Annotated in this window: 54 protein-coding genes (2 of these 54 running past the window's edge); 22 read left to right on the forward strand and 32 right to left on the reverse strand. The window is 63.3% G+C overall.

What is annotated here, in order from left to right:
• The 13 genes from GGR44_RS14035 to GGR44_RS14095 all read left to right on the forward strand — a co-directional run.
• Positions 1–727 carry the 3' portion of a DUF7146 domain-containing protein gene (locus tag GGR44_RS14035; RefSeq protein WP_183956151.1) on the forward strand. 173 nt of this gene lie to the left of the window's left edge, so only the last 727 of its 900 coding nucleotides appear in the window; its start codon lies beyond the left edge, outside the window; its stop codon occupies positions 725–727.
• Between the two features lie 69 nt (positions 728–796).
• Positions 797–5,014: a strawberry notch-like NTP hydrolase domain-containing protein gene (locus tag GGR44_RS14040; RefSeq protein WP_183956152.1), complete on the forward strand. Its 4,218-nt coding sequence runs from the start codon at positions 797–799 to the stop codon at positions 5,012–5,014.
• A 123-nt stretch (positions 5,015–5,137) separates the two neighbouring features.
• The gene (locus GGR44_RS14045; RefSeq protein WP_183956153.1) at positions 5,138–7,192 is read left to right on the forward strand and encodes a ParB/RepB/Spo0J family partition protein; all 2,055 of its coding nucleotides are present in this window, start codon (positions 5,138–5,140) and stop codon (positions 7,190–7,192) included.
• Positions 7,193–7,331: 139 nt separating this feature from the next.
• Positions 7,332–8,255: a zincin-like metallopeptidase domain-containing protein gene (locus tag GGR44_RS14050; RefSeq protein WP_183956154.1), complete on the forward strand. Its 924-nt coding sequence runs from the start codon at positions 7,332–7,334 to the stop codon at positions 8,253–8,255.
• 132 nt (positions 8,256–8,387) lie between these two features.
• Positions 8,388–9,023 carry a hypothetical protein gene (locus tag GGR44_RS14055; RefSeq protein WP_183956155.1) on the forward strand — a complete coding sequence of 212 codons (636 nt, stop codon included), beginning with the start codon at positions 8,388–8,390 and terminating at the stop codon, positions 9,021–9,023.
• Positions 9,024–9,048: 25 nt separating this feature from the next.
• Positions 9,049–9,315, forward strand: a complete 267-nt coding sequence (locus GGR44_RS14060; RefSeq protein ID WP_183956156.1) for a hypothetical protein — start codon at positions 9,049–9,051, stop codon at positions 9,313–9,315.
• Positions 9,316–9,906: 591 nt separating this feature from the next.
• Positions 9,907–11,829: a reverse transcriptase domain-containing protein gene (locus tag GGR44_RS14065; RefSeq protein WP_183956157.1), complete on the forward strand. Its 1,923-nt coding sequence runs from the start codon at positions 9,907–9,909 to the stop codon at positions 11,827–11,829.
• A complete protein-coding gene (locus GGR44_RS14070) occupies positions 11,826–12,215 on the forward strand; it encodes a DUF6927 domain-containing protein (protein ID WP_183956158.1) in 390 nt (129 codons plus the stop codon). The genes GGR44_RS14065 and GGR44_RS14070 overlap by 4 nt, the downstream gene beginning before the upstream one ends.
• Positions 12,208–13,131, forward strand: coding sequence for a hypothetical protein (locus tag GGR44_RS14075; RefSeq protein ID WP_183956159.1), 924 nt, complete (start codon positions 12,208–12,210; stop codon positions 13,129–13,131). The genes GGR44_RS14070 and GGR44_RS14075 overlap by 8 nt, the downstream gene beginning before the upstream one ends.
• 27 nt (positions 13,132–13,158) lie before the next feature.
• A complete protein-coding gene (locus tag GGR44_RS14080) occupies positions 13,159–13,605 on the forward strand; it encodes a hypothetical protein (protein ID WP_183956160.1) in 447 nt (148 codons plus the stop codon).
• A 244-nt stretch (positions 13,606–13,849) separates the two neighbouring features.
• Positions 13,850–14,797 (forward strand): DUF2493 domain-containing protein, encoded by a 948-nt coding sequence (locus GGR44_RS14085; RefSeq protein ID WP_183956161.1) that lies wholly within the window; start codon positions 13,850–13,852, stop codon positions 14,795–14,797.
• Positions 14,798–14,956: 159 nt separating this feature from the next.
• Positions 14,957–15,652 (forward strand): hypothetical protein, encoded by a 696-nt coding sequence (locus GGR44_RS14090; protein WP_343052346.1) that lies wholly within the window; start codon positions 14,957–14,959, stop codon positions 15,650–15,652.
• Positions 15,653–16,136: 484 nt separating this feature from the next.
• Positions 16,137–16,550, forward strand: coding sequence for a single-stranded DNA-binding protein (locus tag GGR44_RS14095; protein ID WP_092959855.1), 414 nt, complete (start codon positions 16,137–16,139; stop codon positions 16,548–16,550).
• A 131-nt stretch (positions 16,551–16,681) separates the two neighbouring features.
• Here GGR44_RS14095 and GGR44_RS14100 read toward each other — a convergent pair whose 3' ends face one another.
• The 4 genes from GGR44_RS14100 to GGR44_RS14115 all read right to left on the reverse strand — a co-directional run bounded on the left by GGR44_RS14100 (position 16,682) and on the right by GGR44_RS14115 (position 18,415).
• Positions 16,682–17,110, reverse strand: a complete 429-nt coding sequence (locus tag GGR44_RS14100) for a thermonuclease family protein (RefSeq protein WP_183956162.1) — start codon at positions 17,108–17,110, stop codon at positions 16,682–16,684.
• Between the two features lie 28 nt (positions 17,111–17,138).
• Positions 17,139–17,363 carry a hypothetical protein gene (locus GGR44_RS14105; RefSeq protein WP_092959851.1) on the reverse strand — a complete coding sequence of 75 codons (225 nt, stop codon included), beginning with the start codon at positions 17,361–17,363 and terminating at the stop codon, positions 17,139–17,141.
• Between the two features lie 141 nt (positions 17,364–17,504).
• A complete protein-coding gene (locus GGR44_RS14110; protein ID WP_183956163.1) occupies positions 17,505–17,984 on the reverse strand; it encodes an RES domain-containing protein in 480 nt (159 codons plus the stop codon).
• Positions 17,981–18,415, reverse strand: a complete 435-nt coding sequence (locus GGR44_RS14115) for an antitoxin Xre-like helix-turn-helix domain-containing protein (protein WP_066609069.1) — start codon at positions 18,413–18,415, stop codon at positions 17,981–17,983. The genes GGR44_RS14110 and GGR44_RS14115 overlap by 4 nt, the downstream gene beginning before the upstream one ends.
• 291 nt (positions 18,416–18,706) lie before the next feature.
• On the opposite strand from GGR44_RS14115, the gene GGR44_RS14120 reads away from it, so the two are divergent.
• Together GGR44_RS14120 and GGR44_RS14125 are read left to right on the forward strand one after the other, a co-directional pair.
• Complete coding sequence (locus tag GGR44_RS14120; protein ID WP_183956164.1) at positions 18,707–18,871, forward strand: hypothetical protein; 165 nt, start codon at positions 18,707–18,709, stop codon at positions 18,869–18,871.
• 111 nt (positions 18,872–18,982) lie between these two features.
• On the forward strand, positions 18,983–19,504 hold the full coding sequence (locus GGR44_RS14125; protein WP_150411983.1) for a hypothetical protein: 522 nt from the start codon (positions 18,983–18,985) through the stop codon (positions 19,502–19,504).
• Positions 19,505–19,645: 141 nt separating this feature from the next.
• On the opposite strand, the gene GGR44_RS14130 is transcribed toward GGR44_RS14125, so the two are convergent.
• Entirely contained in the window at positions 19,646–20,023 is a 378-nt protein-coding gene (locus GGR44_RS14130; RefSeq protein ID WP_183956165.1) for a hypothetical protein, read from the reverse strand.
• Positions 20,024–20,298: 275 nt separating this feature from the next.
• On the opposite strand from GGR44_RS14130, the gene GGR44_RS14135 reads away from it, so the two are divergent.
• The 5 genes from GGR44_RS14135 (at position 20,299) to GGR44_RS14155 (ending at position 24,869) form a co-directional block, all read left to right on the forward strand.
• Positions 20,299–20,694: a DUF3768 domain-containing protein gene (locus tag GGR44_RS14135; RefSeq protein ID WP_183956166.1), complete on the forward strand. Its 396-nt coding sequence runs from the start codon at positions 20,299–20,301 to the stop codon at positions 20,692–20,694.
• A 519-nt stretch (positions 20,695–21,213) separates the two neighbouring features.
• Positions 21,214–21,978: a ParA family protein gene (locus tag GGR44_RS14140; RefSeq protein WP_183956226.1), complete on the forward strand. Its 765-nt coding sequence runs from the start codon at positions 21,214–21,216 to the stop codon at positions 21,976–21,978.
• A complete protein-coding gene (locus GGR44_RS14145) occupies positions 21,978–22,913 on the forward strand; it encodes a ParB/RepB/Spo0J family partition protein (RefSeq protein ID WP_183956167.1) in 936 nt (311 codons plus the stop codon). Before GGR44_RS14140 ends, GGR44_RS14145 begins: the two co-directional genes overlap by 1 nt.
• A 302-nt stretch (positions 22,914–23,215) precedes the next feature.
• Positions 23,216–23,743 (forward strand): hypothetical protein, encoded by a 528-nt coding sequence (locus GGR44_RS14150; RefSeq protein ID WP_183956168.1) that lies wholly within the window; start codon positions 23,216–23,218, stop codon positions 23,741–23,743.
• Positions 23,736–24,869 carry a relaxase/mobilization nuclease domain-containing protein gene (locus GGR44_RS14155; RefSeq protein WP_183956169.1) on the forward strand — a complete coding sequence of 378 codons (1,134 nt, stop codon included), beginning with the start codon at positions 23,736–23,738 and terminating at the stop codon, positions 24,867–24,869. The genes GGR44_RS14150 and GGR44_RS14155 overlap by 8 nt, the downstream gene beginning before the upstream one ends.
• A 295-nt stretch (positions 24,870–25,164) precedes the next feature.
• Here the strand turns inward: GGR44_RS14155 and GGR44_RS14160 are convergent, their stop codons facing one another.
• The 24 genes from GGR44_RS14160 to GGR44_RS14275 form a co-directional block, all read right to left on the reverse strand.
• Positions 25,165–25,761, reverse strand: a complete 597-nt coding sequence (locus GGR44_RS14160) for a VTT domain-containing protein (RefSeq protein WP_183956170.1) — start codon at positions 25,759–25,761, stop codon at positions 25,165–25,167.
• Between the two features lie 47 nt (positions 25,762–25,808).
• The gene (locus tag GGR44_RS14165) at positions 25,809–26,588 is read right to left on the reverse strand and encodes a COG4705 family protein (protein WP_246344689.1); all 780 of its coding nucleotides are present in this window, start codon (positions 26,586–26,588) and stop codon (positions 25,809–25,811) included.
• The gene (locus GGR44_RS14170; protein WP_183956171.1) at positions 26,585–27,928 is read right to left on the reverse strand and encodes a sensor histidine kinase; all 1,344 of its coding nucleotides are present in this window, start codon (positions 27,926–27,928) and stop codon (positions 26,585–26,587) included. Before GGR44_RS14170 ends, GGR44_RS14165 begins: the two co-directional genes overlap by 4 nt.
• The gene (locus GGR44_RS14175; protein WP_183956172.1) at positions 27,928–28,602 is read right to left on the reverse strand and encodes a response regulator transcription factor; all 675 of its coding nucleotides are present in this window, start codon (positions 28,600–28,602) and stop codon (positions 27,928–27,930) included. Before GGR44_RS14175 ends, GGR44_RS14170 begins: the two co-directional genes overlap by 1 nt.
• Before the next feature lie 10 nt (positions 28,603–28,612).
• Positions 28,613–29,989 carry an efflux transporter outer membrane subunit gene (locus GGR44_RS14180; protein ID WP_183956173.1) on the reverse strand — a complete coding sequence of 459 codons (1,377 nt, stop codon included), beginning with the start codon at positions 29,987–29,989 and terminating at the stop codon, positions 28,613–28,615.
• On the reverse strand, positions 29,986–33,087 hold the full coding sequence (locus GGR44_RS14185) for an efflux RND transporter permease subunit (RefSeq protein WP_183956174.1): 3,102 nt from the start codon (positions 33,085–33,087) through the stop codon (positions 29,986–29,988). Before GGR44_RS14185 ends, GGR44_RS14180 begins: the two co-directional genes overlap by 4 nt.
• Positions 33,087–34,043 carry an efflux RND transporter periplasmic adaptor subunit gene (locus GGR44_RS14190; protein WP_183956175.1) on the reverse strand — a complete coding sequence of 319 codons (957 nt, stop codon included), beginning with the start codon at positions 34,041–34,043 and terminating at the stop codon, positions 33,087–33,089. Before GGR44_RS14190 ends, GGR44_RS14185 begins: the two co-directional genes overlap by 1 nt.
• Positions 34,044–34,441: 398 nt before the next feature.
• Complete coding sequence (locus GGR44_RS14195) at positions 34,442–35,275, reverse strand: nucleotidyl transferase AbiEii/AbiGii toxin family protein (protein ID WP_183956176.1); 834 nt, start codon at positions 35,273–35,275, stop codon at positions 34,442–34,444.
• Positions 35,275–36,105 carry a type IV toxin-antitoxin system AbiEi family antitoxin domain-containing protein gene (locus tag GGR44_RS14200; RefSeq protein WP_183956177.1) on the reverse strand — a complete coding sequence of 277 codons (831 nt, stop codon included), beginning with the start codon at positions 36,103–36,105 and terminating at the stop codon, positions 35,275–35,277. The genes GGR44_RS14195 and GGR44_RS14200 overlap by 1 nt, the downstream gene beginning before the upstream one ends.
• A 253-nt stretch (positions 36,106–36,358) precedes the next feature.
• Entirely contained in the window at positions 36,359–37,309 is a 951-nt protein-coding gene (locus GGR44_RS14205; RefSeq protein WP_183956178.1) for an LPD7 domain-containing protein, read from the reverse strand.
• Positions 37,290–39,302 carry a type IV secretory system conjugative DNA transfer family protein gene (locus tag GGR44_RS14210; RefSeq protein WP_183956179.1) on the reverse strand — a complete coding sequence of 671 codons (2,013 nt, stop codon included), beginning with the start codon at positions 39,300–39,302 and terminating at the stop codon, positions 37,290–37,292. The genes GGR44_RS14205 and GGR44_RS14210 overlap by 20 nt, the downstream gene beginning before the upstream one ends.
• The gene (gene virB11, locus GGR44_RS14215) at positions 39,268–40,272 is read right to left on the reverse strand and encodes a P-type DNA transfer ATPase VirB11 (protein ID WP_183956180.1); all 1,005 of its coding nucleotides are present in this window, start codon (positions 40,270–40,272) and stop codon (positions 39,268–39,270) included. Before virB11 ends, GGR44_RS14210 begins: the two co-directional genes overlap by 35 nt.
• Positions 40,273–40,274: 2 nt before the next feature.
• Positions 40,275–41,492, reverse strand: a complete 1,218-nt coding sequence (virB10, locus tag GGR44_RS14220) for a type IV secretion system protein VirB10 (protein WP_183956181.1) — start codon at positions 41,490–41,492, stop codon at positions 40,275–40,277.
• Between the two features lie 5 nt (positions 41,493–41,497).
• Complete coding sequence (virB9, locus tag GGR44_RS14225) at positions 41,498–42,355, reverse strand: P-type conjugative transfer protein VirB9 (protein ID WP_183956182.1); 858 nt, start codon at positions 42,353–42,355, stop codon at positions 41,498–41,500.
• Positions 42,352–43,041: a VirB8 family type IV secretion system protein gene (locus tag GGR44_RS14230; protein WP_056366893.1), complete on the reverse strand. Its 690-nt coding sequence runs from the start codon at positions 43,039–43,041 to the stop codon at positions 42,352–42,354. The genes virB9 and GGR44_RS14230 overlap by 4 nt, the downstream gene beginning before the upstream one ends.
• 334 nt (positions 43,042–43,375) lie before the next feature.
• Entirely contained in the window at positions 43,376–44,320 is a 945-nt protein-coding gene (locus GGR44_RS14235) for a TrbL/VirB6 family protein (RefSeq protein ID WP_183956183.1), read from the reverse strand.
• Between the two features lie 18 nt (positions 44,321–44,338).
• Positions 44,339–44,566: an EexN family lipoprotein gene (locus GGR44_RS14240; RefSeq protein WP_150412001.1), complete on the reverse strand. Its 228-nt coding sequence runs from the start codon at positions 44,564–44,566 to the stop codon at positions 44,339–44,341.
• Positions 44,563–45,273 (reverse strand): TrbJ/VirB5 family protein, encoded by a 711-nt coding sequence (locus GGR44_RS14245; RefSeq protein WP_183956184.1) that lies wholly within the window; start codon positions 45,271–45,273, stop codon positions 44,563–44,565. The genes GGR44_RS14240 and GGR44_RS14245 overlap by 4 nt, the downstream gene beginning before the upstream one ends.
• Positions 45,274–45,277: 4 nt before the next feature.
• Positions 45,278–47,695 (reverse strand): VirB4 family type IV secretion/conjugal transfer ATPase, encoded by a 2,418-nt coding sequence (locus GGR44_RS14250; RefSeq protein ID WP_183956185.1) that lies wholly within the window; start codon positions 47,693–47,695, stop codon positions 45,278–45,280.
• Positions 47,688–48,023, reverse strand: coding sequence for a VirB3 family type IV secretion system protein (locus GGR44_RS14255; RefSeq protein WP_183956186.1), 336 nt, complete (start codon positions 48,021–48,023; stop codon positions 47,688–47,690). The genes GGR44_RS14250 and GGR44_RS14255 overlap by 8 nt, the downstream gene beginning before the upstream one ends.
• 10 nt (positions 48,024–48,033) lie before the next feature.
• Complete coding sequence (locus GGR44_RS14260) at positions 48,034–48,375, reverse strand: TrbC/VirB2 family protein (RefSeq protein WP_183956187.1); 342 nt, start codon at positions 48,373–48,375, stop codon at positions 48,034–48,036.
• Positions 48,372–49,046, reverse strand: a complete 675-nt coding sequence (locus tag GGR44_RS14265) for a transglycosylase SLT domain-containing protein (protein WP_183956188.1) — start codon at positions 49,044–49,046, stop codon at positions 48,372–48,374. The genes GGR44_RS14260 and GGR44_RS14265 overlap by 4 nt, the downstream gene beginning before the upstream one ends.
• Entirely contained in the window at positions 49,043–49,405 is a 363-nt protein-coding gene (locus tag GGR44_RS14270) for a hypothetical protein (protein ID WP_183956189.1), read from the reverse strand. The genes GGR44_RS14265 and GGR44_RS14270 overlap by 4 nt, the downstream gene beginning before the upstream one ends.
• Before the next feature lie 240 nt (positions 49,406–49,645).
• On the reverse strand, positions 49,646–50,404 hold the full coding sequence (locus tag GGR44_RS14275) for an autoinducer binding domain-containing protein (protein ID WP_183956228.1): 759 nt from the start codon (positions 50,402–50,404) through the stop codon (positions 49,646–49,648).
• Between the two features lie 264 nt (positions 50,405–50,668).
• On the opposite strand from GGR44_RS14275, the gene GGR44_RS14280 reads away from it, so the two are divergent.
• Together GGR44_RS14280 and GGR44_RS14285 are read left to right on the forward strand one after the other, a co-directional pair.
• Positions 50,669–51,235, forward strand: coding sequence for a hypothetical protein (locus GGR44_RS14280; RefSeq protein WP_183956190.1), 567 nt, complete (start codon positions 50,669–50,671; stop codon positions 51,233–51,235).
• A gap of 164 nt (positions 51,236–51,399) precedes the next feature.
• Positions 51,400–52,815 carry an ISNCY family transposase gene (locus GGR44_RS14285; protein ID WP_183956191.1) on the forward strand — a complete coding sequence of 472 codons (1,416 nt, stop codon included), beginning with the start codon at positions 51,400–51,402 and terminating at the stop codon, positions 52,813–52,815.
• Between the two features lie 266 nt (positions 52,816–53,081).
• Here the strand turns inward: GGR44_RS14285 and GGR44_RS14290 are convergent, their stop codons facing one another.
• The 3 genes in view from GGR44_RS14290 to GGR44_RS14300 are tightly spaced (each overlapping or abutting the next) and all read right to left on the reverse strand, a layout consistent with a single transcriptional unit that may run on beyond the window.
• Positions 53,082–55,574 (reverse strand): heavy metal translocating P-type ATPase, encoded by a 2,493-nt coding sequence (locus GGR44_RS14290; protein WP_183956192.1) that lies wholly within the window; start codon positions 55,572–55,574, stop codon positions 53,082–53,084.
• Positions 55,571–56,176, reverse strand: a complete 606-nt coding sequence (locus GGR44_RS14295; RefSeq protein WP_183956193.1) for a cation diffusion facilitator family transporter — start codon at positions 56,174–56,176, stop codon at positions 55,571–55,573. Before GGR44_RS14295 ends, GGR44_RS14290 begins: the two co-directional genes overlap by 4 nt.
• Positions 56,173–56,674, reverse strand: the 3' portion of a protein-coding gene (locus tag GGR44_RS14300; protein ID WP_183956194.1) for a ZIP family metal transporter. Its footprint extends 182 nt past the window's final position; the window shows 502 of its 684 coding nt (coding positions 183–684); its start codon lies off the right edge, out of view — the gene reads right to left on this strand; the stop codon is at positions 56,173–56,175. The genes GGR44_RS14295 and GGR44_RS14300 overlap by 4 nt, the downstream gene beginning before the upstream one ends.

Genomic DNA, 56,674 nt, shown 5'->3' on the forward strand with positions numbered 1-56,674 from the left:
CACATCGACCGATGTCCTCAAGGCTCTCGATCGTCAGGGTTTGCACGATCGAAAGCCAGTCCATGTCGAACTGCGCGCGGCGTCACGCGATCTGAGCGGTTTAGCCAGGTCATTATGGCAGCACAGCATCCCCATCGCCGGCACACCGGCTGAAGCCTATCTTCATGCTCGGGGCCTTTATGCGCCGACGCCTGACCTTCGCTTCAACCCACAGACGATCATAGGAAAGGGGAAGGATCGGCGCAGCCTTCCCGCAATGATCGCCGCAGTGAGAAATGAGCTTGGCCTGGTCGCGGTCCACCGGACTTTCCTCGATCCCACAAACATTTTGCGACGCCCCTTCCGCAAGCCCAAGCTCGCGCTGGGTTTGCTCGGTTCGGGCAGCGTGCGGTTTGGTGAGCCGGATGACGTTCTGGGCATCTCCGAAGGGATCGAAGATGCCCTGTCCGCCATTGACTGGTTTCAACTGCCGGTTTGGGCGGTGCTCGGTGCCGAGCGCTATGCCCATGTCGGCATACCGTCCCATGTAAAGCGCGTCATCGTGTTCGGTCAGCGGAACAAGGCGGCGAAGATTTGCCTGAAGAGGGCAGGGGAGCACCTCAGTGCCAACGGGCGAAGGGTCGAGGAGTGGCTCCCATCAGAGCATGACGACTGGAACGATGCACTGCGCGATCGGCTTGCCCGCAACGCCATTCCTCGCACCGTGATCCAACTCCACTCCCACTGACGAGAGGAGAGGAGGCCTCCGGCTTGTTGATCCGGTGATGGGCACCGGACGATGCAATGGAGGCCTACAATGCGCACCTCAGCCGCTGCTCTCGAACTCGATTTTACCGAACCATCCATTACCGCCGCAAACGCGGTCTATGCCGAGCTGCGCAAAGGCGACAGCGTGGACCGACCTGGCCTGCTCCAGGCGATGGAAGCCGCGTATGGTTCAACTGCCGCTGACGGGCGTTGGTCACTCCGCGATGCCTATGATGTGCTGGAGCTGGCCCAGGTCCTGCACCTCGCCAAGCTCGACCTGCCGCAAGAGCCCGCCGAGTGCCTGGCGGCCCTGACCGCGCTCACCGCATCCCTCCCGACGCATACTGTGCGCAGCGAAGAGCAGATCGCGCTCCAGCAATTTTCGACACCGGCCACGATTGGCTACCTTGCCGCACTCGCCGTCCGCATCACCACAGCCGATACCGTCCTGGAGCCCTCCGCCGGCACCGGGCTTCTGGCCGTTTTCGCCGCGCGCGCTGGCGCCAAACTTGTCCTCAACGAGATCGATCCCGCGCGCGCTGACATGCTCCAGGCAGCATTCCCCACCGCACCGGTCAATCGCCACGATGGCGAACTCATCAACGATCTGCTGCCGCTGTCGATCCGCCCGACCGCCGTGCTCATCAACCCTCCCTTCTCTCGCAGCATCGGTCGACATGCCGACCCGCTTGCCGCGTTCCGCCACTTGCGCTCCGCTCTGAAACGGCTTGATGCCGGGGGGCGCTGCGCTGCTATCCTTCCCGATCGCGTGGATACATCGAGCCGCGCCTGGGCGAAGGCGACCGAGGGCTGTGGGATCACGCTCCACGTCGAACTGCCCGCCAATGCTTATGCCAAACATGGCACCAGCCAGATCGTGAAGCTCATTGTTCTGGAAAAAGGCTTCCAGGATGACGTCGCTATCGTTCGGTGCAACTCACTCCCCGAAGCGCTCGCGACGATCATCACTTCCGCCGCCAGCGTCACGGAAACACCGCGACTCTCCCCAGCGCGCCTTGCACCAACCCGTGCGCGCGCATCCCTGCTTGGCGGTCTTTCGAGCAGGCCCCGGCTTTCGGCCCCCATCGCGACGGCCGCCCAGTCTCTCAGCGCGCTTGATATCGGTTACGACGTCTTTGCCGAACCCGTACCTACTGGCGAGGCGGTCGGTGTTTACTTGCCGTACAGGCCGAGCCGCATCGCCATTCCCTGTGCATCCGCGCATCCGACCGCTATGGTGGAATCGATCGCCATGGGCTCGATTACGGCACCGCGGCCGTCTTACGTTCCGAAGCTGCCGGCCGGTGTAGTCGACAACCGGGTGCTGTCCGACGCTCAGCTCGAAACGCTGATCTACGCCGGGGACGCTTTCGAGCGCGACATCTCCGGTCTGTTCAAGGCGGCCGAGGAAGGATTGTCGCTCACGCCGGACAAGGACGGTCGCCCTTACCGGACCGGATTCTTCCTTGGCGACGGCACGGGTGCCGGCAAGGGCCGTCAGGTTGCCGCCATCATCCTCGACCAGTGGCTGCGCGGGCGCCGCAAGCACATCTGGATATCCAAGACCGAGACACTGCTGGAGGATGCACGTCGCGACTGGACCGCGGTCGGCGGTCTTGCGCTCGACATCCAGCATCTCAACCAGTGGAAACTGGGCTCGGCCGTAGGCGCGGCCGAGGGTGTGCTCTTTCTCACCTATGCGACGCTCCGCTCCAACCGGGGGGACAAGGGCACTCGCCTTCAGCAGATCCTCGACTGGGTTGGTGACGATTTCGACGGCATGATGGTGTTCGACGAGGCGCACGAAATGGCGGGTGTCGCCGGCGGCGAAGGCCGTTTCGGCACCAAGGACGGATCCGATCAAGGCATCGCCGGCGTGCGCTTGCAAAACCTGCTGCCTCGTGCCCGCGTCCTCTATGTGTCGGCAACCGGCGCGTCGGACGTCAACAATCTCGCTTATGCCACCCGGCTTGGCCTGTGGGGTCCGACCACCGCCTTCGCCGATCGCCGCGCATTCGTCGACAGTTTGCGGCGTGGCGGGATCGCGGCGATGGAATTGATCGCCCGCGACCTGAAGATGCAGGGCCTCTATGTCGCCAGGGCGCTCAGTTTCGCCGGTGTCGAATATGACATCCTTGAACATCGCCTGACGCCCGATCAGGTCGAGGTCTATGACGCCTATGCCGATGCGTGGGCGATCATCCACGCCAATTTGCGCACCGCGCTCGATGCCACCCGGGTGACGGACAGTTTCTCCAACGACACCTACAACAGCGGCGCGAAGGCTGCGGCACTGTCGATCTTCGAAGCCACCAAGCAGCGATTCTTCGGCCAAATCCTGATCGGCATGAAGCTGCCCTCGCTGATCCCGGCGATCCGCGCCGATCTGGCCCGGGGCGAGAGCGTCGTGATCCAGCTCGTCTCGACGTCCGAGGCGATGCTCAACCGGGCACTGGCCGCGCTGAACGCCGAGGACCGGGCGAATCTGGATATAGAGCTTTCACCCAAAGAGTTCGTCATGTCCTATCTCACGGCCGCCTTTCCCGTCCGTCAGATGAAGACCTTCGTCGACGACACCGGCAAGACCCGCTCCGAGCCTATGTCCGACGAGGAAGGGCGTCCCATCTTCAGCCAGGAAGCGCTCGAAATGCGCGACAATCTCGTCGAGCGGTTCTGCTCCCTGCCGATCGTGGGGTCCGCCCTTGACCATATCATCGGGCATTTCGGGACCGATGCCGTCGCCGAGGTGACGGGACGCAGCCGGCGCATCGTCATCGACGCGCACGGTCGCCAGCGTATCGAGAGCCGTTCGCCGCGAACAAACCTTGCCGAGACCGACGCCTTCATGCGGAACGAGAAGAAGATCCTGATCTTCTCCGATGCAGGCGGCACCGGGCGCAGCTATCACGCGAGTCTCACCGCCGAGAACCAGTCGCGCCGCAACCACTATCTGCTCGAACCCGGTTGGCGCGCTGACGCGGCCATCCAGGGTCTCGGCCGCACCCATCGCACGCACCAGGCAACCGCGCCGCTGTTCCGTCCGGTATCGACCGACTGCCGCGGCGAGCGGCGCTTCATCTCGACGATTGCCCGCCGCCTCGATAGCCTTGGTGCCCTGACACGGGGCCAGCGTCAGACAGGCGGCCAAGGTCTGTTCGACCCGCGGGACAATCTCGAAAGCGACTATGCCAAGGAATCCCTCGAAACATGGTTCCGCCTGCTTGCCAACGGTAAACTGCGCTCGACCACACTTGGCGAATTCCAGACCCTGACCGGACTTGAGCTGGAGGGCGAAGGCGGAGGGCTGAAGGAGGAGCTGCCGCCCATCCAGCGCTGGCTCAATCGTATTCTCGCGCTGCGCATCGCGTTGCAGAATGCGATCTTCGATGAATATCTGGGTCTAATCGAGGCCCGGATCGAGGCGGCGCGCGAAGCCGGCACGCTCGATCTCGGCGTTGAAAGCATCAATGCCGAACGCATCACGATCCTTGATCGCACGGTCATCCGGCGCGACCAGACGAGTGGTGCAGAAACCGAGATTCTGCGCCTCGAAACGGAGGAGCGCTACAAGCCGGTTTCGCTCGACCGTGCGTTGCGGATGCTCGGCGACGACTCGCGCCCGATCGTCAATCGCAAGTCTGGCAGGGCCGCGATCCGGTGCAGCACCTATTCGCTCACCGATGACGATGGTGAGATCGTTCGCCGCTACGAGTTGGTTCGGCCGACCCGTTCCGAGCGGATGCGGCAGGATTTGCTGCTCGAAACAATGTGGGAAGAGTCCAGCGAGGAGGAATTTTCGGCGCTGTGGCAGGCTGAGGTCGAGGAGATGCGGGACAAGACCCGCACCAGCACGCTCTATCTGGTCGCAGGCCTGCTCCTGCCGGTCTGGGATCGCTTGCCCGACGATCATGTTCAGGTCTGGCGCCTGAACACCGATGACGGCCAGTCCTTCCTCGGCCGGATCGTTCCTGCACCGCTGGTGTCGAAGCTCGCGGAAGCCTTCGGGATCAACGCCGCCATCACCGTGTCAGGCGACGATACCGCAAAGCATGTGATGGCCACCGGCGAGATATCGTCCGTCGGAGCCTACCGGCTCAAGCGCAGCCTGGTCGCCGGCCAGCAGCGCCTCGAACTGCTCGATTGGCCGCACACGCGGCTTGCCGAACTCAAGGCGGCCGGCTGTTTTACCGACATCATCCAGCACAGGACGCGGATGTTCGTTCCCGTCGCGAATGCCGCTGCCGTCATCGAGCGCATCGCCGCCTGACGATCGAGGTCCTCTCTCCGCGCCCAGCGCAGGAGAGGGGAGGGGGCCTTCGGCTTTGTGGGCCTGATGAGCAGGCTCGCGTGACCGTCGAGGCGGCGCGCCAGTTCCAGATGGAGACGAAAGATGATCCAGTCCGTGAAGGTCAAGAACCTCTCGCTGTCGAAGGACAATGTCCGCAAATCGAGCCGTGACGCCGGTATCGACGCCCTAGCCGCCAGCATCGCGACGCAAGGCTTGTTGCAGAACCTCATCGTTACCCCGCTCAAGAAAGCGGGCCATTTCACCGTCAAGGCGGGCGGGCGCCGGCTGCGCGCACTCCAGAGCCTGATCGAGCAGGGCATTCTGCCGGTCGACCATGTCGTGCCCGTCCTCGTGCTGAGCGACGACGACAACTCGGTCGAGGCGAGCCTCACCGAGAATTTCCAGCGCGTTCCGATGAACCCGGCGGATGAAAGCACCGCGTTCAACTTCCTCATCCAGAAGGGGATGACCGCCGAGGACGTTGCCAAGCGACAGGGCGTCACCACCCGCTTCGTCGAGCAGCGGGTGCGGCTTGCCGAGCTTGCACCAAGCGTGTTCCAGGCTCTCGCCGCCGGCGAAATCACCCTGGGGGTCGCTCAGGCGTATGCCGTGACGAGCGACATCGATCGTCAGGCTCGCGTGTTCGCACAGATGAGTACCTCCTATTATGGCGATCAGCCCGACAACATCCGGCGTGCGATCCTCAACGGGACGATTAAGGCGAACGATGCCAAGGCGCGGTTCATCGGTCGCGATGCCTATGTCGCCGCAGGCGGCCGCATCGAGGGTGATCTCTTTGCCGCCGAGGGGGACGAGAACTGGATCGACGTCGATCTTCTTGAAGATCTTGCCGGCAAAAAGCTGGAGGCGGCCGCCGCCGAACTCGCGCAGGCCGAGGGCCTCGCATTCGTGACGCCGATTGCGGCCACCCACGTTCCCTACGATCTCGAGCGTCAGCTTCATGAGTTTCACGCGCCCGCGCGGCCGCTTAGCGAAGCGGAAAGCGCGCGCGTCGAAGCGCTTTCTGCCGAGAATGACCAACTCGTCGAGCAGCTTGAAGGCGAACTGACCGATGGGACGGCGGAAGCCGAGGTCGCGAACTATCGTCTCGACGAAATCGAACGGGAGCTTGAAAGCATCGAGGAATCCCGTCGCGAGATCGATCCGGCGGTCCGGGCGCAGATCGGGACGTTTGTCTACATCGGCGGTGATGGCGAAGCCCGCGTTCACACCCGCATGTTCAGCGAGAAGCCCGTTGTCGATCCGAATGCTCCGCCCAAGGTGACGGGCGGTGGCAATGGTGACGACGGCGCCGGCGACATCGATCATGGACCCAAACTCAGCGCTACCCTGATTGACGAGCTGGCTACCCAGCGCCGGCAGGTCCTCGTCGCTCACATCGCCAGTGATCCGGCGATGGCGCTGGACCTCACCATCTTCCTGATGGCGCAGAATGTCGTCTTCGAGCAGAACTACGTCCGCAACCACTCGACGCTCAAGTCCAGCGGCGCCCAATTCCCGATCTTCGGCTTCCGCGACGAAGGATCGATGGCGTCGCAGGCCATCGAGGATCAGCGCCAGCGTCTCGATACGAGCTGGGCCGGTCATAAGACCATGTCCGAACGTTTCGATGCCTTTCGTGCGCTCGACGACGAGGCCCGCGGCAGTTGGGTGGCCTTCTCGATCGCACGCACGCTGGAGCCGAGCCTGAACGTTCCCGAGGGCGGACGGTCCAATGGGTTCCATGACCATCTTGGTCGCGCGCTCGACATTCAGGTCGAGCATTGGTGGCGCCCCACGGCTGAAAACTTCTTCGGCCGCGTCAAAAAGGACGTCATGCTCGAAGCGCTCGAGGCCATCGGCGGGCCGATCCTGCGCGGCCGCTACAAGGACGCCAAGAAGGGCGACCTTGCCGCAACCTGCGCCTCGCTCTGCAACGGACAGGGGATCGTCGAGGCCGAAGTCCGCGAAAAAGCGGCGGCCTGGCTGCCGGATGCGATGCGCTTCGACGCCATCGAAAAGCCCGAGACCATCGCGCTGCGATCGACCTTCGTTGACGAAACCGAAGATGTCGATCCCGGCGAGGATGGCGATGACGAGTCGGACATCGAAGACGCGACACATGACGGTCAGGAGGATTTGAGCGAGGCAGCCTGACGCCCGCTTGCACGGTTCGAGGCGACTGGGGGCGGCACTCTTCGCGGAGTGCCGCCCCTCCTTTTGTGCCCGGACGGCGGCCTTTCAGAGGGGAGGGCGCTGCTCCGGGCTCGCCTCTACCAGATCAGGAGAACGTGCCGTGGCAAAGACCACCGATAGATCGTCGCCCGCCGACACCATCACAAACGCGATCATCGACAAACTCGAATCCGGCGTGCGCCCTTGGGTGAAGCCGTGGCGACCTGGCCTTGGCGGCCGTCCACTTCGCGCGACCGGCGACCCTTACAAGGGCATTAATTGCTTCTGGCTGTGGCTCTGCGCCGAAGGCGCGGGCTACCATTCGCGCACTTGGATGACCTACAAGCAGTCGCAGGCGCTGGGCGGCCAGGTCCGCGAAGGCGAGCGGTCGCAGATCGCCATCTTCTACAAATCCTACAGCAAGACCGTGGAGTCGCCCGTTACCGGCGACACCACCGACGAAATGCGCCGCGTGCTGCGATCCTACGCCGTCTTCAATGCCGATCAGATTGATGGGCTGCCAGAGAAGTTTTATCCCTGCGCCGTCAGCGCCGTCGCCCCCGACGACGCGCTGCCGGATCGTGCACAGCGCTTTCTCGATGCTCTTCCTGCGAGGGTTTACCAGCGCGGCGATCGCGCCTTCTACGACCGCGTTGCCGACAGCATCACGATGCCGCCTGTCGAGTTGTTTTCCACCCGCGCGTATTTCGCTTCGACGTTAGCGCATGAGGCAGGGCATTGGACCGGCCATCCTGACCGACTCAACCGAGAGTTTGGCAGGAAATTCGGCGACAACGCCTATGCGTTTGAAGAGCTTTGCGCCGAGATGACATCCGCCCTGCTTGGCGCGGATCTTGGCCTCCCGACCGCCCATATCGACGATCATGCAGCATATATCGGCTCGTGGCTCGCGGTGTTGCGCAAGGATGCCCGCGCCATCATGACGGCTGCGGCAAAAGCCGAAGCGGCGGCCGCCTTTCTGCTCCGCGCAACTGGCCTCGCCACGTCGGACGAAGCCCAGGAACAGATCCGTGAAGCGGCATGATCGCGGCGATCGCCTGCCCCGACCCCGGCGCCTACCGCCGGATCGCCGCAGCGTTCCGCCGCCGCAAGGAGGGGGGAGGAGAGGACGCCTTCGGCCTTTTGAGCGCGCCAGAGCGCTCAGAAGGAGGCTCCCATGTTCTACGATACGCTCTACCGCCACAATCAGGCCCTTTCCCCCGCCGGTCTGGACCATCTGCCGGCAGCACTCCACGCCCTCAACGCCGCCGTCGACGACTGTCAGCGTGCTGGCAAGCCAGTCGCCAGCGACGCGGCAACCCTTCTCCTCATCCGCCATCTGGCAGACGTTGCCCTACGCGATGCGCCCAGCGCGGCCGCCCTTCGCCTTCGTTGCGAAACGGATCGCTTGGCGGTCGACGCCGCACCAGCGCTGCTCGGCATTGCCGGAAAGAGCGTCGGCGGAAACTACCACGCCAAACGGACCTTCCACTATCAGGCGCGCCGCGCGCTTACGCGCCTCGCAACGGCAATCGGCCTCGACGCGGACGACACCCGTATCAACACCATCATGGGTGCCGATCACGAAGACGGCACGACGGAGCTGCGCCATGCGGATCTCGCCCTTCGCGTGGTCCCGCGCGGCTTTCTTCCGGGCAGCGAGGTCTCGATCAGCCGCTGTCGCGACGGGCAGGAGATCGGCAGGCCCCACCGCGCGCCGATTACCGAATTACTCGACGTGGCCGCGTTCCAGCACCGACTTGCCGGCATCCCCGGCGACATCGGCGCGGCGCGTTTCGCGGCTGCCGCCTGAACCCCGCAATCGCAGGAGATATCTCATGGGTTGGCTCTTCATGCGCGATATGGGTGGCTACGCCACTCCGCGCTCCTATCTCGACAACCAGTTCACCTATGCGCACGCGGACCATCGTCTCACGGTTCTCGCGTCTTCGATGGTCGGATCTACCTATTACGCGGCGTGCGAACGGATCGAGGCGTCCGGCGGTCGGGCCGTCTTCGCCGTCGTGTGCCTGACCCGGCAAAGCACCGGCGCGCGCGACGGCTGCACGTTCGGCTACAAAGACAGTGCGCCGTTGCGGCGCTGAAATGGAGTATCAGTGATGATGAGGTAAGTTGAGAATGCCTCTGCTCGCCGGACTAACCTCGGGCCTCACAAGGTCTGAAATCCCGAAAGGGACGGGGAACAATAGCATGTTCGGAAAAGGCCAGATGCGTCTTAGTCGCAAATGGAGGCGATGACGGTCAGGGCAAGGTGCGTATGGTGAAGGCTACACTGCTTAAATCCCAGTCTGCAGCAATCTATATAGCGATACTGGCGAAAGCGACTGTCACGCCAGGTCCGGATGATGACAGCGGTCTCATGTCTTGGCCGCCTGTTTCTCAGCCCATCCGGTGCGCCTCTCGTCGAGGGGTTTAGTGGACGAACGGGACACCTAACCGCGCCGCATCTCCATTCAGCGTAACTACGGGATGCCCTAAACAGGCGGCTTCTGCCGGCCTGCATGGGTACGGAGCCGCCATATTACTCAAATGCCCGGGGTAATGCCCGGGACATCGACCTCTTCGGAGGCGGCGGTGCAACTGTATAAGGTCTCGAGCGATCGGGCCGAAAGCGGGGAAGACCGGGGGAAGGGCGGCAGCTGTGATTCTTCAACCACCGATCATGGGGTGTGCTGATGCTGCCAGAAACTGTGAAAGGCCGGTTGGAGGCCATTCCGGCGCTCGTTGCGTCGGGCAAAAGGGTGAATGGACTCTATCGTCTGATGGGGTCTCGCCTCCTTTGGGAGGAGGGGCTCCAGAAGATCGGATCCAACAAGGGTGCGATGACGCCGGGTATTGACGGCGAGACCTTCGCGGACTTCGGACCGGAAGACCTCGACCCGATTATCGCCAGCGTGACGGCAGGGACCTATGATCCCAAACCAGTGCGTCGGGTGTTTATCCCGAAAGGCAAGGGCAAACGGCGTCCGCTGGGCATTCCCACGCGCGACGACCGCCTCGTTCAGGAAGTGGCGCGGCAACTGCTCGAACGGATCTATGAACCGGTGTTCTCGAACGCCTCCCATGGATTCCGGCCGGGCCGGTCGTGTCATACGGCGCTTGAACACGTCAAAGCCGTATGGACGGGGGTGAAATGGCTCGTAGATGTGGATGTCGCGGGGTTCTTCGAGAACATCGACCACGACATCCTCCTGCGGCTGTTGCGGAAAAGGATCGATGACGAGAAATTCATCGGCTTGATCGGCAGCATGCTTAAGGCGGGTGTTATGGAAGACCGGGTTCACACCCGGACCTACAGCGGCACTCCGCAGGGCGGTATCGTCTCTCCAATCTTGGCCAACATCTACCTCCATGAACTCGATATGTTCATGGCGGAACGGATCGCGGCTTTCGAGAGGGGGAAGGTCCGTGCCACGAACCCGGAATATGGGCGACTGGCTGGGCGCATCCAGAAACAACGGAAGCGCGTCACCATGCTGCGGGCCAAAGACAATGTCGACGAGGTGAAGGTTGCGGCCTCCTTGGCCAAAATCCAAACCTTACTGCCGCAAAAGCGGTCCATCCCGTCGAGAGACGCGATGGACCCCGGTTATCGCCGACTTCGTTACTGTCGCTACGCGGACGACTTCATGATTGGGGTTATCGGTAGCAAGGAGGATGCACGAAGCGTGTTCGCCGAAGTCAGGGCATTCCTGACCGAGGCGCTGGCGCTCACGGTGTCCGAGGAGAAAAGCGGTATCCGCAAGGCGAGCGATGGAGCCGCCTTCCTTGGATATGAGGTCCGCACATATACGACACGCCAACGGGTTGTCCGGAGCCGACAAGGTTCCGTCAGCTTCCTTCGTAGGCCGCCGTCGGAAGTGATGCAGCTGCATGTCCCTTGGGAGAAGGTCCACGCGTTCGCTTCTGCAAAAGGTTATGGTGATCTGTCGGTGTTGAAGCCGCGTCATCGTAGCCTGCTGCTCAGCTGCAGCGACGTTGAGATCGTCCTAGCTTACAACGCCGAATTGCGGGGTTTTGCGAACTACTATGCTCTCGCCAAGGATGTGAGCTTCAAGCTGAACAGGCTTGAGCTTCTCCAGCGGTGGAGCTTGTTCAAGACCTTGGCCAGCAAGCACAAAACCAATGTGCGAGCGGTCGTGGCCCGCATGAGGACGGGGCAGGAATTCACCATCGGCTACGACGTCGATGGCCAGCCCCGATCGGTCAAAGTCTGGAAACTGGCTCATCTGAAACGTGATCCGGCCACCTCGTCCAGGATTGATATCCAGCCTTGGACGCAGGTGTTCACCCACTCACGTACGGACTGGGTTGATCGTCAGAATGCCAAGCAATGCGAGGCTTGCGGTCGATCCGATGTTCCGTGTCAGGTGCACCATATCCGGGGGATGGCCGATGTTTCGCACCGCGGTTTTGTCGTGAGAATGAAGGTGGCACGCGCCCGCAGGACGGTGGTCCTGTGCGAGCAATGCCACTGGGATACTCACAGAGGCCGCCTGCCCGATCTACGGCAAAGTGATGGTTCGTCACAGTGGAGAGCCGCATGCGGTGAAAGCTGCACGTGCGGTTCGGCGGGGGGATCAGGGCTGACTCCATGAGCAGCACCAATCCTACCCGACTGACGGAAACGATGGGTCCGTGCGAAAGTGACTGCCCTGCTGCCATTCTCGATGAATTGACCGAGACTGACAGCACCTACGCCTCCGAATGGCGCGCACGCTGCCGTGCCAACCTTTTTCGCCGCAAGCTCGAACGCGCGAAGCCGGTCCCGAAGCCGGGACAGACCATCATCTTCGACGAACCCATTCGTTTCAATGACGGCGAGGATCGCAACCGCTTCACGGTCATTGCCAATCCGAAGGGCAAGGCCCCGCTATTTCGCGATCCCATAACCGGCGCCGTGTGCCGGATTGCAAAGTTCAGGACGCGCGCATACCGGCTTATCAACCCGGCCATTGTCCCGAAGGACACGACCGATGGTTGAGCGCGCGCCGGTGATCGCGGCCTGGGGCGCGGGCGTCGATTCTACCGCCATGATCATCGAGCTCGTCGAACGAGGCGAGCCGATCGATATGGTGTTGTTCGCCGATACCGGTTCCGAGAAGACCGATACCTACGCCTTCCTCCCGGTCTTTCGTCGTTGGATGGATCGTCACGATGTCGCGTCCGATGTCGTCCGCTACGAACCACGAAATTTCAAGCATTGGCCGCCCTATGATAGCTTGGGCACCAACATGCTGACCAACGCCACCCTGCCGTCCAAGGCATTTGGGCGGGGGTCTTGCTCGCTCAAATGGAAGGTGGCGCCGCAGGACAAATGGACGGCGCAATGGGCACCCGCGATACGGTGCTGGGGAGAAGGCGGACGTGTCGTCAAACTGATCGGCTATGACTGTTCCAGTGCCGATCAGCGTCGCTACGCGCATGCCGAGGGATATGCCGACCCACGCTATGACTATCGTTATCCCCTTCGCGAACTGGGCTGGACCCGGGCGGATTGCATTGCACGCATTGAGCGTGCGGGCCTGCCTGTACCGCCCAAATCCTCCTGTTTCTTCTGTCCCGCGATGCGGCCGCACGAAGTGGATGCGCTCTCTAAGGATGAACTGCGCACCATCGTTCTGATGGAGGCTCGCGCAAAACCTCGCTTGCGCACGATCAATGGCCTTTGGCGCAAGCCCGTTGTCGGGCGAGGCGGGGCGACACCGAGACCGGGCAATATCACCGCCTATATCCGTCAGCACGGCCTTCTCTCGCCGAGCGAAGTTGATCGGATCGTTGCGGATGCACCGCTCGCGCTGATCGCGTTCCAGGCGGCGCAAGCCTGCAAGCCCGTCGAGCAGCGCATGTCGATGGAGCGCTGGCTCGACGCATTCCACCGTGGTCAGTCCCCAGGCTGACCCCCCTCACTAGCTACGGAGACTCTCATGGCCGATCGCGCTTCTGTCGCGATCCGCATTGGCGGATCGCTGTCCCCTGACCTCCTTCCCGGCTTCTGTGCTGCCGTCGAGAGCGACGGCGCCTTCACGGATTGGGAGGGCACCGCGTTCGACCCGGACGATCTCGATCCGAGCGTTCCCCTGTACTTGGCCGACCATGAGGTTGCCTGGGGCCGGTTCGAAGCGATCGAGACTTTCTGTGTCGATCATGCCCTTGTCTTCGCCCGCTGGGCGGGCGGCGCTTCTGGGGCGTTTGGCCCGGAGCGGGTGGTCTTTGACGACACGACCGTTCGGAGTTTCAGCGCCTCGGACGATGACGAGATCCTAATCTCGGCGGAAACGGTGCGCCGTCTCGGCAGCTACGCGGCGGTGCTCTCGCATCTCGCGGCGGCGGAATTGGAGATACCCCTGTTCCGGATCGACGGCGCAGGCTGAGGACAAAGCGAAAACCGGTCTGCGACGACACCTCCCCGCCAGAGGATGCTGCATATGGGCGCCCGCGAGGCGCTGGCAACCCGCGAACGGCGGGCCGAGTTGCCGTGTGCCACGGCTGCCCGCACCACCCCTTGTTCGCGAGTTTCCCTCGGCTGTGCCTCGGTGCCAGCCCCTCTTTTGCGAGCGCCCGGAGGATGCGCATCCGGCGGAGAGGCCGCCGGCACAGACAGAAAGGCTCGCTATCATGTCCACATCGCTTGCAGCCGCACTCGCGGCACTGGAGCTAGGGCACCTCGAACCCCGCGCTGAAGACCTGAGTGGCATGGCGCCGCCACCAACCGAGGCGCTGGAGCAGACCGTCACCGCAATCTGGAGCGATCTCTTCACGACGATGAGCAACACGTCGATCGAGCGTGACATCGAAGATCTGGGCTGGGGGCTAGTGAACCTATTCCACCGCGCCGCCGCCAAGAAACACGGGCTGGTCGACCGGCTGACCGACGACATTCGCTTGCTCCTCGCCGAACAGGACGGCTCCGAAATCAGCACGGCCAATCTGGAGGAAAAGATCGATCTCGCGAAGAAGGTCGAGGAATCCGCGGGTGCCTTCGAAATCATGCGCGATGTCGCCGCCGCGCACTATATCCGGGAAACCGGGAGATCGTGGGTGCCATCGTCCGGCAACCGCATTTCGCTCGGTGTCACCGCCGGGATCGTCGACGGCCACGCCTTCCTGCGGGCGCGCCGCGAGCGGGCTTTGAACGCCAACACCGCGCAGGGTACGCCCGTTGTGTTCGCCGGTGGCCGCCTCACCTTCGCCAACGACTTGGATATGAAGACGTTCGCCGACAACCTGCTGGCCACCCTCAACAAGGTTCGCGCCCATGTCGGCGACATGTATCTCGTACACGGCGGCGATATGAAGGGTATCGAACGGCTTGCAGCGTCCTGGGCCGAGCAGAATGGCATCCAGCAGGTGCGGTTCGGTCTCGATCGCAAGCTCGGAGATCGCGCCGGCTTCCGTCGCAACGAGCAGATGCTCTCGCTCAAGCCGAGATTCGTGATCGCCTTCCAGGGCAATGGCGTGACGGAGCGGCTTGTCATCGAAGCCAAGGCTCGGGGACTCCGGGTCGTTGATCGTCGCGGCCCATTGGGAAGCCCTCCTGCAGCTGCTCGTCGCGGTGCGGGCTGAAGCCGCGGGCCGCCGGTTTGCCGGCGGCCCTTTTTTGGCTCTGCTTACGGTTGTCCCATCGGAATTCCCGCCAGCGAGAGGGGAGGGTGCCGAGGCGTGTTGGTTTGGCTGAATAGCGCCGGAATCCGTCGGCCGTGTCCGCAGCGTGGATCCATTTCAGTGTCCACCAGCCATCCGCGTTGCTCACGCCGCGCCGGCCGTCGCCTTGCCACAAATGAGAGAGAGATGATGATGCGCGATTTGCATGATGAGGAACTGCGCGCTCTGCTTGCATTCCGACAGCGCCATGGGCGCTGCTGGAAGGCCGCGTTGCTGTTGCGCTGGTCGGCCGGCACCGACGCCGATGAACCCGGTTCGGCGTATTTGCGCCATCTGCGCAATATCGGAGGACCGCGCTGGCTGATCGGGCTATCGGCCGCCACGCTCGATGACGCTGCGCGCCGTTTCGCCGGAAATGTCGATCCGGTGCTGATCGACATTTTCATGGAGAATGCCACGGGCTCTGCCCGCGGCGCGTCGGCAAGCGTCGGGATCGCTCCGGCGAGCGCTGCGCATTCGCTGGCCATCGCGATCGAACTCAGCCTCAAAGCCTATCTGATGAAGGCGGGCTATGCCGACGACTGGAACCGCGTCCATATTCGGCATGACCTCGAAAAGGCCCTGGCGCTTGCGACGGAAGCAGGCCTGTCCGGCCTGCCTCTGGAATTGCCGGATCTCACAGCGATCCTTTCGCCGGCCTATAGTCACCACGAGATCGACGCGTTGTTCCGGGTCGGGGCGTCACCCTTCGATGTGGCCGACGCCTGTCTCTGCGTCGACCGTCTCCTTGCCGTGATCCGGGTGCAGATCGCGTAACCGGCCCCGCAACATCATCCGTGCGCGCACCACTCGAAAGGGATTTGCCAACCCGATTGAAGCCAGAGACGGTTTTCCGACTAAACCCGCCGGACGGCCATCATGTCTTCTTGTCGTAGGGGCCGCCGTTGCTGCGCTGCGAACGACAAGTCGAACTGGGAAAAGGGGCTGACCAACGGTGGTGGGGCTATCGGGCATAGATTGCTGCGGTGATAGGGCAATGCTTCTGCAGCGGTTCCTGTGTTTATAGAACCAAAGCCACCATCCCTTCTTTTTGACCTGATCCCTAAGTCGGTCGTTCGGTGCTTCCAACCCGCTCCCCTTCGGGCCGAGTTGCCGTGTGCCACGGCTGCCCGCACCACCCCTTGTGTCGGGGTTCCCCTACGCCGCTTGCGCGCTCCGGTGGAAGCACCGCCCATGCCCGCCTTTTTCGGGGGTCAGTCGAAGGGACGGTCCCTTTGGCACCCAAAAAAGGAACCTCGACATGCAGAACCTCGTCATCCTCGCCGGCAATGTCGGCGCCACGCCGGAAGCCCGCACCACCCAGGGCGGCACCAAGATCACCCACTTCAGCCTCGCGACTTCGCGGCCCAAGCGGGACAGCAACGGCAAGGTCGTCAAGGACGACAATGGCCGCCGGATCGAAGATACCGAATGGCACCGGATCACCTGCTTCAACGGGGTCGGCAAGACCGTCGAGCAATATGTCGACAAAGGGATGAAGGTGATGGTGCGCGGTCGCATCCACTACACCCGCTGGACCGACAACGATAATATCGAGCGGTACGGCGTCGAGATCATCGCCGACGAGGTGACCTTCCTCACCCGCGCCAAGCCCGCGAGTGGCGACCAGGGCGGCAATGACAGCTCGGTGGATGACGACGAAATTCCCTTCTGAGACCGGCAAAGGTCCGGCGGCTCACGCCGCCGGGCCTTTTGGTGTTTTTCCTGTAGCCGGTTCGAGATCGAGGAAAGTTCGGAAAATGGATCTGGAAGGGCGCGGCTAGGAAATTGCCCTTCAGCGTCCTCTCAGCGGCAGTGGCCCGCCGCATAGCGGCTCCATCGCAGCACCGTGCCGGTCGCAATCATGGCGCAGCTGACATCGCCGATCGCTGGCGCGGCGCACCAGGCACCCGTCCGATCCCCTTTCGCATTGCCAGTTGATCGGCATTGGAGTCTCGGACCTGTGACAAGGATATGGCCTGTGGCGCTGCGCCCCTTCGCGCCGCCCAGCAACCGCACCAGCGTGTCGCGCGCGACAATCCCGCTGGCGCGCGGGCAGGGGTGTCCCGTGCGGCACGAGCCATCGATCTCCCGCGCCGCTATCCCAGCGAGCCGGATCCGTGGTCCCTCGCGACACCAGATCGGGCCATCGCCGTCCCAAACCCTGATCGGTGTGCAGGTGAACGACTGGCCGTCCTGCACGACCGCGACGGCAAACAGAAATACAGCCAGCATCAGCGCTCAATCCGGAAGGTGGCGTGCGTCATGCTTCAGGGAAGAGCGGCAATGTATCTGACCTCGTGGCGGGCTCGTCGGCGAGGATGTCGTAGCAGCGCAACCGCATTGCCAGGTGTCGCGCCAACTCCGCCGTTGCCCGGCGTCGTGCAACGGTATCGCCACACCCAATATCGGTGACGAGGGCCGGTTCGGCCGTGGCGAGCGACACCTCGAGGTGGAGGGCCAGACTGTCTTCATCGACTCGGAGCATGGCCGCAGAATAGAACAAAGAACGAACATCTATCAAGTGTCGAGATCCAGCGAGCCATCCATTATTGCTTGGGTGGCGCCAGCCATGTCTGGACATCGCCCAGCGACCCCAACAGCGTGCTGATCGCCAAGCCCTTCGCGATCAGCCGTAGAGCCGGTCGTCCCACCAGATTGGTTCGGGCAGCTCGAAGCTGATTGTTTGCGCGTCGGGATGTGCTGGATTGATCAGGATGTTGCGTTCCACCCGCGCCGGGATCGAAGGCACCAGCAACAGCGCCGAGCGTTGCGCCGCGAACCACGCCTCGCCAAAGGCCTTGCAGATATCTTCGCGCTTGCCGTCCCACCCGGAGAATTTCGCGGTGGGGAAGACTTCGTAGCTGACGCCGTTGGGAATCGTGATGCGGATATAATGCTGGTTGGGCGGAATCACCGTGTTCGCGTGGACGTGCTTTTCGAGCATCGCCGTCGAATAATGTTCTGACGTGTAGATGATCGGGCTGGCCGCGGTGTTCCACCGTCCCGGATAGAGCCGAGCGCCCTCGCTGTCATAGATCGGATGAGCGCCATCGGGATCGCCGATCCGAAAACAGGTCAGCACGCGATCGGTGATCTGGGCGCTCACGCCCCGCCGCCATACGCCGCCCGTCCCAGCAGGTTGATGACGACATCGGCTCCCGGACCCGTCGCCAGCGCCACGTCGAGCGGCGGCTTGTTGTCGAGCATGGGGTGCGCGCGGCCGAGAAAGTCGCGGACCTTGGCGGGATCCTTATAGATATCGAGTGCGAAGCTGAACACCTTGGCGATCCGCGCCAGCTTGTCGCCTTCCTCGCTGGTCAGGCGCTTGGACGCCGATTTCTTGCGGCGATCAAGCGTCGCCTTGGAAATCAGGCGGAACTTGAAGCGGCTGTCATTGGGCGCGACGGTGTCGGCGAGATGGTCGAGTGCGCCGACCGGCAGGCCTTCGAGAATCGAATAGCTCAGCCCCAGGCGCGTGTCGCCCTTGCGGGGCGCAACCCCAAGCAGGGTCTCGATCGTCACGGGCTGGCTCGCCATCTGCTGCTCCTGTCTCATCTGATACAGATATATGTCTCACGTGAGGCAAACACAAGCAACCGGTGATATCCGTCCGGTGGGGCCATGACCTCTTCTGGCCAGCAGTTCCACCCCGCTCTTTGAGGCGCAATCCTTGGTCCGGCGCGCGGCCTAATGCGATCAACCCGTAAAGGGTCCGGTCGCTTCGCTACGGCTTTTGGCCTGCGGCAAAAAGTGATCGCGGCCACCCTCCGAACACTTCGGGCACCAGTCGAGCGGGGATGAACCCGCCGGCTTTCAAGGAGCCTCGACATGTTCACCGACATCAAGATCGCCCGCAGACACGCGCTCGGCCTCTCCAAGACCCTCATGATCGTAACGATGGTCATCGGGATCGGCAACCAGTTCGCCGTCATCACCGCCGACGACTTTGACGGCGACGTGGTCGTCATCAACGAATATGATCCCTTCGCGTGACACTTGCCGGGAGCCCCAGGGCTCCCGGCTCTGTCCAACATCAACGGGCATCGCGCGCTGCTTGCGCTCTCGGGCAACCGATTATCAACACGCGCGCGATACAAAGTTGGGATGAATGCCGAAACAAAGATTCTACCCCAAAGTGATGACGCATTGTGGAGCCGGGTGGTCCATGATGTGAACGCATGGCGCGGAGCCTGTCTGCAGTGTTTCTCCGCGGCCGAGGCTGGCGTGACCGAAACCTTGCTATCCTTGAGTACGGTGCCGGAGAAAGGTGCGGCCGTCCGTCTGCGCCATCTGACCGGGCAGCGGTTCGACGATATCGCGGCGGTCCTTGGTACGGAAGGGGCCTTTGCCGCTGAGGGAAAAGCGGCGTTCAAAGCGATTGAGGCTTTTCGTGCCCATGAGCGCCTTCGAACATTTCTGGCGCATGGAGTGGCAAAGATTGCGGTTGAGCGCACGGACAAGTGGATCGTGGTTTACCGTCAGGTCTCTATCCGTGCGCGGCAGCCCGAACGCACCATGCTTCTGGTCGAGGAAGCGGAAGGCCTTGAGATGCTCGCTGATATACGGCGGAAAAGCCAACAGCTCTGCTCAATTCTGGCAAACCTGCGACACCAGTTGGTGAAATAGATGCAGCACGCATCGCATATTGGAAATGAAGCAAGGACGTCGGCGGCTCCGGTTGCACCGGACCGGGCTCTAGGCTTGCGCCCCGAGCCCCGTGCCGGGTCTCGGCCCATGCGGGTAACGATCCCTGCCGTGGTCGCACTGTCAACAGCGCTCGGTTACGAGCGGCGCTGCGTTGTCGCTGAAAGGGGCTGGTCGACCAAGCGCAAGGTGGGCTGGCGGGCATAGGCTCAGCCCGTCGCGCAGCGCCGCATCGTCGATCAGGATGCGCCACGGTCCACCATAGCGCCGGGCGGCTAGGTAGAAGGTCGCGCCATCGCACGCGACCATGCGGCATCGCTCCTGGCGATCGATCAACGACGCACTCCCGCCATAGCGGGCGACCAGTTCGTCGAGGTCGGCGCGCATCAGGGCGCCGCAGCGGCGGCACTGGGTACGAACCTGAATCTGCAGCTGCTGCATTGCGCCGACGCTCGATGTCCAGCTTGGCCAAAGGGCAATGATCCGGGCGGTATCTGTCATGATCGGAAGAATAGCGAAGCCCTCGCTCGCGCGTCCAGCACCACGTCTGAAAAGTCGGCCATGCCGTTCCTTATTCCCTCTGACCGCCGCATCGACGGTCCCTTCCTGGCTTGGCGTCCTCGCCGCGGCACTTGCCAGCGCAAGCCCGGTGCCGGGCTTCTCCACATCCGTTGCGACCCTGTCGGGTGCGCGGGCGCGCTATGCCCCGGCGGTCCGGTCGCCTGTCGGAAGGCCCCGATCGGCGGGGTCTGACACAGCTAGGAAAGTCAAACGTCATGGCCGACCCCCAGAATGACAAAGTCCTATCCGCAGACCAGCGCATCGCGACCATCGCGCGGCTCAATGATGCCCTGCGCCAATTCATCCATAGCCCGGGCGTCAACCAGGTGGTCATGACCGCCGGGGTCGCCGACCTGATCGGCGATACCAGCCTGTTTCGCGGGTTTCAGCGCCGCGCCGAACTGCTGCGCACCGTGCGCGACTATGACGCCTTTGGTCCCGACGTCGATCCGCATGGGGAGCGTGATTTCGGTCGCTTCGAGTTCGCGGGCGAGGCCCTGTACTGGAAGGTCGATTATTATGATCGCGCGCTGACATATGGATCCCCTGACCCAACAGATCCCGATGTCACCATCCGCGTGCTGACGCTGCTTCTCACCCACGAATATTGAGCCATCATGGCCCCGACTCTGTCGGGGCCACCTTTTTACGGAAAGGATTCGCCGGTGCCGCGAGCGCGGATCGCCTTGCGCCACCCGGTTGCGCTCGGTGCCGGCCTGTCCAGATTTCCCATCTCTGGCGAGTGAACCCGGCCATCCCCCCGACCGGGGGGATAGCCGAAAAGTCTGCTTGAGCAGACTGTCGGCGGTGCCGCCTGACGTCCATTGGACCTTGTTCCCCGGCACGAGAGGGGAGGCTGCGCGGCGAGAGCGGCCGCGTTTTGCTGCGCGGTGAGGGGACCGATCGGTGTCCCTGGAACAGGCCAAGGAGACTCGTTATGGCCGATTATTTTGCCCGTCATCCAGACCATGCGTTCGTGTTCGCATTCTGCTGCTTCGCGATCACCGTTTACCTGTTCCGCTATGTCGGACCCGGCATCGGCGGTGGTGGCGACTGGTCGTCGCGCGACCATTACGAGCGCAATCTGCGTGATGGTCCCCAAGACTATGAATCGTGAGGGTCCGGCGACCATGAAGACGATCGTCGTCAGCCTGCTGAAGGGCGGGGTCGGCAAGACCTTCCTCGCCACGCACCTCGCCTGGTATCTGGCCGAGCAAGGCGGCAATCGCGTCGCCTTTCTCGACCTTGATCCGCAGGGCAGTTCCACACGCCGGCTTGCCAGCGAGCGAACTGGATGGTTCTCGGCGGACCTGTTCGATCCCGAGGCGCGGCTCGAGCTTACCGATGCGCCCGGCATCACCGTCTTCGCCGCCGATCAGCGCCTGCAGATGGTCAAGGCGGCCGCGGATGTCCGCGATTTCCTCGGCCGGTTCCCTGCGCTTGGTGCTCATTTCGACCATTGCGTCATCGACACCGGTCCCAAATGGGACGAGCTGACCTTGAGCGCGATGGCGGTGGCCGACGCGGTGATTGGGCCGGTCCAAGTCGCCGAGGATTCGATCGAATGCGCCAAGATGCTGCTCACCGCGCTCAAAAAGGCTGAAGGGGCGAGAGGCGGGCGCAAGGTCGATTTTCTCGGGCTGTTGCCCTCGATGGTCAATCCGTTCGACCGCCGCGAAATGGACAATGCGGTCAAGCTTGCCCGCGCCGTTGGCGAGAAGCTGATGTTTCCCGCCTTCATCAAGGCGCGGCCGACCTACAAGCATTCGGCCGAACAGCATCATCCGGTCTGGCGTGAAACCGGCAGCGGCGCAAAAGCGGCGGCTGACGAAATTCGGCCGATCCTGGCGGAGATCGTGCGCCGGATGGACGTCCGCCATTTGAGTGCGGCGTGATGGGCAAGTTCGATCAGCGCGCCGAAGAGTTCGGGCTGCTTGTCGGTCTCCACGACAGCGCGCGGCGCGTCGAGGATCTGCCGCTCGACTGGATCATGGCCGATCCCGAAAATCCGCGGCGCGTGTTTGACGAGAAAGAGCTCGATGACCTGGCGGCTTCGATTGCTGCGCGCGGCGTCCTGCAGCCGATCATCGTCGCCCCGAAAAATGGCGACGGCCTTCATGTCATCCGTGTCGGCGAGCGGCGCTTTCGGGCATCGCGCCTTGCCGGGCGCGAGACCATCCCGGCGATCGTGATGGCGGTGGTGAACCGCGCCGACACGCTCGCCGATCAGATCGTCGAGAATGACCAGCGCGCAGGCCTCACCCCCCATGATCTGGCGACCGGGATCGAACGCATGCTGGGTGCCGGCGTCACTCAGGCGGAGATCGCCCGCGCGCTTGGCCGATCGAAGCAGTTCGTATCGCTCTATGCCGCCTGTGGCGACATGGCGCCCTGGCTGCGGGCCGCGATCGACCAGATGCCGATCCGGTTGCTCTACGACCTCCACCGGGCTGCCCGTACTCATGGCGACGCGGTGCGCGCCTATGTTGAGCGGCTTGGTGATGAAAGCGTGACCCTGGCCGAGGGTGGCCGGTTCATCGCGGGTCTTAAGGCATCCGAGGCTCTGCCGGATGCCCGTCTGCGCGATGTGTCCGCGCTCTCGGACGGGCAGGGCGCCGCGCGCGCCGCACCGAGCCGGCCGGTTCGTGCCGGTGCCGGTTTGCGGTCGATGTTCGAAACGGAGGTGCCGTCGCAGCCTCGGCTGCTCGATGCGGTTCGGGTGACGGTGGGTGGGCGCTCAGGACGTTTGATCCTGCCCGAGCGCGTTCGGGTGGCGTTCGACGACGGCGAGGAGGTCGAAGCGCCTGTTGCCGAGATCGCCATGGAGTAAACCATTGGCGGGGCAGGGCGGGCGCTCACCCATTCACCCCTCACTCCGCGTCGAAACGATCGAGCTTTTCAGACAATTTTGACAGTCGTGCCCCTTTCTTCAGGGGTGCGGCTGTCTTCATTTTTGCAGGCGGAGGGAATTGGTTCGCTCGGAGATACTCTCTTTTCCCATCGAGGCCAGGTCGAGTTGGATACGTTGCTTGAAGAGGGGGGAGTCTGTTCAAGCAGACTCTAAGATGAGTGGTTTTAGGTGAGGGCCGGATAGGCTTGGCGCCGTCAATGTATGACAATAGTCTTGCGGACATGGCCGTCTTCAACGTCCGTCTGCCCGATGATCTCGCGGGGCGCTTCGATGCTAAGGCGACTGCGGCCGGCGGTCGCTCAGCGCTCCTGCGCAAGCTGATCGACGCTGCTCTTGAGGACGCCGGGGCCGCGACGGCACCGCCTCGGACGCGCACGACTGACCGGCTGCACCTTCGGCTCCTGCGCGAGGATATTGTTCAGCTCGATGCGGCGGCGGATGCGCGTGGCCTCAAACGGACCGAATGGCTGGTGATGCTGTTGCGCCGACGGTTGCACGCGACGTCGCCGCCGTCGCGCGCGGACCGGGTCGTGATCGCGCAGTCCTGGCGCGAACTCAACCGGATCGGCATCAATCTCAACCAGGCGGTCCATGCGCTGCATGCCGCGACCATGGTGGATTCGCGTCTCGACCTCGCGCGCGAGGCCGCGCGGGTCGCGTCCTTCCGGGACGAGGTGGCCGATCAGCTGCGCGTGCTTGGCCGCGCGCTCAAGGGTGACATGGCCTATTGGGATACCGCCGATGAATGAGGATGACGACGGCGTCCTGCCGCTCCCCAGTCTGATGGAAGCCTGGCGACCGCCGACCGGGGGCAAGCGCAGCCTGCGTGGGGGGACACTACGGATCCGTTCGGGTGGGAAGGGAAGGGGCGGGAGCATTGCCGCGCCGGTGCTGTCGCCTGCCGAGGCGCGGGCCAAGCTCGAGCGGATCGTGCGCAAGGCCCCCGAGGTCATGGTCAAGATCTCCGGCAGACAGCGTGGCGCCAGGCATCTTGCCGAGCATTTCGGCTATATCTCGCGGCACGGGAAGCTCGAAATCCGTAGCAGCGAGGGCGAGATCATCACCGATGAAAAGCGGTTGAAGGCGATTGCCGCCGACTGGGACATGCTCGACCAAGCGATGAACGCGCATGGGAAGGACCGTCCGACGTCGATGTCGATGGTCTTGTCGATGCCGGGTGGTACGACCGATGCCGCCACGATTCATGATGCCGTCCAGGCGTTCGCGCGGGTCGAGTTCGAAGGTCAGTTCAGCTATATGGTGGCGCTCCATACCGACACCGCTCACCCCCATGTTCATCTGACCGTCGCGACCCAGGGTGCGGACGGGACGCGGTTCAATCCGCGCAAGGCCGACCTTCATCACTGGCGCGAGAGCTTCGCCCATGAATTGCGACAGCGCGGCATCGCCGCCGAAGCGACGCCGCGCCGCGCGCGTGGCCATGTCCAGAAGCGGGTGCGTTCGTCCGCGCACCATCTGGAGGCCCGGACAGCGGGGCAGGGGAGGGACTTGGATCTCAACCGGCTGATTGAGGAGCGGGCGCAGGCGTTCGCACGGTCACAGAATCCGGAGCGGCGGGCGGAGGATGTGCTGGCGCTAGGCCGACAGAAGCAGATCCGGGGGGCCTATGCAGATGCCGCGGCCGCGCTGGCGGCGACAGGCAAGGCCGAGGATCGCGCGCTGGCCGAGGATATCGCAGGGTTCGTGGCCGATATGCCGGCGGCGGTGTCACGGCGACTGGCGCGGGCGCGGGAGATCATGATCGCCGATCGTAACCAAGCAGCGGATCGTCGCGATCGGGAAGAGAAGGACGAGGTAGTGCAACGACCTGACATTGACCGAGGTGCCCGTAAGGCACGTGATCGCGAGCGTTAGCACGAGACGTGGCAAGCAGATGGGAGGCAGAGGCAGCAAGTGTGACCGGATAACAATATGTACGACCGGCAACCGTATTCGGGGCAGTTGTCGACCAAGCCAAGTCGTTCACCAAGGTTGTAGCGAGTGTCCGGATCGGACAGGAGCCGTCATTCGGTTAGGAGCGACAATCGGCGCACGGTCCTTCATGGCCGGTGGAATGGCCGGACCTTGGGACTTTCCCGCCAGACAGCTTCCAAGATCGGAACGGTCGAAAGCCGCCGTTTCTCGGTGTCACAACCGTTCGGTTTTGACTTTAGGTGGCACGCCACGTCGCCACACGATAAAGATATGCGGCGACCACCAGCCCGACGATGATGTTGGTAGTCGGATTCAGGTAGGCGGCAACGATCCGGTATTGCCCTTCAAGAAGGTAGCCGGCCACTGCTAACAGTGTCGTCCAGAGCGCGGTCCCAAGCGTCGTGAACAGCAGAAAACGCGGTAGACTCATACCGAACACGCCTGCTGGTACCGAGATCAGCGTTCGCAGCGCGGGGACGAGCCGACCGAGCAACACGGCTTTACCGGAATGTCGATCGAACCAGCGGTCTACGCGGTCGATATCCCGTGGTGCAAGCGTCAGCCAGCGCCCGTGCCGTTCGGCCCAGCGCCGCAGCCGATCGGCATCAATCCACTTTCCAACATAGTACCAGAACAGCGCGCCCGCGACCGAGCCGCCCGCGCCGGCCATGATCACGCCGAACAGATTCAATCGCCCTTGCCCCGCGCCAAAACCGGCAGCGGGCATAATGATTTCGGAGGGGATTGGCGGAAACACATTTTCAAGAAACATCAGCGCGGCAATTCCAAGGTAGCCGGCTTCGTTAAGGAACTCGATTAGGCGATCGAACACAGGCAGTCTTTCAATGGTCGGGTGTCGTGGCGAGAAACCGGTTCAATTTACCCGGCCCCGTTCTCACCAGGATGTTGGCCTGCGCGTTGTGGCAGGATCACGATAAGGGCCAGGATGGCCGCCGCGAGCACTGCCGAAGCAAGCGGACGGCTGAAATCGAGCCCGCCCTTTGCGATCGGCTTGTCGAGGAAATCGCCTACGGCCGCGCCGAGCGGCCGGGTCAGGATGAACGCTGCCCAGAACAGGAATATCCGGCTTGCCTTCGTCCAGAAGTAGAGGCCGGCGAGTACCGCCAGCATCGCGCTGAAGATCGCCGCTGCACCAAGATAGCCGAGGCCCCCGGTGTCCGCTGTCCAGTCGCCGAGCGCCGTGCCGAGCGTCTGCGAAAAGGTGATGGTGAGCCAGTAGAACAGCTCCGCCTTGGGTTCCCGCACGGTATCGACCGAGATCGAGCCCAGGGTGCGATACCAGGCGAACAGGGACGCCAGCACGCATACGAACAGCAGGGTCGAACCTCCGGGATAACCGATGCCCAACGACCGTGTGGCGAAATCCGCCATCGTCGTTCCCGCGGTGGTCGATGCGATGATCGTCGACCAATAGAGAAAGGGGTGGAAGCGCGTCGCCGCCACCTGCCACCAGACCAGCGCGATCAACGCCGTCAGGAAAATCGCGGTGCCGACAAGATAGCCCAGGTTCATCGACATGCTGACGGTATCGCCGGCTGTTTCGCCGAGCGTCGTCGCTAGAATCTTGATGATCCAGAAGCCCAGCGTGATCGCCGGCACCTTGCTCAGAAGTTCGCGCCTGTCGCCGATTGTCATCATGTTTTCCCAACTGGTAGTTCAACGACAACCCCAAATCCGGGCGGCGCGAGGAGCGAAACCATGCCCCGGTGCGCGGTCGCGACCGCAGCGACGAGCGCCAGGCCCAGGCCATGCCCTTCCGAGGATCGGCTACGTTCCGCGCGCGCGAACCGCTGGAACAACCGGGTCGCATCTTCGGGTGCTACCCCGTGTCCGTCATCGGCGACCGTCAAGCGAGCAATGGCGTCATCACGCTCCAGCTCGACGCGAACCGTCGTCCCAGGGGGGGTGTGGCGGAGCACGTTGTCGAGGAGATTGGTGATAAGCTGCTGCAGCAACCGTCGATCGCCCGTCGTCCATATCTCGGGGGCTATCGCTGTGACGAGCAGATGGCCGCTTGCTTCCATATCGGGGCGGTAGGTGTCGACCAGTTCCTCAACCAGTTGATTTAGCGCCACGTCCTGGAAATGGGCGCGAGGTGACAATGCTTCCACTTCCGCGATGCGCAGCAATGCCCCGAAGATATCGAGCAGCTCGCGTGATTGTGCCGCAGCAGCCTCGATCGCCTGGCGTTTCTCGTCCACGTCCCGTGCTGATAGCGCTTCATCAAGCCGGTTATGCAGGCGGGTCAGCGGCGTGCGCAGGTCGTGCGCCACGTCGCTCGACACCTGGCGCAAATTGTCCATCAGCCCGCCGATCCGGTCGAGCATCCGGTTGAGCGTCGCCGACACGCGATCGAACTCGTCACCCGCGCCGGTGAGCGGCATACGTCGCGCCAGATCGCCATCGATGATCGCGAGGGCGGTGCGGTCGATGTGCGCTAGGCGCGCGCGCGTCACCGCACCCACCAGCCAGGCCCCGCCGATACCGAGCAGCAGCATGACGCCGAATGCGCCCGCGAACAGCTTGAGCAGCGTCGCATCCATCTCGTCGATCACTTCGCGATCGGCCGCGACGACCAACCGGCTGTTGTCAGGCAATCGGGTGGTCAGGGCCTGTGCGATCCGGTGTTCGCCGTCCCGCCGGTAATGCAGAAATTCCAGATAACCCGGCACGGTAGGGGCGGTCGCGTCGAGCGACCCCGCGACACGGCGACCCACTGGGTCGACCAGCAGGTATTCCAGACTGGCGGTGCTTCGCGCCGCCTCGCGCCGACGGATTGCCATCGCAACGCCCGTAGGACCGTCGTCGCCTTCGTCGATCAGCGCGCGGGTTTCGATCGCGACCCGGTGATCGAGCTGGATCTCGAGCGCTTCATGCGTCACCTCATAGGCGACGACCCCGATGATAACCGTCCCCAGCGCGAAGAGGGACGCGACGAGGGCGACAAGCCCGAAGGTGGATCGCCACGGGCGGGTCATCACGCGCCGCGGATCATGTAGCCAGCACCGCGCACGGTCTCGATCGCATCATCTTCGAACCCGGCGTTGAGCTTGGAGCGCAGGCGGCTCAAGTGCGTCTCGACGATGTTCGTCTTGGGGTCGAAATCGAAATCCCAGACCCGCTCCAGCAGCATCGTTCGCGTCATGACCCGGCGAGGATTGCGCATCAGCTCGGCGAGCAACGCGAACTCGCGCGGTTGCAGCACGATCCTACGGCCGTCGCGGGTAACGAAGCGTCGATGAAGATCCAGTTCGATCCCACCAATTACAAGCACGCTCGCCTCGGTCTGGGCAGCCGGACGCCGCCCGAGCGCATGAACACGCGCGGCAAGCTCGGAAAAGGCGAACGGCTTGACCAGATAATCGTCGGCACCGCCTTCCAGTCCTTCGACGCGATCAGCGATGCCACCCACGGCGGTGAGCATGAGGGCCGGTGTCATGTTGCCCGCCGCACGTAGCGCCTTGATAAGTGACAGTCCATCCAGACCAGGCAGCATCCGATCGACGATCAGCGCGTCGAATTGGTCCCCAGTCGCCTGAAACAGCCCGTCGCGACCATCGGTGCTGGTGACGACATGATGTCCCAATTCCGCAAGCCCGCGGGCCACGAAGCGGTTCGTCTCGTTATCATCTTCTACGATCAGGATTCGCATGGCTGCCCTTCTAGCCCGCCGGACCGTGCGTCTGCCATCCCCCACCCAGCGCCCGGAATAGCGCGACCTGGGATTGCGCCACGGTGAGATCGGACTGTGCCTGGGCGAGCGCCGCTTGCGCCCGCGCGCGCTCGGCATCGAACTGGATCAGGGAGGTGGCATCTCCAAGCCGAACACGAGCGGCTGCACGGCGCGCGTAGAGCGCGGATTGGACGCGCGCGGCATCGAGCGCACGATTACGGCGCACCTCGCCATCATAGGCGGCGAGCGCTGTTTCGACTTCGCGCAGCGCCCGCAATACCGCCACATCCCAACCGGCGAGCGCCGCACGCTCGGTCGCGCGGGCCTGTTCCAGTCGTGCGCGCGCCGGGGCCTGATTGGGGAAGGCCCAGCTTATCAGCGGCGAAGCGGTCGCGACGAAGCCACCCGTCAGCAGCCCGACCGCACCGCCCAGGTTCACGCGCGGGTAGAGATCGGCACGGGCGACCCCGATCCGCGCCGCGGCCGCGGCAAGGCGGCGCTCCGCTTCACGGATATCGGGCCGTCGAAGGAGCAATGCCTGGCCATCGCCGACGGGCACTTCCGCGCGGAGCTTCGGGGGCGCATTGCAGACGATGTTGAACCCGCGCGCTTCAGCGGGGGGGCGGCCCTGCAAGGTTGCGATCCGGTACAGGGCATTCGCGCGCGCCGCCTCGAATGGGGCCAGCGTGGCGCGGGTGGATTCCAGCAGGCTGGCGGCCTGAGAGACTTCGAGCGGCGAGACTTCGCCAGCGGCAAGCTGGTCGCGTACCACGCCAACCGAGCGTTCCTGAACCGCGACTATCTCGCGCGAGACATTCGCCGCACGGGTCGCACCGCACAGATCGACATAGGCGAGCACCGTATCCGCCACGACCGCGACTCGCAGGGAGTCCAGCACTGCTGCCTGCGCGTCCGCATCGGCCCCTGCCGCCAGCGCGCCCGAGCGCAGGCGGCCGAACAGGTCGATGTCCCAACTTGCGGTCAGGGCGAGATCGTAGTCGGTGGTCGGCACGTTCGATGACGCGCTTGGCTGCGTCGCGCTGTTGTCGATCGTGCCCGCGCTTTCGATCGTGGTTTGCGGCAGCCGCGCGGCGCGCGCCTGCCGCAGTGCCGCGCGCGCGCCGTCGAGATTGGCATAGGCGACGCGCAGATCGGCATTGGCGGCGAGGCTTGCCTGGACCAGTCGATCAAGCGCCGGATCGTCGTACAGCCGCCACCAGTCATTCGGGACCGGGCCGATCGCCGCGGTCGGAAGGTTTGCGAAAGCACCTGTGGCGGACGCGGGTGCGATCGTCGGCGGGGGCAGAGGCGCGGTCATGCACCCCGCGACCGCGAGCGCGACAATCGGAGCAAACCGGCGGATCATGCGGGAACTCCGGCGAGCGGGGCATCGGGCGCGGGCTTTTCCCGGCCGAAGCGCGCGTAGAGCGCGGGCATCAAGAACAGGTTGAGCACGGTCGAGGAGACAAGTCCGCCCAGGATGACGATCGCCATCGGATGCTCGATTTCATGGCCCGGCGCGTTGCCGGCGACGATCAGCGGCAGCAGCGCAAGGCCGGCGCACGCTGCGGTCATCAGGATCGGCACCAACCGCTCCTCCGCGCCGCGCAGAATCAAGCGCGGGCCGAAGTCCTCGCCCTCGAACCGGCGGAGATGATCGTAGTGCGACAGCAGCATGATGCCGTTGCGCGCCGAAATGCCGATGACCGTCACGAACCCGACCAGTGAGCCGAGCGACAGCACCCCGCCCGTGAGCGCCACGCCGACCACCCCACCTACCAGCGCGAACGGCAGGCTGGTCGCGACCAGCACGGTGATCCGTGCCGATCGAAACTCCAGCCATACGAGTAGCAGGACGCCCAGCAGGCACAGCAACCCCGTCGTCCAGAGCCGCTGCCGCGAGTCACGCAGCGCCGCATATTCCCCCAGGACTTGCGGGTGATAGCCTGTCGCGAACGGCACTTGTCCCACCGCTGCCTCGACGGCGCGCGCGACCGTGCCGAGGTCCGCGCCCGCGACGTTCAACGTCACGTCGATCCGACGCTGACCGTTTTCGCGCTTGATCTCGTTCGGGGCAGGCATGATGCGGATATCGGCCACATCGCGCAACCGCACCGGCGCGCCCGCAGGCGTCTGGATCATCATGTCGGCAAGCGCATGGACATCGCCGCGCACCTTGGGTTCGCCCCACAGCGCCACGTCGAACGCCTTCTGGTCGCGGTAGATTTCACCGACCTTCTGCCCGGCAACCAAGGTTTGCGCCTGTCGCCGTACTTCGCCTGCGGTGAGGCCCACCGTGGCAAGATCGGCGGGCCGGGGACGGACCTTAATTTGCGGCACCAGCACCTGTTGCTCGACCTTGAGATCGGCAACCCCGCCGATCGCCGCCACCTTGGCTCGCACCCGCTCAGCCGTAGCGCGAAGCTCGACCTGATCGGGGCCGAAGATGCGGACGACGACGGTCGCGCCCGCGCCGCTCAGCACTTCCTTGATCCGCTCGCGCAGATAGGTGAGTACGTCGCGGTAGAGGCCGGGATAGCCGTCGATCACTTCCTTGATCCGCGCGACGCTGGCGTCGTAGTCGACATTCTCGTCCAGGCTGATCCATAGCTCGGTGAAGTTCGGGCCGACCACCTCGTCCGCGGCTTCCGCACGGCCGATATGCGCGCCGAAGTTGCGCACGCCGGGGATCGTGCGCAGTTCCTTGGAGGCACGGATCGTGATGCGGTCCATCGCCTCGATCGACGTGCCGGGCTTCTCGACGAAGTGCATCAGGAAGTCGGTTTCGCGGAAATCGGGCAGGAATTGGTCCTTGAACCCGGCGTAGCCGACGCCTGCCAGCAGCAGGCCGCCCGCGACGATCCCCATCGCCAGCGCCGGTCGCGCCACCATGCGGGGCAGTACCCCGGCGTAGCTGCGCTTGAGCGCCCCGACGAACCGCGTGTCACGCTCTGCCTTGAGGGGCGCGTTCGGCAGCAGGAACAGGCACATCGCCGGTGTCACCACCAGCGCGACCAGTAACGACGCTGCGATCGCCAGCACATAGGCGATGGCGAGCGGTTGGAAGAACGTGCCCGCCACCCCGCCCAGGAAGAAGATCGGCAGGAACACCAGCATCACGATCAGCGACGCGAACACCACCGCCGATCGCACTTCCAGCGAGGCGGACAGCACGACATCGAAGTTGGAGCGCGGATTGCCTGCCTCGCGGTTGAGCCGCAGCCGGCGCGCGATGTTTTCGACGTCGATGATCGCGTCATCGACCACTTCGCCCAGCGCGATCACCAGCCCGGCGATCACCATCGTGTTGATCGTCGCGCCACTCCATAGCAGCACCAGGCCCGCGCCGAGCAGCGACAGCGGAATCGCGACCAGGCTGATCGTTGCCTGTCGCCAATCGCGGGTGAAGACGAACAGCACGACGGCGACCAGCAGGCAGCCGATCGCAAGCGCGCGCGTCAAATTGTCGATCGAGCGCTCGATGAAGGTCGCGGGGCGGAAGATCGTCGTATCGACCTTCACGTCGCGCAGGCCCGGCTTAAGCTCACCGATCGCGGCCTCCACGTCACGGGTAAGCTGGAGGGTGTTGCCGGTCGGTTGCTTCTCGACGATCAGCATCAGGCCGGGGCCGTCGTCGATGATCGCATTGCCGATCGGCGCGGCGAAGCCGTCGACCACGCGGGCGACGTCGCCGATGCGGACCGATGCTTCCCCGCTTTGCTTGATGACCGCCTGGGCGAGATCGGCCGAGGACTGGATCGCGCTCGTCTGTTGCACGGCGAGGCGCTGCGTTGCCGTATCGACGAAGCCGCCCCCGCCGACCAAAACCGCGTCGCCGGCCGCAGCGCGCAGTTCGGCGAGCGTCACGCCAGCAGCGCGCAGTCGGTCGGGATCGACCAGAACCTGCAATTGGCGGTCGCGGAGACCCCAGATCGCGACGTTGGCGACGCCTGGCACCGCCATCAGGCGCGGCCGGATCGTCCAGCGCGCCAGCTCGGAGAGTTGCATCTGATCGAGCTTTGCCGACGATATGCCGATCTTCATCGCCCGACTGGTCGACGACAGCGGCGGGAGCATCATTGGGGGACGCGCGGCGGTGGGCAACCGTGCCTGCACCTGCGTCACCCGTTCCTGCACGAGCTGGCGCGCGCGGATCACGTCGGTGCCGGACGCGAACAGGATCGATACCGACGATAGACCGAGCACCGACTTGGAGCGCAGCGTCATCAGATCGGGGACGCCGTTGACCGCCGTCTCGATCGGCACGGTAATCAGGCTTTCCACTTCCTCGGTGGAGAGACCCGGAGCTTCGGTTTGAATCTCCACCATCGGCGGCGCGAACTCGGGAAATACGTCGAGCGGCACATCGCCGGTCGCGCGCAGTCCGAGAACGACCAGCAGCGCGGCGAGCGCGAGAACGAGGACGCGCTGGGTCAGCGCGGCACGGACCAGCCAGGCAAGCATCAGTGCGGCGTCCCGAACTCGGTCCCGAACAGCTCGGCCGCCCCGTCCGTCACGACTTCGGCACCGCGCTCCAGGCCGCGCGACAACAGCGCACGGCTATCCGCGACGCTCGCGACCTCGATCCGCTGGCGAACATAGGTGTCGGGTCCAGTCTTCCGGTACACCCATTCGCCGCCATAAATGTCGCGGACGATCGCCGCGGTCGGGACCGACAGCCCATCCGTCTTCCCGCCAAGCGGCAACGCTACGGAGACGCGCTGGCCGACGCGGTAGGCACGGTCGCGATTATCGAGCGCGAAGAACAGATCGACGGTGCCCGTCACCGCATTGGCCGAGGGCGGGGCTTGGACCGGGCGCGCAGCGCGCGGAGCGGCGCGATCGTCGCCGAGGGGGCGAATCGTAGCCGTGCGACCGCGTTCGATGGCGCTCACGTCGGTGCCGAACACCGGCACCCGCACCCACAGCGTCGAAAGATTGCTCATCGACGCGATCGAGGGACCGAGCAGCGCGCGTTGCGCGCGTGCCGCATCCAGTGCCGCACGCGCGGTGGCAAGTGCCGCTGCGGCTTCGTCGCGTCCTCGCACGCTGCCCGCTTCTTCGCGCACCAAGGCGTCGGCGCGGTTATAGGCGATGACGGCGAGCCGCACTTGCGCTTGCGCCCGCGCGACCTCGCCTTCGGCCGCAACCTGACTGACCCCGATTTGAGCAAGGTTGCTCGTCGATCCCGTTGGCACACCCGCCCCGCCGGTTGCCGGGACAACGACCTCGCCGCTCGTCTCGCGGATTTGCGCGACCGAACCATCGCCAATCCTTACCGTTCGGATGCCGAGACGCTGTTGCGCTTGCGTCGTGAGGGTGATCTTCAGCAGATCGCTTTCGTGAGCGACCGCCTCCGCTTTGGCGGGGGGAGCCGGGGGCGGAGCGGGATCACTGCTGCAGCCCGTCAGGACTGCCAACAGAGGCAAAGTGGCGATTGGAAGGCATCGGATATGCGTCATGCCATGACGTTAGCAGCCTCATGTTGGCGGCAGCTTGGGGCAACTATACAAAATCCCAATGTTCGGCAGGAAGCGATAAGCTGGTGTCACAATCGGTCGGTTGTCACACCACAGAACCTCCCACGGTTGTCCAAGGGTTTGCGTGTGTCAGAACCCCGATTCAGAATATCCGCTCCCGATATCGGAAACGTGCCTCGCCTATGACCACCTTTGGGTCGGAAGCTGCCGAAAGACTGAACCGCCGCGAACGGCCGGTTTGTCCCATCATCGGTCCGTTGTCGTTGGGCACACGTCAATATTCAGAATCGCCAGTGCACAATCTCGAGGGACGGGCGCAGGTAGCAGGACTTTCAATCCTATTCCGGGAGATCGGCTTCGCGCAGCGCGCGCATAACATCGCGAAACACCCCTTCGAAGGGCGGCAGATCGCTCATTTGCTGTTGCAACCTTCCTGTCCAGAGGGTGCTCAGACGCTTCTGTTTGGCGGCGATCGCGGCGGTCACGCAATTGGGTGTGCGCTCCCGCAGAGCGAGCTTCTGGGTGAATTCGGCGAAATATTCCGCTGGTCGGATGTCCCGCTCCTCGAGCAGATTCCAAAGGTCGTAAAGATCACGCGGCTCGGTGCGCGCCTTGTCCGATAGCGCCGCCAGCTTCTCGATGAATATCTCCGCCAGGCTGTAGGCCAGGATGGTGGGGCCCTCCGGCAGGTCGGAAAATTCCTCGAATGTCCGCAGGATCGGACGCTCGGCCAGCGGAAAGCAGAACACCTCATTGATCGTGATATCGACTTTCACGTCGTTGCGCGCGGGTAGCGGGCCTTTGTAGCTCAGATAGAAGGTGTGGGTGTTCTGATGGCCATGGCGGTCGGGCCGATCATAGGCCATGTTGATTCCCGAAGCCGCCTCGACGATAGCAAAGATCTCATTCAGGCCGGAGAGGATCGCGTCCAGTTCGATCGGCTTGATCAGCGAAAAATCGAGATCCTCGGAGAAGCGGTAATTCTCGAACCAGCAGCGGCGCAATGCCGTCCCGCCCTTAAAGGCGAGAAATTCGCGCAAAGGATGCTGTGCGAGACCGGTCAGAAACCAGGCCAGGCAATAGTCGCGTTCGATCACCGCCTCGGGCACGCGGCGGCCGCGCGGCTTGAGAAGGCCGTTGGCGATACGGGAGAGATCGCGCTGGGGAATCATCAACTGCTCCGGATTATATCGAGTTCGTCGGGCTCGACGTTGAGCCGGATGCGCCATCGGGCCAGCATCCGGCCCTCATTGGGAAACAACGGATCGAGACGCTGATAGGTCGGGGTCAGCCGCGCGCGCAGCGGCTCCAATGCCGCTGCGTCGGCCAGCCCGTACAATTCCAGCAGATAGCCCAGGCGGCGGATCACCGCGCCAACGCCGAGGCGAAGCGCGTAGTCGATCATCAGTTCGACCCGCAGCGTATCGCGCTTCATCCAGAGCCCCTTGGCGACCTCCGTGACGCCACCGACATATTGCGGATGGTCCAGACCATCGATGATGGTCCGCTCGGGATCGCTGATCCGGACTTGCTCTTCGGGTGTGATCCAGATCTCGGTCAGGCCGAAGAAATCCTTTGGTTTGACGTCGACGAAGCGGAACTCATACCCGTGGATGTGCTGCGGGCGCAGCCGTTTGGCGCAGGAGACGATGATGGCCAACTGCGGTTGGGTGACCATGCGGTGCAGTTCGAGGGCGCTGCCGTGGGAGATGAAGTAGGGCGCGTCGCCAACCAGAGTCCTCGCGATGAGATAGGGATCGCTCACATGCTCGGTGTCGCGGCCCCGCTCGAAGGGCACCAGGTTATAGAGGCCGGGCTTGAGGCGCGTGACGATGCCGCGCGCTTCGGTGTTCGCAACGAGGCTGCGTGCCGATGACGGGCTCAGACCTGTGATCTCGCTGACGTCGGCGAGCGAGAAGATCGGCTGACGGCGTTCGTTGAGTTCGACGATCAGCTGGGCGGCCCGAGGTCCAAGCGTCTTGAGATTATATCCTTCGCGCAATTTGAGCCTCTGTGAGCGATGTGCGGCGCGTTCGATATAACGGTAATTATATTATATGGCAAGACTGTTGCGCTTTGCGGGACGGTTCGCGCGCATAGTATATATCAGGCATACTCGAGTTGCACCGCTTATGGCTTATCAATCACGATAAATGTTCGGCAAAGCCGAACAAAGGTGGCGGTTCTTAAACCAGGAGCGATCGGCTTACCCATCTGCGCAGTGGCGATTGCGGCCCAAAGGACCCGATTCCCGATCACCGAGAGCGGCTGCGTTCCTGAGGCTTGGGCTCGCGACCGGGACGAGGGATGGGGGGCGTAGCTGGGTCACGGCTGCGGACCACATCCTGCCTGACGCTGGGGGAGGCGTCCTTGACCATCGCCGGTCGGATATTGCGTCCCGCCGCGATATGCGCATCGAGCTGCGCGCGGGCGACTGTCATCACCCGCGCAACCGCCTCGGGATTGTCGAACAACGTCCGTCGGATCACCGCTTCCATCACGCGCATCTGGCTATCCGCCGCGCGATCGTTCGGCGTGTTGCCACGATCGCCGCGCCGGGGATCCGACCGTTCCAAACCATTGCCGCCGCTCTGTCGGCTCATCCCGGATGACCCACGGACAGCATCGAGGTCACGGGCTGCCATGGGCGCAATCGTATTGCGGCTCGTCTCCCCGCGCAGCCGGTCGAGTTCCTGGAGATCGCGATCGTTGGGCTTGTAGCCACGTACCTCGAGGCCTTTTTGACTGGCCTCGATCCAAACCGATCGCCGAAATTCTTCCGATCCCGTGATGTGAATCCGATCCCAATTGCGGTGTTGTGCGATCGCCACCAGATCCTTGACGACCTCCTGACTCTCCGTTGATGTGACCAGGCGCCGCCCCTGATCGCGAAACGCGGGCTCCTTCGCTTGCGCCGTCGTGAAAAAGGCGGGTTCGCCCGACCATTTCGCCTTGTCGGCATAATAGCGCTTCCGCACGCTCTCCGGCACGTCGCCCGCCTCGAGGGAATGCACCTTGGGCGCACTTCGTGACGCACCGACAGCGCCGACATGATCAGGTGCTTCGGTGGGCCCGTCCTTTGGTCCCCCGGGCGAGGACTTTTCTGGCGCAGCCGCCTTGCGCCGTTTGGCGTCGTCGAGGCCAACGCTGTTGGCACTCGTCCGCGCCGTACCGGGTTGCTTGGAATCATTCTCTGCCATGGTCATGCCTCTCGGTCGCAAATTCTGGAGATTGGACACCGGCACCCACGGGCTCGAGAACGGCCCGGGCTGTCATCGCCGTGACAAAGGCGATAGCGGCCTGTTCGTCGCCGGGCGGTGGTAGCTCCACCATGTCGCCGAGCACCAACATGTCATCGGTGATTTCGGCAAAACCCGACAGTTCGTCACCGGTGAGCGCGCGCATGACAGGTTCCGTCCGCTCTACCGGCGCGGCTGCTTGGCCGTCGTTCAACAGAGCAGCTCTCTTCGTGCTAAGGGCATGCGCTAAAGGATCACTGCTGCTCGCCTCGCTTGCCAATTTGGCGGTGGCCGACACTGTGTTGGTCGCGATCGGACGGGGCGCGACCTTGGGCGGGTCACTGATCCGGCTCGTGAAGCGCTTCGATCGGAAATACTCGATCTTGCGACCCCTGACGGGCGGAATACCGCCGCGCATCAGCAGAAGCTCGCCCTTGGGCATCTGCATCAGTTCCTGCGGCATCATCAGGGCACGGCGCTGGTCTGATTCTGATATGCTGCGATTGGCGAGCAGGCCATGAATCGTCCGGCTCTTCGATTTGACGTTCATCGTGAAATAGCCAAGCCGCTCGGAGAGTTCGTTGGCGACCTTCAACTCCTTCGGCGTGAACACGATCTCCAGTCCACAATTGGCGATGATCTCGTCGGTAACGTCAGCGCCATAGATACCGCGGGGCTGGGATCGGCTCTGGATGACTGGCAACAGGCGAAGCCCGTAGCCTGCCACGTAGGAAAACGCTGACGCGATAACCGGCGCCTTGCCGAGGCGGGCGAACTCGTCGAGCAGAATGAGCACCGGCACGCGGCCGCCATTCTCAGGCAGTTCCCGCGTATTCAAATCGATCAGCTGCTGTAGAAACAGATTATAAACCGGAGCAATGCGGTCGATATTGTCGGGCGAGACCCCAAGATAGATCGATATCCGCTCGCGCCGGACCTGACGCAGATCGAAATCGGTCTCCGACGTCGCCGCGTCGACATAAGGGTTGAGCCACAAATTGAGCTTCGAGGTGATCGTCTGCTTGATGCCGGAAAAGGTGTTGTCCGACGCGGAGGTGAAGTCGCTCAATGCCGACACGCAGGCCTGGCTCAGCCGCTGGCCGCGGCGCTGGGCCTCTTCGACGACCTTCGGCAGTTCGACCTTGGGGTCGCCCGTCGTCAGTCGCCGATAGATTTCGCCAATCGTGAAGGGGAGGGCGGGATTGGCTGCGACGAGAGCGCCGACGCCGACAAAAGCGGCCCGCGCGGCCTCTGCCCAGAACGGATCAGCCTTTTCCGGGGCCGGAAACAGCATGCCGCCGATTTTCTGCAGTTCATTGATCACATCGGTGTCGTCGAGCCGGTCGATGAAGCTCAAGGGATTGTAGCGGGCGCTTCGCCCTTCGGGATCGAGCGGGTCGAACAGATAGACTGCTTGACCATGCTGTGCGCGAAAACCTGCGGTGATGTCCCAATTCTCGCGCTTCACGTCGAGCACCACCACGGAGTCTGGCCAACTCAGAAGATTGGGGATCACCACGCCGACGCCCTTGCCGGCGCGCGTCGGTGCTTCGAGCAACACATGTTCGGTGCCGCCGAAAACGAGATAGCGGCCGCCTTTCTGCCCGACGATGATCCCACTGTTGCTGCGCAAATGTTCCCGCCGGATTTCGCTTTCGCGCGCGAACCGTGCCTCGCCATGGAGCGTGCGCCCCCGCTTCAGGATGACGAGCAGAATGACGAAAGCGATTGCGCCGCTGACCAGCGCACCGCGTTCCAGCCACAGATGAAGCAGCGGATCGCCGCGGTAATACCAAAGCCAGGCGGGTATCGCCGAGATCTCCATGTGCGGGCCGATCTGATTCAGGCCGACCAGCGCGACCAGCGCCGCGCACAAGGCGCACGCCAAAAAGGTTGCCGCGAGCACCCCTGCGACGATGGCGACCCTAGTGAGCGGTCGTGCGTCCGACAGCCGGATCAAAATACACCTCCTCGACTTCGAATTTTCCGGCGCGCTTGCGGGTCTGGACGACGACGTCGACGAGCATGTGCAACAGCCCACGGATATCGTCGCGGGCCAGATCGCGTCCGCCCTCGGATTCCTTAACCAGCAGCGTCAGCTGCTCGAACGCGCCCATCGCCGAACCGGCATGGACCGTCGTGATCGAACCCGGGTGCCCCGAATTCACGTTGCGCAGGTAGAAGAAGGCGGTGCCGTCGCGCAGCTCCTGCAGGAGGATGCGATCGGGTCGCATGCGCAGCGCGCTTTCGAGTAGCTGCTTGGGGCCAACCTTCGCCAGGCCCTGACGTTCGCTCGAATAGACCATGTGGACGACATTGCGATGCTCGACGACGAGCTCGCGCGTATCCTCGATCGTCAGGAGCCGCTCGTCCGGCGGGATCAGCTGGATCAGTGCCTTGGCGAAGGTGGTCTTGCCCGAGCCGGTCGCGCCGCTCACCAGGATGTTCTTGCGAGCGGCAACGGCTGTCTTGAAGAAAGCCGGCCAATCGCCGACGTCGCGATGCGCAATCAGCTGCGCATCGACTTCGCCAAGGCCTTGCGCAGCGGCGCGCGTGCTCGTGAACAGCCCCGAATCTGCGAGCTGGTCGATCGCGAGGGTTACGCGCGAAGGCTTGCGGACGGTGAAGGACGGCGCGCCCGTTGGCGTCACCGAGGGAATGACGATCTGACAGCGCTCGCCCCCTGGCAAGATGGTCGAGCAGATCGGCGTCTCCGCATTCACGTCCTGCCGGGTGAAGCTTGCGGCTGCGACGGCGAGCGTCGCGAGCCATTCGCTATCGAGCTCGGCGACATTGTGCCAATGCCAGCCCAGATGGTCCTCAATGCCGACCTCGCCGGGCTTGTTGATGACAAGCTCAGTCACCTCGACCGGCTCCAGCAGCGGCAGGATCGGTGCGAGATAATGGCGCAGGACTGCGGTATCGCTCATCCTCAGCGCCGCAACTCGAGATTGTAGACATCTGCGAAGTTGAAGTCCTTGGCCACGAAGATCCCGACCTCCTCGCCCTGGTTCTTCTTCAGCACCGGACGGATGTTGATGCTGTTCTGGAGCGCGATGCTCGCCCCCTCGCTTGGGGTCCGCGTCGTATTGTTGAAATTGTTGTTCCCGCCAGAGACGGACTGCCCTGCAATATAGGCGGCGTCGTCGACCAGCGAGAGTAGCAGTGCGCTACCGAAGCGCGCCCAGAAGAAGGTGTCCACGGACCCTGCGATGCCTGCGCGGCCAAGGGCATCCGACCCCGGCGAAGCCAGGTCGATGCGCACGCCCTGCGGCGTGACGGCGCGCGTCCACAACACGAACAGGCGGTTCTGCCCTTGTTGGATGCCGCCATGATATTCACCGAGGACTTTGGTGCCCTTCTCCATCAGCACGACGCGGCCATTCTCCGAATAGACGTCGCGTGGGATCAGGCACGACGTGTAACCCGGCTGTGCCGAATTCATGGCGGTTTGAAGAATGCAGGGGATCAACGTGCCGGCGGTGACGAGGTAGTTGCGATTGGGCAGCATCGAGGCGCGTGCCTCGCCAACGGCCGAACTCTGACGAAGCGCATCGAGCGCATTGGGCGCGCTGCGGGCGGCCGGATCGGTCGAGCCGTCGCCAGCTGTGCCCGCATTGCCGGTATCGGAGCCAGCGCCGTTAGAACCCGCTGGAGCTTGGAGCGCGTCGCGGCCGCCATAGGCGATCAAGGTCGAACGACGTGCCTGATCGGCCAGGTTCTGACGCGTGTTCTGCGGTGCCGCCGCTGGCTGCGCTCCGGGTTGTAGTGCCGGCACGATCTGTCCATCGGGGCCAACGGTCGGCGGAGGATTGAGGACAGGCGCGTTGGGATCGGCGCTCACGGTGCCGAGCGGCTTGGGTTTCGCTGCGACAGCATCATATGCGACCGTTTCGCGCGCCGCGAGATCCGGCCGTTTGGCCATTGCCTCGGGCTTTCCCATCAAACTCGAGTCGGGCTTGCTCGGTCCCGAGTTCACCCACAAAATGCCGAGCACCATCGCCGTCCCGGCGAAAATCAGGGCGGTATTCCGCTTTGCCGCTGTCATTCCCCCGATCGGGTCGATGCCGCGCTCGCGGATAATCTCGTCGCGTTCAGGTGTTGGATCACCTTGCGGGCGACGAGGGGCCTCGGCCGAAGTCTCGTCCATCGCACTCACTCCTTTGGGTCTTGTATGGTGCGCTCGACATGCGGCGATGCGGTATTGGTGCCGTGATCGACGCCGTAAGGTGTCGGCGCGAGGTTATAGATACACAGCACCTCCCGGTTCCGGCGCAGGCGCAGTTGAGCCGCCACGGCGTGGACGACCACAAACTCGTCGCGGACATCAAATGGGACCAAGGACTCCGAGCCGTCCGGTCGCACGAGATAGATCGCCGGGATTTCATGGTTGCCGGGGAAACGCAGGACCGTGAACTGGCCGTTGTCGGAGATCTCCGACGGCTGAAGATCGCTTGCACCCTGGACTTTGTAGTTCAGATTGCGCGGTCCATCGATGACGCCATGGTCAAGTGCTCCCCGAACGGCGCTTGCCTGCAGCGCGGCGACGCGCTGCGCCTCCTGGGTGGCGCGCATGCGCGCGGCACGATCGGCCTCATCGCGCGGATAGCGAAACCGAACCTGGAAGAATGTGTCACGGCTGCCGCTGCCGATTGGTCCCCGGCGCGCGGTCAGCTCGAAGGCGTAGTTGCGCAGCTCGCCCCCGCGATTGGTCGTGACGATGAGGTTGGTCGGTCCCGCTCGCTCGCGGGGTTTCAGAAACAGGATATGACCGGCAACCGCCACCTCCCACGAGACCGTGTCGCCGAGCGCGACATGTTCGATCGTCTCATCGGCGCCGAGCACCACCTGGGTCGCCGTCCGAAATGTGCCGACGATCCGGTAGACCTGGGTCTCCTGATATTCGACGAACTTCACGCGCGGATCCGCCGGCCCACCGCGCGGGGTGTCCTCCGCCAGGGCTGGTGTCGCTATGACGGCGAGAAGACTCGCTATGGAGAGAACGCGCTTCATCGCACCACCTCGGGGTCCGCGCGGTAATTCTCGACCTGGAACCCCAATGGGTTGCGATAGCGGTCGCCCTCCGCCATCGGCGCATTCGTGTACCGGAAGGTGACGGTCGCGATCCAGTCGCTGCTCTGGGTGTCAGTGTCGGTCTGCACCGTCCGCGTGAAGCGGACGTTAGCAACACGATCGTTGATGAAGGCGATATTGCGCACGCGGGCCTGGACGACCGCGCCCTTGCCCCAGACGACCTGTGGGCTCGCGGCATTGTTCGAGCTGAAAAATCGGCCCCAGCGCTGCTGCTCGCCTGGTTCGGACAAGATGGTGACCGCCCGGAAATTCTCCTCGGCCGCCGCGGGCAACCAGCTTTCCCGCGTCCGGACATATTGCGCGAGGAAGAATTTCGTAACCGCTTCGTCATAGCGCATCGGCTTCTGGGTGAGGGTGGTCTGCACATCGACCGCGCCCGTCGTCTGATTGACGCGAATAATGTACGGCATGACCGTCTTCAGCGGGGCCAGGCCCGCGAGTGCGAAACCCTCCGCGGTCGCGGCAAGCAGCCCCAGACCGGCCACGACCCAGGCGATGCGTTCGGATCGTAACGATTTGCGCTGACGATCCTGATCCCAGGATCGGGCATGCCCGAAATAGAGTTCAGCGTCTTTTGCCGGCACGCCTTCGGTCTGGTTCCGCATGATCAGCAACTCCCAAAGGTGCCGGGGGTCGCGCGCGCGGACGTCTTCTCGGGAAGCGGGGCGGGAACAGGCGGGGGCGGAGTGCCGGCATCAACTGGCTGTTTGATCTGCGGCACGGGCGGCGGGGCAGGGGGTGAGACGATTGCCGGGAGCGGCGAACCCGGCAGCACGCTCCCGTAGATGTTCACCTCGCGCAGATGTTTGCCGTTGCAGACGGGTAGTTTCTTTGGCCCCGATGCCCCTTGGGCGAGTGACGGGATCAGTGCGATGACGACGGCTGATCGCCGGAGCGCGCGGACTATCGTGGTTGGTCTCGTCAAAGGGTCTTCCTTCCTCATGCGCGGCTCACCGAACCGCCGCGCTGGGCGGCACGTTCGAGATTGCGACTGTTGCGCGCGACGCGGCGTTGCTGAAACGGTGCCGCCATGGCCCCCCACGCAGAGCCGGCGAAGGCACCGATGCCGGCCGATGCGCCCCCGGCAATGCCGGTTGCGATGGAGGGGGCCTGAAAGAAGAAAATCGTTCCCAAGAAAATATAAACGGCGAACAGCACCGCACCCAGGGCGGCGTCTCCGACACCTTCGGATGCGGTAATCGCGGTCGCACCAAGGTCAGTGATTAGGGCCGTGATGGCTATGATCACCGCCATCAACACAATGAAGTTGAAGGCCTGCCCGAGCCACCCGTGAAACAGCCTCCGCGTGGTCTCGAAGAGTGAAAGGGCTATGAAGATGGGTCCGAGCGCGATGATAATCGCGAGAGCGACCTTCGCGAAAACGGTGATGGAGAAACCGATCGCCGCAGACAGTCCGGCCAACGCTTTCAGCCCGAGGCTCAGGACGTATAAAACGAGCTTATAGGGGTTGATATCGCTGTACGTTGCCGCCTCGGTCTCGATCCTCGCGATGATAACGTCACACTGGCTGAAATAGTCGTCGAACACGTTGCCGACGCTCGTGACGGTATGCCCCGCCAACGCCTGCGAAATCGCATCAGGCATGCCGTGGAACAGGGGGTTTGTTACCCACTCCGTGTAGGCGACCGTCGTTGCCGCAATGTAGAGCAAACACAGTTTCACCATTCGGTAGACAAGCTCGCCCCATGGCTCGCTGACGATGCCACGCATCACCATGTAGCCGAACAGCGCGATGTAGATGACCAAACCAAGCGCGAGTGGACCGCGCACAACCTCGATGACATTGTTCAGGCGCTCGTTGAGGAACATGTCGAGTTTGCCGTCGATGTTCGTGTAAAGCGTGGTGAAGAGTCCGTCGGCCATCTCATCTTTCCATCACGGTCAATGGGCCGGCGACAGCGAGCGCAGCTTTTGATCGAGCGTCTTCACACTCTCTGCGTTCGAGCATTCCTGTGCGTCGCGATGCGTACCATCGGCGCACGCCTTCAGGACTTCCGCGAGCTCTTGCGGGTGAGCTTTGAGATAATCCTTTCCGCGGGCGGGGGGTTGGCACGCCACCAGAAACGCCGGGACCAAAAGCGCGATTGTCTTGAAGATGGTTGCCTTCATTGATGGAGGCTCCCGAGTTTACTCGCTAAGATTTGCTCGCTCTCCTGCTGTGATCGAATGCGCTGCTCCGCCTGCTGCCTCATTGTAAGAGCCTGGAGTTGCACCGCGTCGTTCTGGATATGGGCATTTTCCACCCCGACACGGGCTTGGATATCCATCACGTCCTTTGCGTCCGACGCGGTGTCCAGCGACGAACGCAGTTCCTCGAGACCCGTCGTTCTCTGGGCGGTGACGCCATATGCTGCCTCGGCAATGGCCGCGTCGCGCGCCGCCATGTCGCCATTGCGAGAAATGGCATCGCGGTTCGAGCGCTCGAAAGCGGTGGCGTCCGGGCGAAGCTCGGGAAGCTCGACACGGTTACTGCTGCGGATCCGGTCTGCGGCCGTGCCAAGGCTGCCGAGCCCCGTCGTGTTAGAGGACATGAGGCGCTGAATGTCCCGTGCCTCGCTCGGCAAGAGGTGGCGAACGGCGTCGGTGTTCAGGGAAGAGGCAATCTGATTGACGTTCGTCAGCTTGTTGACGCTGTTGAACATGTCGGTGGCTTGGGAAATTTGCTGCTTCCCCTGTTCGATCATCGATAGGGTGTTCTTCACCGTCGAGAGGGTCTGCAGAAACGTGCTGGAATCATAGACCGGGATGCCCTGCGCGAACGCCGGTACGGAAATCGCCAATCCGCTAACAATCGCGAGCGCTCGGAATGCTTTCATGACCTTATCCTTTCCTTCTGGTGGTGGCACGGCGGCGCTCGTGAAAGGCGGGCAGCCAGTGACTGGGATCGTCGCCATGTTCGCGGCGAACCTGATCGAGGATTCCGACGGTTTCGGTGGTGCCCGAGAGCACGGCCAGCTCGTCGGACAGGCCGCCGAGATCCAGTTCCACCACGATGGAATCGTGACCCTGCTTGACCAGAAACCGCCGGCTTTCGGGGATTAGATCGTTTCTGATGAGCTTGAACTCGGCGCGGGTGAGGCCGAGTCCATCGATATAATCAACCTCTCGGCCGTGGGGGTTGGGCAAGAGGATCTTAGTGGCGACCTGCTCCATGATGCTGTGCGAGATGTCCGATCGCAGAGCGTCAGCCGGGCTTTGCGTCCCGAACACCAGGAAGGCATTCTGCTTCCGGTAGGTCTTCAGGCCGTCCTGCGCGAAGGCGCGGAAGGCATCATCGCCCAGCGCCTTCCAGAACTCGTCGATGTCGATTACGAGGCGACGGCCATCGAGCAGGGCATCGATCCGGTGGAACATATACATCATCAGCGGCGTGCGGATCTCGGGATTGTCGAGGAAATCCGTCATGTCGAAACCGATGAACCGGGCCTCGAGAGTCAACTCGTCCCGGTCGTTGTCGAACACCCAGCCAAGTGCGCCGCCGCGCGACCATTTCTCAAGCCGCGCGCCGATCCCTTCCGGATCGCGCTGTCCGAGCAATTGACGAAGCGCCAGAATGGACCGCTCCTCCGGGGGAAGGCGTCCGATCGAGAGGATACCCTCGTCGATCATCCGCTCCTGCGTGACGCCGAGCTGGATGCCTGAGGGGGTCACCAGATGCCGGATCAACCTGCCGAGGAAGACGATGTTGCCTGGAGTCTGCTCAAGCGCGCGGAGCGGCGCAAACCCGGTCGGCACGCCGTTGCGCAGCGCCAGATACGTGCCACCGGATGACCGCACATAGATCTCGGCCCCTCGGTCCTTGTCGATGAAGATCTGCTGCGCGCCGGTTTTCTCGAGCTGCGCCATCAGGAAATTCTGGACGACGGTCTTGCCGCCGCCCGACGGGCCGATGATCAGCGTGTGGCCAAGATCGTTCACATGGAAGTTGAAATAGAAGGGAGACTGGGCTGCGGTCTTCATCAACGCGATCGCGGCGCCCCAGTGATTGCCATCGGGCTTGCCGGCAGGGAAAGTGTGGAACGGCGAGAGCGCGGCAAAATTGCGTGACGTGATCGCCGCTGGCCGCGCACGCCACGCGAAGTTTCCGGGAAGCTGCGACCAGAAGGCGGCCTCCAGCGCCGGACCCTCCCGAGCGGCTACCAGACCCGCGTCGGCAAGGGCGGCGCGTGCGGTCGAGAGATTTTCGGCCAGGCGCTTTTGATTTTCACCGAAAACCGCGAGCGAGAAATGATGTTCGCCCAGGACGAACCGATTGCTCTGCAGATCGTCGGCCGCGTCGGCCAGCTCAAGCGCCTGGCTTGCAGCGGCATCCTCGGTCGAGGCCATCTGGTTCTGGCGACGGCGCAAGCGCTCCGAGGCCCGCGCTTTGCCCATGAACGCGAAGGACTGCGTTACGACGAATGCGAAATCTTGGCTGAGAAGCGCGTTCATCTGGCCCGGTCGCGTCATCGCCGGATATTCGCGGATGCCGAACAGGCCGACGAACCGGCTCGTGTCATGCGCCCGCACCTCGACTGTCTCGCGGCCGAAGATCACCCGTTCCCCATAAATGGCGGAACCGAGGTGGCCGCGGACCAGCGGCACCCTGCCGGCGCGGCCCATCATCACCAGTTCGAGCACCTCGAGCGGCTGCGAAAACATCAGGCCATTGTGCTCGTACAGGTGCAGGCGTCGGGGCCGGCAGCGTGCGAGGAGCTTCTCGATGTCGCGCGCCTTATCCTCGAAGCGCGCAAGCTCGTCCTCGTCGACTTCGGCCCCCTCCTTGCGCGCCGATGCCAGACGTCGAAGGAGCACGCCGGTACGGTCGGCCGATCCAACGGACGGGCGCATGATGAGCGTCAGGTAGAGCTCGTTCACGAACATCCGCTTGGCGGTCACCCGCGCGCGGTATTTTGCATCGAGATCGGCCGCAAAGGCCGAGCGAAACTCGCCTTCGGGATAGTCCGTGATCGGCCGGCGGACGATATGCGTCCAGATCGCCAGACGGTCGTCGGCGATATTGCGCAACGTGCCGTTGAGCTTTTCGTGCCAGTCGTTGAGATGGATTGGGTCGGCGGTCTCGAATGCAAGGCCGTCGAGCTTGAACATCATCATGAGGTCGCGCCCGTCGAGCGCAATGATGTTGTCGTCGATATGGCGCGCATAGGGGAGATAGCGCGCGGGGTCGGCCTCGTTCTTGAGGATCCGCCACGGCGTCCGGGCGGCAGCGCCGCCCAACGAGCTGGCCCGGCTAGCCATGCGCAAAGCCGCGGCGTTTCGCTCCATCGATCGGCAGGGGCGAGTAGGAGCTACCGCCCCACCATCCCCTGTTGCGGCAGCGTGCCTTTGTCGTTGTCCAGAGCCACAAGAGGCGGAAGGCGTTTGCGTCGTGCCGCACGATCAGCCGGGCTATGGCGAGAAAGGCCCCGGCTAGCGCAAAAGCGTAAAGCGGGTTGCCGGTGACGATGAGCGTCAGGCAAGCCGCCAGCGCGATCGGCAGCGACGCTTCGATCGGAACGCCCAACCACATTGTCGGCCGGGTCACGGCCAGGAAGAGCGTTTCTTCCTTAAGCTTTTCGTCGTCCATCCCAGCGCACTCACGCGCCGCCAGTGATGGTATCGACGATCCACTGCGCGCTGAACACGATGAAGATGCCGACGATGACGGTGACCAACAGCCCCAGGCTCGCTCGCCCGGTGAAGAACATGAAACCCACGATGACGACGGCGATCACTGCGATCGTTTTCGCAAAAGTGCCGGTCAGCCAAGTCTTGATATTCTCGGCCATCGAGGTGACGCCGTCGGCCGCTTGAGCATGGGCCGGATCGGTGAGCAGGAGCGACACCGCAATGACCGCGACAAAGAGTGCCAGATACTGCGCAAAAGCGCGCCGGCGCGGCGTCAACCATATCTTGGAATTGGTCGCTAAGGCAGTCATTCGGCTTGTCCTTTCGGTGAACTGTTGGATGCTCCCCCAAAGACCATCAATGATGCCGTCTGCGCCCTCGCAGTGGTGTCCCATGCCTCTTGGAAGCGCGGCGAGCGAACACCCGCCGAAGGCAGCGTAACTGTGGGTTCCGGCGTCACTAGCGCGGGCAAAGCGGCGGGTTCTGGCATCGCTCGACGCCTGATCGCTGGCACGACAACACTCGACGACGCATAGACGCGGCCGACGTAGCCATTTCCAAACCCGCGGGAACGACTGCCCGTGTTGTACATCGACATGGCGGTCGCGATGGCCGCCTCTGTAGAAGGGCTGGAGCGCGCGACGCTCAGATAGTTGGAAGCCAGCACGCGTGCGGCTGCGGCGAGATTGTGGCAGGGATCGAAGGCGTCCTCGACCGACAAGCCAAGCCACCTAAGATTTGCGCTGTTGATTTGCCCCAGACCCAGATCGATGTTGTATCCGCGGGCGATCAGCGATCGCGCGGCTGCGACAGCCGACGCCCGATCGCCGGGATTGGGCGCACGCACCCCCTTCGCATTCACGCCGATGGCATAGGGGTTGAAATGACTCTCGGTGTGGACGACCGACACAAGCGTTTCGACAGCAACCGATGGCGCACACTGCTGCGCGAGACCGACAACGGTCGCGAGCTCGAGGATCACTGTGGTGTGGTCCCGTGTTCGCTGGGTGACACTGGCAAGCTTTCGATATTCGCAAGCGAATAGGATTGCTGCCGCCCGTCGGTGAACGTCATCACCACCCGGCGCCGCGAAGCGGAATCGCGATCATAGACCTTGGTGTTCGCAACGCCGCCACCGGAGCAGCCGGGAAATGAACCGCCCAATGCCAGATGCTCCCAGAGCTTCACCATAGGCGGCACGCAGGCGGGGTACTGGGTCGCACCGCCCGGGTTCGAGAGGCAAAGCAAAACCTGGCAACCCAGATCGTTGGCGGACGCAGGAGCCGCCTCGGCGGACATCGCCACGATCGAAACGGCAAGGGCAAGGCGCAGGCGCTGCATCTGATTTCTCCGCTTTTCAGCGCCGCTGCATTAAAAATGCGCCGACCACTCTCCGTTGAAAATCACCTCTCTTTTGAACCCGGTGCGGCAATTTCGGGCAATCCCCCCACAAGGGGGGAGCGGAGGTGCAAGGTCGTGCAAGACGGCAGGAATGCAGGGCGGCGTTGATCGCCAGCCACCCCTTGAGCCTCAAGTCGGAGAGACCTGAAGCGCCAATTCGCTATGTGGGGGGCGACGCTGCTAGACGAGCGCGTCGATGTTCAGATGTCCGTCTCGGACAGCGCGAAGCACGAGCTGGGTCCGGCGACGCACGCCATACCGCCGGCGCGCACCTTCGACATATTCATGGACAGTGTCGCGGCTCAGACCCAGAATCTGTCCGATCTCCCAGTCGCTCTTGCCCTGTGCCACCAGATCAATGCAGTCGATCTGGCGCGGGCTGAGCGCTATCGGAACGTTTGCCAGTTCATCGGGACCGAGAAGGGCTCGAGCCTGGTCGAACGCAACCGTGCCAATCAATCGGGCAGAGAGAAGGTCGGGACTTGAGATCGTCTCATCGCCTTGCCGCGCTACTGTAAACATCGCGTCAGGCTCATCGCGCATCCGGATCGGCATGGTAAACCCAGATGCCAGTCCATGTCCGCGACCCCGTTCAAGGATCGAAAGCTGGCGTGCATTGGGCGCGATATAATCGCCGATTTGATCCCAGGTGAGGCCGGAGACGGTTTTGACGCAAGCGGCGTGAACCGGATCCTCAAGATAGAGTCGTGACTCCATGATTTCGTCGATCCACCGCACCGGATAGGTGGTTATTAGCAGGGCTTTGCGGGTGGTCCGCTTCAAGTCGACATTGTGCACCAATGCGAACCAGCGGAACCCGAACTGGCGCACAATACCATCGAGCAAGGATTTGAGATGATCGAGCGTCGCCGCCTGCCGGCATTCGGCTTCGAATGCGGTGATATCGCCCAAGCGGCCGGCATCTTCGAGACTGCTCATAGTGCGAATGATGCGCATTTCGATAGCGGTTTCGTCCAGTCACCGTTCGGCGAAGCCATTGAAAAACAAGACCGGATGCGTCCTGCGGGCAGCTCCCCGCAACAAATGCACAGGTCGTCCTAGCCTGGAGCTGCCCGGTGCGATGATGAAAGGGCGCGCGTGACACTTTACCTTCGGGCAAAGTGTCACAGCCGACAAAATGATGAAGCCACCGGCCAAATGGGATTCACTTCACCCCCCATATGTGCTTGATTCAATCCTGTTATGTTGCACGCTCCGGTCATCGGCGACAGCCACCAGCAACTGGATATGCCGTCCTTGTTGGAGATGCTTGCGCGGTCCTCGTCTCGGCCGCGCTATGCCTTCATGGTGCTCAACCTGATTGCCCAAGTTTCCCGTTCCGACGGCAGCGCCGGGCCGTTGGTAGCCAAAGGCGGCGGTCTCATTCCCTTGCGTGACTGGCTTTGCGATGCGTTGACGCCAATGGGGCAGCGCGACCCCCGGCGCGTAGCCCTGGAAGAGCGGATACGCAGCGATCTGGCAATGTCCGGCGCGTTGCCGATGGATGAGGGTCAGGCCACGGCTATGGTCGAAGACGCCATCCGTGAGCAGGTACGGGCTTCGGGCAAGACGAATGTGAGCCGGGCGGTGTCGGAGTTGGTGCGCGCTGGCTTGCTCAAGCGTCATTATCAAGGCTATTGCGTCGATCACCATAATCGCGGTGCGCAGCGCCAAGCCGTTTATATTTTGGCAGGGTGCGCCCGCGGTCTGATTGGCGGCAGACAAGAACAGCCAAGAGCGGTTCCACGCCAGGCTGAACTCGTGTTCTGATAGCCCCGGAATTGGAAGAATTTAACATAACTATTATTATCAAACTTAGAAGCTGTAAGCGCTAGATAGAAATGTCACCCCTCCGCTAGTTAGAGATGTCACTCTCGACGTCGGTGCGTGGGTCATCGGTGGCATGGTCATCTCCTGATTCAGGAGGTGCGCTTATGACGGTGATTGGCATGAGCCATGGCGAGCTTTCCCGTTACGATACGCTGTTGCGGGTCGAGCGCGGTGAACTGCGTGTTGAGGACGCTTCAGCACTATTAGGCCTGTGTCGAAGGCAGATATTTCGTCTGCTGGTACGATTACATGCGGCCGGTCCCGAAGGCTTGGTATCATGCAAGCGCGGTCGGCCGAGCAACCGGTGTTATGACGATGATTTCCGCGAGCGCGTTGTCGCGATCGTGCGCGAGCATTATCATGATTTTGGGCCAACCTTGGCCCGCGAGTATCTGGCCGAGCGGCACGACATCCATCTCGCCTGCGAGACGCTACGCCAGTTCATGATAAAGGCGGGTCTCTGGAAGGATCGCGATACCCGTCGCCCTCGCCCATATCAGCCGCGTTATCGCCGGGACTGCCGAGGCGAACTGATCCAGATCGACGGGTCGAAGCATTGGTGGTTTGAGGAGCGCGGGCCGCAATGCACCCTGCTGGTCTATATCGACGACGCGACCAGTGAGCTGATGCATCTCAGGATGGTCGAGAGCGAGAGCACCTTCGCCTATATGGAGGCGACCCGCGCGTATATCGAGCAGCACGGCAAGCCGGTGGCCTTCTATTCCGACAAGCACAGCGTGTTTCGCAATGCCAAGGCGACGGCGCGCGGTGACGGCATGACCCATTTTGGTCGCGCTCTCGATGCGCTCAATATCGAGATCATCTGCGCCAACTCACCGCAGGCTAAGGGCCGGGTCGAACGAGCCAACGCCACCTTGCAGGATCGGCTGGTCAAAGCGATGCGACTGGAGGGTATCTCTTCGATCGCGGAAGCCAATGCTTTCCTCGCCAGTCACATGGCCAGGCACAACGAGAGGTTCGCCCGCCCTGCCTTCGACAGCCGCGACCTGCATCGCCCGCTGGCGCCGCATGACGATCTGCGCGCGATCATGGTCTGGCGGGAACAGCGGACGGTGACGGCGGCGCTGATGCTGCATTACAACAAGGCGATGTTCATCCTGGAGCCGAATGAGGTCAGCCGGAAGCTGGCGCGCAAACGGGTAACGGTGTGTGAGTATCCCGATGGCCGACTGGAGATCGAGCATGAAGGGCAGGTCCTGCCCTACCGTCAGTTCGACAAGATGCGGCAGGTCAACCAGCCTGCCATCGTCGAGAACAAGCATCTGGATGCGGCGCTGCTGCTGGCCAGGCAAATGCAGGCGATCATGCCGCATCACCGCAAGCGCAACAACGACGCCCCTGCCCGTCAATCGCAGCCCACGCATCTGTTCCCTGAGCCAGAAGCGCCTCCGAAGATCGATCGTCGCAAACTGGGTGGCTCAAAGCTCAAGCGCGGTCCCAGACTTAGCGATGCACAGTTGCTTGAGCGCGGCACGCTCAAGTTCGTGAAAACCCGCTGACCGGGCCCGCTGCCTTCGCAGCGGGTCCATGGGCGCCCTTCCCTCAATGTCAGCGCATCAGCAGGGGCTGCGCTGCGCTGTTTCGATGGCTCCACGCAGCCCCTGCTGTTCCCCAACCTGTGACATTTCTATCTGGCAGAGATAGTGACTTCTCTAAATGGCAGGAACAGAAGCCGCTGGCAGTTCGCTTGTGATTTCGGTGCGGCCTGAGCGAAATTTCCGTCACGTTTGACGAGCCGCTGAGCGATCGATCTCGCGATTTACAGTCACGCCGCTTGCGTTGCCGTATCGCGGTACGTGAGCAGACGCAGCGCATTGACGACGACGAGAAGCGTCGAGCCTTCGTGCATCGCGACCGCCGGACCGATACCGAGGCCAAGGATCGTTGCTGGCACAAGGAACGCGACTACACCGAGGCTGACAAAAACATTCTGCCGGATGATGCCGCGTGTGTGGCGGCTCAAGCCCACCGCGAACGGGAGATGGGCCAGATCGTCGGCCATCAGCGCGACGTCGGCCGTTTCCAACGCGACATCCGAACCAGCGGCACCCATCGCGATTCCGACGGTCGCGGATGCCATCGCCGGCGCGTCATTGACGCCATCGCCGACCATTGCGACTTTGTCCTCGCCGGCGAGCTTCTTGATCGCGGCGACCTTGTCCTCCGGCATCAGATCGCCCCATGCCTCGTCGAGACCGACATCCTTGGCGACGGCGTCGGCGACCTTCTGGTGATCGCCCGAGATCATAATCATCCGGGTGATCCCCATCTCGCGCAGGCGCTTGAGGGCGACCTTGGCCGCCTCGCGCGGCGTGTCCATCAGCCCGATCGCGCCGATGTCCCGATCGCCCTTGCGCACGACCATCGTGGTGCGCCCGCCTTCGCGCAGGGTCGCGATCGCGTCCATTGCAGCCGCGTTCAGCGTGGGGATGCCCTCCAGGCCGAACATCTCGGCTTTGCCGATCCACACGGTTTCACCGTCGACGGTCGCAGTGACACCGCGACCGGTCAGGCTCTTGAGGTCGGTCGCGTTCGGCAGGCCACGGCCGCCCAAGCGCTCGCGTCCATCCTTGACGATCGCCTGCGCCAGCGGGTGATCGCTCAAGGCTTCGACCGCGACGGCGAGCGTCAACAGATCTTCCTCGCTCGCGCCGTCCACCGGCACGACATCGGTGATGCGCGGGCGGCCTTCCGTAAGGGTGCCCGTTTTGTCGAACGCGATCGCCTTCAATGAACCGAGGTTTTCGAGCGGAGCACCGCCCTTCACCAGCACGCCGCCGCGTGCCGCGCGCGCAACGCCTGAAAGCACCGCGCTGGGGGTCGCGATGGCGAGCGCACAGGGACTGGCGGCGACCAGAACCGCCATCGCCCGATAGAAGCTGTCGCGAAATGGCTCGTCGATCACGACCCACGCGAACAGGAGGATGAACGAGAGGGCCAGCACAGCCGGCACGAAGACGCGTTCGAACCGATCGGTAAAGCGCTGGGTGGGGGACTTTTGCGTCTCGGCCTCGCTGACCATCTTCACGACCTTGGCAAGCGCGCTCTCGTTGGAACGCCGCGTAACCTCGATCTCGATCGCGGCGCCGCCGTTGATCGTGCCAGCGAAGACCCGCGAAGTCGCCTCGACCGCATCGGGCTTCGCACGGGCGGCCCCGACATCGGCAACCGGCTCCTTGTCGACCGGGATGCTCTCGCCGGTAACGGGGGCCTGATTGATCGCGCTCGAACCCTTGATGACGAAGCCGTCGGCAGGCAGGCGCTCGTTGGGGCGCACAATTACCACATCACCGATTACCAGCTCCTCGACGGCAAGCTCCATGGTCTGCCCGTCGCGGCGCACCGTCGCCTTGTCCGGCGCGAGTTCGGCCAGCGCTTCTATGGCGCGCTTGGCGCGCCCCATCGCATAATGCTCAAGTGCATGGCCCAGGCTGAACAGGAACAGCAGGAGCGCGCCTTCCGCCCAAGCACCCAGCGCTGCGGCGCCTGCGGCTGCGACGAGCATCAACGTATCGATCTCGAATTTCCTGAGCTTCAGGTTGTCGATCGCCTCGCGCAGCGTGAAGAAGCCGCCAAAAAGATAGGCGCCCACATAGAAAGCGGTCGGCATCCACTCGGGCGCGCCCGCGACCAGCTTCTCGACCGCAAAGCCGATCGCCAGCAATGCGCCGCACACCAGCGCAAAGATCAGTTCAGTATTGGGGCCAAGAAAATTGGCGTGCGCGTGATCGTGTCCATCTCCCGGTCCATGCTTTTCGGCCCCTTCGGCGTGTCCGCCGTGACCGTGTCCGGCATGGTCGGAACCAGCCTGCTTTCCCGGCTTGACCTTGAGCTTGCCGAGCGCGGCGAGGATAGCGGTCTCGTCGATGCGCTCCTTGTCATATTCGACACGGACACTGCCCGAGGCGCTGGCGTCGGCCTGCAGCACGCCGGGAACCCGGCACAGGGTTTCGCTGACGGTGCGGGCGCGTCGTTCGTGGCCTATACCCTCGACCTGCCACGTCGCATGGCCATATCGTCCGCTAATCTCGGCGCCGGCTGCACGCACCATTTCGCGCACGCGCGACATCGGCAGCGTAGCGTTGTCGAAATGGATGCATAGCTTTGCGGCGGTCTCGCCATCGGCGGGAAGAACATGCGCCTGCTCGACGCCGGGCTTTGCTTTAAGTGTCGAGACAAGGCGGCCAACGCAAGTATCGGCCGCATCAGGGACCTGCGGCAGCAGGACAGGAATATCGAGTTCGAGCTTGTCGGTCATCGCATCTTCTCCGCGCTGATTTTTTCTTCTGCGCGAGCATCGCGCAGGATTTCCATGCCGCCCTTGACCGCGATCAGTGCGGTAGCCACGCCGACGAGTAGATCGGGCCAATTCGCCCCCAGCCACAACACCAATGCCCCGGCGATCAGGATGCCGCCGTTGGAGATGAAGTCATTGAAACTGAAGGTGGTGGCGGCGCGAAGGTTCACGTCCTTCTGCTTTAGCCGCTGGAGCATCCGCAGGCAGACATAGTTCACGACCGCCGCAACCGCCGACATCATCATCATCGTGGGTCCGATCGGCTCGCTGCCCTGGATATACCGGCGTCCGACATCGAGGAGAATGCCACCTGCGAAGATCAGCAGCATCACGCCCGATGCGCTCGCCGCCCGTGTTTTCCACGTTTGTCCGCGGCTCAATGCGATGAGGCTGAAGGCGTAAACGGCCGTATCGGAAAGATTGTCGACACCATTGGCGATCAGCGCGCTGGAATCGCCGAGCAGGCCGGTAGCGAAGAAGCCGATGGCGATCACTGCGTTGAGCAGTAGCACTACCCATAACGTCCGGCGCTCATCGGGCGCCTTACGAGCCGACGACCTCATGCCATGATCTCCTCGATCAGCAGGAGCGCGAGAAAGCCGACGAAAAACATGGCGCTGATCAGCGGCGAGTCCGGCTTTTCGTGGGCCTCGACCAGCAGTTCCTCGGTCACGAGGTAAAGCAGCGCCATGAGCCCGAAACTCAGGAACCCGGTGATCCATACCGGCGTCAACAACGCAACTGGCTGTGCGAACAGCGCGCCGATGGGCAACAGCAACGCCAGCGCGCAGGTCAGGCCGATCGCCTTGGCCTTGCGATAAGTGCCGGCAAGGTCGTTGGTGAGGGTCAGTGCAAGGAACAGCACCTCAAGCGTCAATGCGACGGCGAGCAGCGTGCCCGCCTTCTCGCCGGCGATAAAAGCGAGACCCAGGACCAGACCGTCGATGGCAAGGTCGAGTCCTATCGCCGCGAGAAGGGCGACGGGTCCCTTGAAGCGGCTTTCCGCTGCCTTCAGGCTCAGCATGACGGCGACGCCGAGTGCGCCGCCGATCAGCGTCGCG

This window comes from Sphingobium fontiphilum (genome assembly GCF_014196635.1).
In the GTDB taxonomy this organism is placed as follows: Bacteria; Pseudomonadota; Alphaproteobacteria; order Sphingomonadales; family Sphingomonadaceae; genus Sphingobium; species Sphingobium fontiphilum.

Excerpts from the sequence above, each read along its gene's own strand:
- GGR44_RS14275 (WP_183956228.1), bottom strand. The coding sequence starts at position 50,404 with ATGAGCAGTCTCGAAGATGCCGGCCGCTTGGGCGATATCACCGCATTC.
- GGR44_RS14165 (WP_246344689.1), bottom strand. The coding sequence starts at position 26,588 with ATGATGACAATCGGCGACAGGCGCGAACTTCTGAGCAAGGTGCCGGCG.
- GGR44_RS14135 (WP_183956166.1), top strand. The coding sequence starts at position 20,299 with ATGGCCGACCCCCAGAATGACAAAGTCCTATCCGCAGACCAGCGCATC.
- GGR44_RS14070 (WP_183956158.1), top strand. The coding sequence starts at position 11,826 with ATGAGCAGCACCAATCCTACCCGACTGACGGAAACGATGGGTCCGTGC.
- GGR44_RS14255 (WP_183956186.1), bottom strand. The coding sequence starts at position 48,023 with ATGGACGACGAAAAGCTTAAGGAAGAAACGCTCTTCCTGGCCGTGACC.
- GGR44_RS14120 (WP_183956164.1), top strand. The coding sequence starts at position 18,707 with ATGTTCACCGACATCAAGATCGCCCGCAGACACGCGCTCGGCCTCTCC.
- GGR44_RS14100 (WP_183956162.1), bottom strand. The coding sequence starts at position 17,110 with ATGCTGGCTGTATTTCTGTTTGCCGTCGCGGTCGTGCAGGACGGCCAG.
- GGR44_RS14260 (WP_183956187.1), bottom strand. The coding sequence starts at position 48,375 with ATGACTGCCTTAGCGACCAATTCCAAGATATGGTTGACGCCGCGCCGG.
- GGR44_RS14205 (WP_183956178.1), bottom strand. The coding sequence starts at position 37,309 with ATGACCATGGCAGAGAATGATTCCAAGCAACCCGGTACGGCGCGGACG.
- GGR44_RS14105 (WP_092959851.1), bottom strand. The coding sequence starts at position 17,363 with ATGCTCCGAGTCGATGAAGACAGTCTGGCCCTCCACCTCGAGGTGTCG.
- GGR44_RS14130 (WP_183956165.1), bottom strand. The coding sequence starts at position 20,023 with ATGACAGATACCGCCCGGATCATTGCCCTTTGGCCAAGCTGGACATCG.
- GGR44_RS14140 (WP_183956226.1), top strand. The coding sequence starts at position 21,214 with ATGAAGACGATCGTCGTCAGCCTGCTGAAGGGCGGGGTCGGCAAGACC.
- GGR44_RS14170 (WP_183956171.1), bottom strand. The coding sequence starts at position 27,928 with ATGACCCGCCCGTGGCGATCCACCTTCGGGCTTGTCGCCCTCGTCGCG.
- GGR44_RS14065 (WP_183956157.1), top strand. The coding sequence starts at position 9,907 with ATGCTGCCAGAAACTGTGAAAGGCCGGTTGGAGGCCATTCCGGCGCTC.
- virB10 (WP_183956181.1), bottom strand. The coding sequence starts at position 41,492 with ATGGACGAGACTTCGGCCGAGGCCCCTCGTCGCCCGCAAGGTGATCCA.
- GGR44_RS14250 (WP_183956185.1), bottom strand. The coding sequence starts at position 47,695 with ATGGCTAGCCGGGCCAGCTCGTTGGGCGGCGCTGCCGCCCGGACGCCG.
- GGR44_RS14285 (WP_183956191.1), top strand. The coding sequence starts at position 51,400 with ATGACGGTGATTGGCATGAGCCATGGCGAGCTTTCCCGTTACGATACG.
- GGR44_RS14095 (WP_092959855.1), top strand. The coding sequence starts at position 16,137 with ATGCAGAACCTCGTCATCCTCGCCGGCAATGTCGGCGCCACGCCGGAA.
- GGR44_RS14145 (WP_183956167.1), top strand. The coding sequence starts at position 21,978 with ATGGGCAAGTTCGATCAGCGCGCCGAAGAGTTCGGGCTGCTTGTCGGT.
- GGR44_RS14085 (WP_183956161.1), top strand. The coding sequence starts at position 13,850 with ATGTCCACATCGCTTGCAGCCGCACTCGCGGCACTGGAGCTAGGGCAC.
- GGR44_RS14150 (WP_183956168.1), top strand. The coding sequence starts at position 23,216 with ATGGCCGTCTTCAACGTCCGTCTGCCCGATGATCTCGCGGGGCGCTTC.
- virB9 (WP_183956182.1), bottom strand. The coding sequence starts at position 42,355 with ATGAAGCGCGTTCTCTCCATAGCGAGTCTTCTCGCCGTCATAGCGACA.
- GGR44_RS14080 (WP_183956160.1), top strand. The coding sequence starts at position 13,159 with ATGGCCGATCGCGCTTCTGTCGCGATCCGCATTGGCGGATCGCTGTCC.
- GGR44_RS14040 (WP_183956152.1), top strand. The coding sequence starts at position 797 with ATGCGCACCTCAGCCGCTGCTCTCGAACTCGATTTTACCGAACCATCC.
- GGR44_RS14060 (WP_183956156.1), top strand. The coding sequence starts at position 9,049 with ATGGGTTGGCTCTTCATGCGCGATATGGGTGGCTACGCCACTCCGCGC.
- GGR44_RS14155 (WP_183956169.1), top strand. The coding sequence starts at position 23,736 with ATGAATGAGGATGACGACGGCGTCCTGCCGCTCCCCAGTCTGATGGAA.
- GGR44_RS14115 (WP_066609069.1), bottom strand. The coding sequence starts at position 18,415 with ATGGCGAGCCAGCCCGTGACGATCGAGACCCTGCTTGGGGTTGCGCCC.
- GGR44_RS14185 (WP_183956174.1), bottom strand. The coding sequence starts at position 33,087 with ATGCTTGCCTGGCTGGTCCGTGCCGCGCTGACCCAGCGCGTCCTCGTT.
- GGR44_RS14240 (WP_150412001.1), bottom strand. The coding sequence starts at position 44,566 with ATGAAGGCAACCATCTTCAAGACAATCGCGCTTTTGGTCCCGGCGTTT.
- GGR44_RS14175 (WP_183956172.1), bottom strand. The coding sequence starts at position 28,602 with ATGCGAATCCTGATCGTAGAAGATGATAACGAGACGAACCGCTTCGTG.
- GGR44_RS14235 (WP_183956183.1), bottom strand. The coding sequence starts at position 44,320 with ATGGCCGACGGACTCTTCACCACGCTTTACACGAACATCGACGGCAAA.
- GGR44_RS14270 (WP_183956189.1), bottom strand. The coding sequence starts at position 49,405 with ATGCAGCGCCTGCGCCTTGCCCTTGCCGTTTCGATCGTGGCGATGTCC.
- GGR44_RS14245 (WP_183956184.1), bottom strand. The coding sequence starts at position 45,273 with ATGAAAGCATTCCGAGCGCTCGCGATTGTTAGCGGATTGGCGATTTCC.
- GGR44_RS14075 (WP_183956159.1), top strand. The coding sequence starts at position 12,208 with ATGGTTGAGCGCGCGCCGGTGATCGCGGCCTGGGGCGCGGGCGTCGAT.
- GGR44_RS14045 (WP_183956153.1), top strand. The coding sequence starts at position 5,138 with ATGATCCAGTCCGTGAAGGTCAAGAACCTCTCGCTGTCGAAGGACAAT.
- GGR44_RS14290 (WP_183956192.1), bottom strand. The coding sequence starts at position 55,574 with ATGACCGACAAGCTCGAACTCGATATTCCTGTCCTGCTGCCGCAGGTC.
- GGR44_RS14180 (WP_183956173.1), bottom strand. The coding sequence starts at position 29,989 with ATGATCCGCCGGTTTGCTCCGATTGTCGCGCTCGCGGTCGCGGGGTGC.
- GGR44_RS14230 (WP_056366893.1), bottom strand. The coding sequence starts at position 43,041 with ATGCGGAACCAGACCGAAGGCGTGCCGGCAAAAGACGCTGAACTCTAT.
- GGR44_RS14280 (WP_183956190.1), top strand. The coding sequence starts at position 50,669 with ATGTTGCACGCTCCGGTCATCGGCGACAGCCACCAGCAACTGGATATG.
- GGR44_RS14295 (WP_183956193.1), bottom strand. The coding sequence starts at position 56,176 with ATGAGGTCGTCGGCTCGTAAGGCGCCCGATGAGCGCCGGACGTTATGG.
- GGR44_RS14125 (WP_150411983.1), top strand. The coding sequence starts at position 18,983 with ATGAATGCCGAAACAAAGATTCTACCCCAAAGTGATGACGCATTGTGG.
- virB11 (WP_183956180.1), bottom strand. The coding sequence starts at position 40,272 with ATGAGCGATACCGCAGTCCTGCGCCATTATCTCGCACCGATCCTGCCG.
- GGR44_RS14055 (WP_183956155.1), top strand. The coding sequence starts at position 8,388 with ATGTTCTACGATACGCTCTACCGCCACAATCAGGCCCTTTCCCCCGCC.
- GGR44_RS14195 (WP_183956176.1), bottom strand. The coding sequence starts at position 35,275 with ATGATTCCCCAGCGCGATCTCTCCCGTATCGCCAACGGCCTTCTCAAG.